This is a genomic window from Mesorhizobium sp. 2RAF45, assembly GCF_052115225.1.
In the GTDB taxonomy this organism is placed as follows: Bacteria; Pseudomonadota; Alphaproteobacteria; order Rhizobiales; family Rhizobiaceae; genus Mesorhizobium; species Mesorhizobium jarvisii.
The window spans coordinates 1-56971 of record NZ_JBFRGG010000013.1 but is presented as its reverse complement, the minus strand read 5'-3'; the positions used below and the strand labels follow the sequence as shown (position 1 = coordinate 56971).

The following is a 56971-nucleotide window of genomic DNA, read 5'->3' as shown; positions in this document are numbered from 1 at the left end:
GATCGGCGGATGGCAGGGATGGGTCACAAAATAGGTAAGGTCGGGACGATCGGGCAGATGCCCAGCAAAGGGCGCCGCAGCATCGAGCACGATCACCATCGTGCCAGGGGCCAGCTTGCTTTCGATGCTGGCGGCGACCTTGCCGATATGTGTGTCCGGCACCGCCAGGATCACGACCTCAGCACCATTGAGCGCCTCATCGACGCCGACCGCATCGACGCCCAGACCGGTTTTCAGCCGCTCCTTGCCGGCCTCGCTGATCTCGACATGGCGGATCGTGTAGTCCGATCCGCGAAAATTGGTCGACAGACGGTAGCCCATTTTCCCGCCCGCACCAAAAAGCGCAATCGTTGTCATCTGGCTTGCTCCTTGAACCCTGGGCGATCGTCGGCGATCGTCATCTTATATACTGGTATGATCACTCTACCATAATTTGGCAAGTGGAATTGTCGGCCTGGCTGGTCACTCCAGCAACGACGTGGCCCCTTTGCCTGCGTCTTCGGCGTCGCACCCTGTTAGCTTACCTTGGGCGCGGGGTATGACGAGACACACCCGCGCAATCTCAAAATATTCAAGAGGGCATCCCGCCTTTCCCGGCCAAGGGTGCATCGTTGTGTGGATGTCCACAATTGCTCTTCAGGCTGCGCGGCCGAAGCGATCAACCCTGAAATCGTCGAGCGGTGTTTCGCAACGGTCGGTCATGACGAGTTCGGCCATGGCGTCGCCCACGCCCGGACCAAGCTGGAAGCCATGTCCGCTGAAGCCGAAGGCATGGAACAGGCCTGGCGTCGTCGCCGAGCGTCCCATGACCGGCAGCATGTCGCGCACATAACCCTCGCAGCCGGACCAGGTGCGGATGACCGCGACCTGCGCGATTGCCGGCAGCAGTCGCGCGACCGCGCGCAATTGCAGCGGAAGGCGCGTGGGATCGGCGACCGCATGACCTGGATCGAGGTCGACCGGTACCCTTTCGGCCGCGCCGCCGAAGACGATGTTGCCCCGCTCGACCTGACGCAGATAGGCGCCATGGTCCTTGTCGCGCGTCCAGATGCCGATCACCGGCAGAATCCGGTGCGGCAGCGGCTCGGTCACGCCCATCTGCGGACCGCAGGCGTCGAGCGGAACCTCTTCGCCGAACTGCGCGGCGACGCGCGCGCCCCAGGCCCCGGCGGTATTGAGCAGACACTCGGCGGCGAATGTACCTTTGGAACATACCACAACGAACCCGGACCCCGAGCGCCTGATCGTGTCGATTTCAGCATCCTCGACGATCGCCACGCCAAGCTTGCGGGCGGCTTCGGCGAAGGCCGGCGCGATCAGTCGGGGATTGCCGCTGCCGTCATGCGGCGAGAACGATGCGGCGATCGCGTCAGGGCCGAGGCCGGGAAACCGGGAGGAGGTTTCGCGCTGTCCGAGTTCCTCCAGTTCAAGCCCCCAAGGTCGCGCCGCCTCGGCATAAGCCCGCATGTCGGCAAGACTACCTTCATCAAAGATCAGCCGGATATGACCGGTGGCGCGGAATTCCACGTCACGGCCCAGCATCTGATCGGCCTCTCGCCACAGCTCAAGCGAGCGATGAGCCAGCGGAAGTTGGGACAGATGACGCCCCGTGCGCCGGATGTTGCCGAAGGAAGCGACGGTCGCTCCGGTGCCGACCCTGTTGCGCTCGATCAGCGTCACGTGCGCACCGCGCCTGGCGAGGAAATAGGCCGAAGCCGTCCCCATCAATCCACCGCCCAGCACGATCACATCCATGGTTGTTCCCTGCGCGGAGCGAATGATCCTGAAGTCGCCGATCTTGTCGGCACCGCTTCGTTGCGTCAAAGATGGGTTTGGACAACAGCCATAAGCTTGACCTATGGAGTGGCAATGCGGGCCCGTCAGCTCGAAGTGTTCATCGCCGTCATGCGCGCGGGTACCGTGACTGCCGCGGCGCGGATGCTGAACATCTCCCAACCCGCACTCAGCCAGATCCTGCTCCACACCGAGGACGAACTCGGCTTCACGTTATTCGAGCGCATCAAGGGCCGGCTGAGGCCAACCCCGGAGGCGCTCGAGATATTCGCCGATGCCGAGCGTCTATCGGCGGGGTTGGAGGGCTTGCGCCGCAAGACCACTGATCTGCGTCTGGGTCGGACGGGGCTGGTCCGGGTCGCGGCCTCGCCGCCGCCGGCCCTGGCGATCTTGCCGCGCGCTTTCACCAGCTTCCGGGCGCGGCATCCCGATATTTTGCTGCGCTCCCACATGGCGCCGATCGCCGCCATCGTCGACATGCTGCGCGCCGGCGATGCCAGCCTTGGCGTGGCCTTGGACGACCGCCTGCCTCCCGACATCGAGGCGGAGGTGCTCGGCAGCGTCGGCTTCGCCTGCCTGCTGCCCATCGGGCATGCGTTGGCCGGGAAAACCGAGCTGACGCTCTCCGATCTCGCCGGAGAGGAATTGATATCCTATCGTGGAAACACCCGCCCCGCCGACGAACTAGCCCATGCCGCGCGCGCACAAGGTGTGGCGGTTTCGCCGTCGCTCGAGATCGATGTCTCCATCTCGGCGGTTGGCTTCGTCCAGGCCGGTTTGGGGATCGCCCTCGTCGATGCGCTGCTGCCCTGGCACCAGTTTGCCGGGCTTGCCGTCCGGCCTCTCGCGAATGGCCCGGAATTCCCGATCGCGCTGCTCACCTCGCGCACACGGGCTCTTTCGCGGGCCGATGAGATGATGCGCGACCAGATTCGCGCGGCCTGTTCCGTTGTGCTGGGCGACGACAAGACAGGGGCATAAGCAAGACTTATATCGTTCCACGTCATACGTCTTGGACCCTGGCCATCCTGTCGTGTCAGCTTTGGTTGGCACACAGGAAGGGACGTATCATGGATGGTTCCATCGCGGCGGACGAGGCGCGGAACGAAGTCGACTGGAAGGTCGGCGTCGATATCGGTGGCACATTCATCGATTTCTGCGCGCTCGAAGCCAATTCCGGGCACGTCGCCTCGCTGAAAGTGCTGACGACGCCGGAGGATCCGGGCGCCGAGCTGATGACGGGCCTCAGGCTTCTTGCCGAGCGCGAAGGCTTTGACCCCAACCGTATGACGCGCTTCGTGCACGGCACGACCGTCGGCATCAACACCATCATCCAGCGCAAGGGCGCGCCGCTGGCGCTGTTCACCAATGCCGGCTTCGAGGACGTGATCGAACTCGCGCGGTTGCGCATGCCGGACATGTATTCGCTGTTCTGCTCGCGGCCGGACCCGCTGATCTCGCGCGACATGGTGTTCGGCATCCCGGCTCGCATGCGTGCCGATGGGAGCGAATCCCAGGCGCCTGATATGGCGGCGGTGGCCAGGGCGGTGGCGGCGGCGAAAGCGAATGGGGCGCAGGGGATCATCGTCTCCTTCCTCCATTCATGGCGCAATGCCGCGCAGGAGGCCGCCGTCAAGGCAACGATCGCGGGTCTCGCGCCAGACCTCTTCGTCTTCTCTTCGGCCGAGGTGTGGCCTGTCATCCGCGAATATGAGCGCACCTCGACCGCCATCCTCAATGGCTATGTCCATCCGCGCGTCTCGGGCTATCTGACGGCGCTGGAAGAGCGGCTGAAGGACCGCGGCGTGCCGGCCCGTCCGATGCTGACAAAGTCGAACGGTGGGCTGATGAACGCTGCCGAAGGCAAGCGCGCCTGCGTGAACATGCTTTTGTCGGGAACAGCCTCCGGCGTCATCGGCGCCTCGTGGCTGGCGCGCCAGGCGGGCGAGGACAAGGTCCTTACCCTCGACATTGGCGGGACCTCGGCCGACTTCGCGCTCATCATCGATGGCGAGCCGCAGTTCGGCACCGGTGAACTGATCGGCGAATTTCCGCTCCATATCCCGTCCGTGTCAGTGAGCTCGATCGGCGTCGGCGGCGGCTCGATCGCCAGTGTAGACGCGCAAGGAGTGCTGCGGGTCGGGCCGGAGTCAGCCGGCTCGACGCCAGGACCGGCATGCTATGGCCGTGGCGGCGAGCGGGCGACGGTGACGGACGCCATGGTGGTGTGCGGATGGCTTGGCCACAGCGAGATGGCCTACGGCCAGCTCAGGATCGATACCCAACTGGCGCATCGCGCGGTTGGCGACCTTGCCGCCCGGCTCGGCCGCCCGATCGAGCAGACGGCGCAGGCGATCCTCGACATCGCGGTGTCGGAAATGTTCGTCGAGGTCGAGAAACTCGCCTCGCGCGCCGGCGTCGACTTGCGCGATTTCACGCTGATGCCCTTCGGCGGCGGCGGCCCCATGCTCGGCGCCTTCCTTGCCCGTGAACTCGGGATGGAGCGCGTCATGGCGCCCCGCCGCCCCGGCGTGGTGTCGGCGCTGGGCGGCCTGGTGGCGGATCTGCGCGGCGACTTCATCCGCACGGTCTTCACCCCGCTGTCGGGCGCTACGCTCCCGACAATTCGCAAGGCCTTCGAGACGCTCGCGCATGAGGGCCGCGGCTGGCTTGCGGCGCAGGGCCACGACGCGGCGGCGGAACTCACTCTCTCCTGCGACATGCGCTACTTCGGCCAAAGCTATGAGATCGAGGTCGTCCTTTCGCCGGAATGGCTGACGGGCGACGACGTAGCCCCGATCGAGCAGGCCTTCCATCTTACCCATCAGAGGCTTTACGATTTCCATGACCCGGATGGCGAGGTCGAGCTTGTGGATATCAGGCTGTCCGCTATAGGCGCTGGGCCGAAACTCTCCCTCCCGGAGACCGAAGAAGTGGACGTTGCGGCCATCCCGGCGCGCCGGCTCCCGGTATATACGGGCCTCCGCGTCGAAACGGTCGACCTCCACGACCGCCAGGCCCTCGTGCCGGGCAGCATGTTCCACGGGCCTGCCGTGGTCGTTCAGGAAGATACTACCTTAGCCATTCCCGCCGGAGCGCAGGCACGGGTAGACCGCCATCTCAACCTTCTGCTGACCTTCGCGGAGTGACGCCATGTTTGACCGTACAAACCTCCAGGTTCTGGCCAACCATGCCCGCGCGGCCGCCGAGAACATGGCCCATACGCTGCATCGCACCGCGCACTCCGCCTTCGTCAAGGAGACGCAGGATTTTACGGTGATGCTGATGGATCGGTCGGGAGCGACCTTCGCCGTGCCGATGGAGCTTGGCGCCACCTGGTATCCGGGGCTTTCCTATCACCGCGCCATTGCGATGGTCGGCGACTACCGGCCCGGCGACATTGCCTTCACCAACGATCCCTATTCCGGCCACGTCGCCACGCACGCGCCCGACACGCATCTGTGGAAGCCGGTCTTCGTCGACGGCGAGATTGTCGCCTGGACCGGTGGGCATATCCACAACACCGACATGGGTGGGGCGGTGCCGGCGTCGCTCAGCCGGGCACTGACCGAAATCCATCAGGAAGGCATCCGCTTTCCGCCGATGAAGCTGGTGCGGGAAGGTGTCTTCGACGAGATGATCCTGCGGATCATGAGCACCAATGTGCGCAAGCCCGACCTCAACATCGGCGACATCAAGGCGCTGGTCGGGGCGCTCAACACCGGCGAGCGCAAGATCCAGGCGATGGTGCGGAAGTTTGGCAAGGCCGGCTTCATCGAAGGTGTTTCGGCGCTTCTCGACCATGCGGAGGCGCAAGCGCGCGACGTGCTGCGCGCCATGCCCGACGGCACCTGGGAATTCGCCGACTACGCCGACGAGGATTCGGTCGAGGCCAATCCATGCCGGCTGAAGCTGACGCTGACGATCAAGGGCGACGAGGCGGTGCTAGACTTCACCGGCTCCGATCCGCAACTCGGTTCCTCGCTCAACGTGCCTTCGGGCGGCGATCCGCGTCACACTATGCTGCTGGTGGGTGTCTACTATGTGCTCTATACGCTGAACCCAAAGATCCTGCTCAACACAGGCCTCACCCGGCCGTTCACCTGCATCGCACCCACTGGGTCGGTGCTGAATCCTGTGCATCCCGCCGCGGTTGGCATGCGCTCGCTCACCTGCGCCCGGCTGCGGTCGGTCATCTTCGGCGCCTTCTCGCAAGCCGTGCCGGAGCGCCTGCCCGCGGCTCCGGCCGGCAACAACTGCATCGTCAACGTCATGACCACGGACGAGCGCACCAGCCGCACCGTCATCGCGGCGGTGAACCCGGTCGTGGGCGGCGGCGGCGCGATGCCGCATCGCGACGGCACCAACGGCTCTGGCGCGGATGCCGCCTACCTCAAGAACACGCCGATCGAGATCACCGAGACCGAGACCCCAATCGAATTCGTGAGATACGGGCTCGCCAGGGATAGTGGTGGCGCGGGCCGCTGGCGCGGCGGGCTGGCGACCGACATGGCCTTTCGCGTCTTTGCCCCAGACTCCAGGATCACGGCGCGCAACCGCGACCGCAGTTTCTTCCGTCCCTGGGGTGTGCTGGGCGGCAAGGCCGCCGGACTGTCGGACATGGTCGTCAATCCGGGCAGCGAGCGGGAGCGGCCGCTGGGCAATATCGACACTGCGGTCCTGCAGCCCGGCGACGTGCTCGAGATCCGCTCCGCCGGAGGCGGGGGGCGCGGCGATCCGTATGAACGAGAGCCCTGGCGGGTCGCGCAGGATGTGCGGCGCGGCTATCTTTCGCCGGGTGCGGCCGAACGCGACTATGGCGTCGTCCTCCGTGGCGACGAGGTTGACGAGCAGGCAACGGGGCAAGTGCGCGCGCATCACGAGCCGGCCACCGGCCATTTCCATTTCGGTCCGGAGCGCGAAGGCTACGAGGCGCAGTGGACGCCGCCAGCCTATGACCGGCTCACCGCCATACTAAGGGACTTGCCGATCCATTGGCGGTTCTTCGCCAAGACGGAGATCTTCCGCCGCATGAAGGGACGCTCCGGGTCGGAGGGTGTTCAGGCGGCTTTCGATGCCGTTTGCGAACGCTTCCCCGAACTGCCGCGTCCTCTCCCCGTGCGCGAGGCCGCGGAATGATCACCACCGGCCGTATCGTCCGGCTGGCCGAGCGCGACCGGGCGGGGGTGCATTTCTTTTTTGACGGGCAGATCCGTAGGGCGCTCGAGGGCGACACTGTGCTGACCGCGATGCTGGCGTCAGGGCATGCCTTGCGGATGTCCGAGTTCGGACCTGAGCCGCGCGCCGGCTTCTGCCTGATGGGGGCCTGCCAGGATTGCTGGGTGTGGCAGGAGGAGGGACCGCGCCTGCGGGCGTGCACAACCCTGATCGCCGAAGGCATGCGGTTGCGCACCACGCCGCCGGAGAATTGGCCGTGAGTGAGGCCCCGTCGACGCGGATCGCGATCGTCGGCGCTGGTCCCGCCGGCATAAGGGCGGCGGCGGCACTGGTCGATGCGGGGCTCCATCCGGTTGTGATCGACGAAGGGCAGCGCGCCGGCGGCCAGATCTATCGTCGCCCGCCTGACGGGTTCGTCCGCACGCCGGAGCACCTCTATGGGTCGGAGGCGGCGAAGGCGCGTGCGCTGCATGCGGTCTTCGACCGGTTGGCGGCCGACGGGCGACTCACCCATTGCACGGGAAGCTCGGTCATCGCCGTGCAGGCGGGGCGGCTGCACGTGCTGGGCGAGGGCGGCATGCAGGTGATCTTCTATGACCGTCTGATCCTCGCGACGGGCGCGTCCGATCGTGTCGCTCCAGTCCCGGGCTGGCAGAGTGCCGGTGTCTATAGCCTTGGCGCGGCGCAGATCGCGCTCAAGGCGCAGGGCGTGGCGCTCGGACGGCGGATCGTCCTGATGGGGTCGGGGCCTTTGCTGTCGCTGGTCGGTGCCCAACTCGTCAAGGCTGGAGCGGATGTGGCGGCGGTGCTCGACACCTCTCCCTGGGATCAGCAGATGCGCGGGCTCTGGAAGCTGGCCGCCCGGCCGTTCGTCGCACTGCGCGGCCTCGCCCTGCGGGCAAGGCTCGGCGGTCGCTATCACGCAGGCGTCAGTCTCGAAAAGATCGAGGCCGACGGGCAAGGTGTCACGGCGATGCGCTGGCGCGACGCCGGCGGAAGGCAGCGCCTCACTCCATGTGACACGATAGGCATGGGCTGGCACCTGCGGGCGGAGACGCACCTGGCCGACCTGGCGGGATGCGCCTTCACCTACGACGAGCAGTGGCGGCAATGGCTGCCAATGACAGACCGGATGGGTCGCGCCGGCAACGGAGTCTATCTTGCGGGCGATGGGGTTCGTCTTCTGGGAGCGGACGGCGCGGAGATCGCTGGGCGTCTCGCGGCGGCGGCATGCCTTGCCGATCTTGGATTTCCAGCGCCCTCCAACGCGGCCGATCTGCGTGAGCTTGCGCGGCTAGAGCGCTTTGCCCACGGCCTGGCTTGCGCTTTTCCCTGGCCGGCAGCGATGGTGCGGGCGCTCCCCGACGCCGCGATCGCCTGCCGCTGCGAGAACGTAACTGCCGGAGAGGTACGCCAGAGTCTGGATTTCGGCGGCGGCGAGGCCAACCGGGTGAAGTCGCTGTCGCGCGTAGGCATGGGCCGCTGCCAAGGGCGCTACTGCCAGTTGGCGGCCGTCGAACTCGCAGCGGCGCACGCCGGCTGCACGCCCGACGCCGTCGGCCGGTTTCGCGGGCAGGCCCCTGCGCGGCCTGCGCCTGTCGACGCCTTTCTCCGGAAAGGCTGATGCCATTGCGAAAACCGCGCCTCGGCATCGGTCACGTCTTAGAAATCGGCGACCTTTCCCCAGGCCGAAACATCGAAGCGCTGCGGATCGTAGGATTTCGGATCGACGATCGGTTGCGACCCGATCATCAGATCGGCGATGAGGTGACCGGCGCCGGGCCCAATGCCGAAGCCGTGTCCTGAAAACCCGGCGGCCAGGAAGAAGCCCGGAACGCTTTGAATCTCGCCGATGGCGGGAACACCGTCCGGCGTGCTGTCGATGTAGCCGGCCCAGGCCGCGCTGATCCTGGTCTTTTGAAGGTCGGGCAGAAGTTCAAGCGCCCGGGCATGGGTCAAGCGGATTGTTGCCTGGTCCGGAACCGGATCGAGAATGCGCATCCGCTCCATCGGCGTCGGCTGGTCGAGTCGCCAGTGCCGAAGCGTTTCGTGGCCCGAGCGCGCGCCCTGCAGCCCGCCGGGCGCGAGGCTTCGCCACCGCTTCAGGAACATCGGCAGGAACTGCGAGGAGAAACGCAATTGCTGCGGCGTCACGTCCACGCGGCCACGTCCACTTATGGCGAGCGTGTAGCCGCCATCGCCGCGGCGCGTGGCCGAGATCCTTGCCGTGTGCAGCGCATCCGGCAGACCTTCCGCGCCTGGCGAGACGGACAGGATGGAGGAGCGGATCGATGCTTGCGGAAAGCGGAAGCCAAACTGCCGGCAAAAGGACGAAGCCCAGGCGCCGCCGGCGAGCACTGCCACCTTCGTCCTGATCGTTCCGCTTTCGGTGACCACCCCACTCAGGCGCCCGCTTTCGGTCTCGATGCCGCGCGCGGCGCAATTCTGATGCACGGTGCTCCCGAGCTTGAGGATGGCCCGGGCGACAGAGGGGGCAGCTCGCGACGGGTCGGCGGTGCCGTCGGTCGGGGAGAAGACACCGCCCTTCCAGGCCCGGCCGGTGGCACGGCCCCGCTCGCTGGCCTCGGCGCCGTCGAGCATCTGCGTGGTGACGCCGGCCGTTTTGGCGAAGTCACGCCAGCGTGCCCAGCCGGCCAGTTCTGCCTCGTCATTGCTGAGATAAAGCAAACCGCATCGGCGAAAGCCGGTGTCTTCGCCGGTTTCCGTGGCAAAGCTGTCCCACAAATCGAGGCTGCGTGTCGCCATCGGTAACTCGCGGGCGTCGCGATTCTGCTGGCGGCACCATCCCCAGTTCCTGGAGGACTGCTCGGCGCCGATGCGCCCTTTTTCGACAAGCGCGACCCGCATGCCGCGCCTGGCCAGATAATAGGCCGCGAAGACACCCACGATGCCGCCGCCAATCACCACCGCGTCCGCGGATCGCGGCAGTTCGCCAGATGTCTCGATTTGCTGTAGCGGCGCGCGCATGGTCTCTCTGCCTTGAAGCGCCAATCTACCGTGTTGCGCAGGCAGCCGCTGCCGCAGTTGAAGCCGAAGCAGAATTTTATTTCGGCAGCTCGGTCAAAATCGGGAGCGACTGCGTTTCAAAGCGCTGTCCGCTTGGATGGACAGGCCAACGGGCTGTGGTAGTGTCAATGCCTATATGCAAGGCAGCATTTTGTGCTGTGGCGTGCGTTCTGCGGAGACGACCATGAAGCTGGATCGGATCGATATCAAGATTCTTCACGAATTGCAGAAGAACGGCCGCATCACCAATGTGGAATTGGCCGACCTGGTGCATCTGTCGCCGAGCCCGTGCCTTATGCGGGTCAAGAGACTGCAATCGGAGGGCTACATCGAGGGCTATTCCGCGCAGATCAACATCGGCAAGCTTGGCCAGACGCTGACCGTGTTCACCGAAATCACCTTGAAGAACCATCGCCAGGTCGACTTCGCCCGCTTTCTCGCCGTCGTCGAGAAGATCGACCAGGTCATCGAATGCCACCTCGTGTCGGGCGGCTACGACTATTTGATGAAATTCGTGACCGCCGGCATAGCCGAGTACCAGACGATCATGGAGCGGCTGACCGACATGGATATCGGCATCGACAAGTATTTCAGCTTCGTGGTGCTGAAGTCGCCAATCGTCAAGGCGCACATGCCGCTGCCCAGCCTGTTTCCGAGGTGAGCCTCTGCCGTTTTGTCAGCGATGGCCGTACTGGCTGACCAACTCGGGATCGCGGACGAGGCCGTCGAGCCACGTCGGGTCAAGCTTCGGCACGGAGGAGAACAGAAGCTTGGAATAAGGGTGGGTGGGCGCCTTCAGTTTGTCGGGCGTGATCTGCTCGACCCGCTCGCCATTGTACATGACCATGATCTCGTCGCAGATCGCTTCGACGACTGAAAGGTCGTGGCTGATGAAAATGTAGGAAAGGCCCAGCTCGCGCTGCAGCTCCTTGAGCAGGTCGATCACGGCGGCCGCCACCACCGTGTCGAGCGCCGAGGTGATTTCGTCGCAGATGATGAGCTTGGGTCCGGCCGCCAGGGCGCGCGCGAAGTTCACGCGCTGCTTCTGGCCGCCCGAGAGCTCCGACGGCCGACGGTAGCGCAGCGTCCTGGGCAGGCGAACCATGTCGAGCAGTTCATCGACGCGCTTCGAGCGCGCCTGCCTGTCGAGTTGGTGATAGAAGGCCAGCGGCCGGGCAATGATGTCCTCCACAGGCTTGGCCGGATTGAGCGCGGTATCGGCATACTGGAACACGATCTGCATCTCGCGCAACTGGTCCTGGCTGCGTTTCCCCGCGGCGCGCTGCAGTTCTTTGCCGTCGAATATGATGTCGCCGGCCGCCGCCGGATGGATGCCGGCGATGACTCGCGCCAGCGTCGATTTTCCGCAGCCGGATTCGCCGATAATGCCGAGGTTGCGTCCCTTCTCGACGACCAGGCTGACGGAATCGACGGCCCGGACGAGTGGCAGCCCGTTATCCCGCACCGCGCCATAGCCGGCGGTCACATTGTCGATACGCAGCAACGGCTTCGCGCCGACATCCGTGTCAGCGTGCGCTTGCCGCGGCCTCGGCTCGAAGGCAGCCAAAAGTTCGCGCGTATAGGGGTGCTGGGCGGCCGAAAGAATCTGAGCGGTGGTGCCGGTCTCCTGCACTTCGCCGCCCTTCAGCACAACGATGTGGTCGGCGATCTGGGCGACGACGGCGAGGTCGTGCGAAACATAGACCCCCGCTATCCCACCCGCCCGCATGACCGCCTTGAATGCTTTCAGCACGTCGATCTGCGTGGTCACGTCGAGCGCGGTGGTCGGCTCGTCGAAGATGACCAGCTTGGGATCGCCGATAAGCGCCATGGCCGCCGACAGCCGCTGCAATTGCCCGCCTGAAACCTGGTGCGGGTAGCGCGCGCCAATCCCTTCCGGATCCGGCAGCGACAAAGCCCGGAACAGTTCGACCGCGCGCTTTCGCGCCTGCTCGGGCGGCATAAGGCCGTGGATGCGCGTGACCTCGATCACTTGCTCCATGATCGTCGACGAGGGGTTGAAGGAGGCGGCGGCACTTTGCGGAACATAGGCAATGTCGGTGCCGCGCAATTTGGCGCGCTGCTTTTCGGACAGTGCCGCCATGTTCTTGCCGTTCACATTGATCTCGCCGCCGGTGATCCGGCAGCCGGGCCGCGCATAGCCCATGAGGGAGAGCGCCACCGTTGTCTTGCCGGAGCCGCTCTCCCCGATCAGGGCGACGATCTCGCCGTCGGCGATGTCGATGCTGACGCCCTTGATGATTTCGACGATGCGTCCGGCGTCCGTCGTCGCCTCGATCCTCAGGTTCCTGACCTCGACGAGATTGGTCATGTGTCCCTGTCCCTGATCTTCTGCGGCAGGTTGTCGATCAGCAGGTTGACGCTGATGGTGAGACTGGCGATCGCCAGCGAGGGAATGATGACGGCGGGAGCCGCGAAGGGCAGGCCGCCGATGTTCTCGCGTACCAGGGCGCCCCAGTCGGCGAGCGGCGGCTGCAGGCCGAGTCCGAGGAAGGACAGGCCTGAGAGCAAGAGCACGATGAAGACGAAGCGCAGGCCAAAATCGGCCAGAACCGGGCGGATGATGTTGGGCAGGATCTCGGACCCGATGAGATAGGCGGTGCTTTCGCCGCGGACGCGGGCGACGGTCATGAAGTCCATGGTATTGATGTTGACGGCGAGCGCCCGTGCGAAGCGGTAAGCGCCGGGTATGTAGATGACGGCGAGCGTCAGGATCAGCGCCGGGATCGACGAGCCCACCGCGGCGACGACCACAAGGCCGAACAGCTTGCTGGGGATGGAGTTCATGGCGTCAAGGAATCGGCTTAGGCAGGTGTCGAGCCAGCCGCCGGTGACGGCCGCGACCATCCCCAGCACCACGCCCGAAAAGCAGGCGATGGCGACGGCGGCGAGCGATATGCCGACAGTGTAGCGCGCGCCCATGAGCACCCGTGAGAGCATGTCGCGCCCCAGATAGTCGGAGCCGAGCCATAGACCCTGACGCATCGGGCCGAAATAGTCGTCGTCGACTATGTCGCCGATCGAATGGGGAATGATGGCGGGCGCGAAGATGGCGATCAGCGTCCACGCCAGGATGACCAGCGCGGCCACGACGCCCACGAGATTGTAGCTGTGGCCCAGGAAGGACCGTGGGGAAGCTGCCACACGCGCCATTGTCACCTGAGCCTCGGGTTGGACATGATGGCGATAATGTCGGCGACGGTGATGAGCAAGAGATAGCCGAGGCAGAAGATCATTGCGCAGCTTTGGATCAACGGCAGGTCGCGGGTCGCAACCGCATCGACCATCAGCTTGGCGATGCCGGGATAGTTGAAGATCGTCTCCACGATGATGACGCCGCCGACCAGATAGGACAAAGACAGCGCAACCGCGTTGACGATCGGCCCGAGCGCATTGGGAAGCGCGTGCTTGAGCACCATGCGGCCGCGTGAAGCGCCCTTGAGAAGCGCCATCTCGACATAAGGCGTGGAGAGCGTTTCGATCACAGCCGCACGGGTCATGCGGATCATCTGTGCGGAGATGACGAAGGTGAGTGTGATCACGGGCATTGCATAGATGCGCACGAGGTCGGTCAGCGTGTGCGCCTCATTGACCGAGGAAAGTGCCGGCAGCCATTTGAGATAGACCGCGAAAAGCAGGACCGCGAGGGTCGCGACCATGAATTCCGGCACCGAGATGACGCCGATCGAAAGGATAGTGACGGTTCGGTCGTAGAGGGAGCCACGCAGCATGGCGGCGGTGATGCCGAGCGTCAGCGCCAGCGGCACCGAGAGCAGGGTGGTGATGCCGGCGAGCTCCATTGTGTTGACAAAGCGCCCGCCGATCAGCGCCGCGACAGGCATCTCATTGGCATAGGAGGTGCCGAGGTCACCGTGGAGCAGGCCGAGAAGCCAGCGCAGGAAGCGCAGGATTGCCGGATCGTTGAGATGCATGGCTTCGCGCAGGCCGGCGACCGCCTCCGGGGTGGCTGCCTGGCCGAGCAGGATCGAGGCGGTATCGCCAGGCAACATGCTGGTGGCGAAAAAAACCGCGAATAGCACTATCAGAAGCGTGACGACCGCGATCGCCAGCCGCTTCAGCACGAGGTTTAGAACCCCAGACGTCATTGAAGCGCTCCTGCGGTTGCGTTCGGCCAAGCCATGTTGCGTAGGTGCCGGGGACCGGCTGTCCGGTCCCCGGCAGGTGCCTCTCAGGCTTCGAGCCAGAGATATTCCGCCATTGCGTAGCCCATCATGCCACCGAGCGGGTTCGCCTCCAAACCCTTCACCTTGCTGGAGAGAGCATCAACGTTGGAAATGTAGGCCGGGATGATGGTGCCGGCCTCCTCTGAGACCATGCCCTGCATCTGGTTGTAGATTTCCTTGCGCTTGGCCTGATCAAGCGAGCCGCGCGCCTCGACGAGCAGCTTGTCGAACTTCTCGGACTTGTACTGGCTTTCGTTCCAGGGCGCGTTGGAGGCGTAGAGGAGCGAGAACAGGATGTCCGGCGTCGGGCGCGGATTGATGTTGCCGAAATGGATCGGCGCCTTGAGCCAGTAATTGTCCCAGTAGCCGTCCGACGGAACGCGCTGGACGTCCAGCTTCATGCCGATATCGGCGCCGGCGGCCTGGATGATAACAGCCATGTCGATCGACGAGGTCGCGGCGTCGGAAGCAATCACGGGGATGGACTGGCCGAGCAAGCCTGACTTCTGGAAGTGGAACTTGGCCTTGTCCGGGTCGAAAGCCTTCGGCTTGATGTCGGGATTGTGGAAGATGTTTGCCGGGGAGACAGGCTGGTCGTTGCCAATCTCGCCAAGTCCACGCAACGCCGATTTGACGATCTGCTCGCGGTTTACCAGATACTTCATGCCAGCCACGAAGTCGGCCTTGTTGCCCGGATCCATGTCGAGCCGGATGTTGAGGTCGGTGTAGTTGCCCGAGGTCGTCTTCGACAACTCGAAGCCCTGCTGCCCGCCAATGAGCTTCATCGCGCGTGGATTGATCGAAGCCGCAAAATTGATGTCACCAGAAAGCAGGGCGTTGACGCGGGCGCTGTCGTCGCTGATGGCGATGAACTCGAAGGAGTCGAGATAGGGCTTGCCTGATTTCCAATAATTCTTGTTCTTGGTGACGACCGACCGCACGCCCGGCTCGAACGTTTGCAGCACGAAGGCGCCGGTGCCGTTGCCCTTGGAGAAGTCCGTGGTGCCGTCCTGGACGATCATGAAATGGTGTAGCGCCAGGATGGTCGGAAGGTCGGCATTCGGGTCGGCGAGCGTGATCTCCACGGTCGACTTGTCGACCGCCTTGAAGCCGGTCATCTGCGCTGCGATCTTGGCGACCTTGGAACCGACCGCCGGATCGAGATGGCGCTTCAGCGAGAACACCACGTCATCGGCGGTGAGAGCCTTTCCATCGTGGAAGGTGACACCCTTGCGCAGCTTCACCGTCCAGGTCTTGGCGTCCTTGCTGTCGAAGCTTTCAGCCAGCTCCATCTGCGTGACGCCGTCCTTGTCGAGGAAAGTCAGGCGGTTGTAGAGCGAGCAGCAGCGGACATAGTCGGTCGACAGCGACGCCTTTGCCGGATCGAGCGTGTCGGCGGTCGAGGACGACCAGCCGGCGGCCTTGAACGTTCCGCCGGAAACCGGTGTGGCGGCGACGGCATTGGTGGCACGGCCAAGCACCATGCTGCCCGCGGCGACCGCGGCGCCGCCGGCCAACAGCATCTTGAGGAGTTCGCGGCGGCTCGCGCCCCGCCGGACGGCATTTTCGACCATGGCATCGTCTGCGCTGGTCCAGTTCGTGATCTTGTCGGTCATATCATTCCCCTTTCTGTCTGTTTTCCGGCTTGCTCGTCTTGCTGCGGCTTTCCGGGTTTGGGCTCAGGTTCGTTCCTTCAGGCTTTCCCGCACGGCTGCGGCAAGGGCGGCCATTGACGTGAAGTGGTAGTCCGGCGCGGTGAAGCGATCGGGCTCGATCGTGCCGCCATAGCCCTTCTGGGCGTGCCGGCGCTCGATCCAGCAATTGGTCACGCCAAGTGCTCGGGATATGCCGATGTCGTGGTACTGACTTTGCGCGACGTGCAGGATGTCATCCTTGCTGTCGCCCCGGGAGGCCACGAAATCGAAGACCTTCTGGAAGAAGGCCGGGTCCGGTTTCTCCGTGCCTGTATCATCGGCCGTGAAGGTGGCGAAAAAGGGCGAACCGAGCTGCTTTTCGAAATGATCTAGTGCCCAACGTCTTGCATTGGTCATGGCGATCAGCCTGTGCGACTTCGCAAGGTCCGCCAATGCCGCCGCGCTGTCGGGGAAGCCTTGCCAGACGCTGGCCGAGTCCCGCAGCTGGATGCCGTATTTCTCCTCGGCCGGCAGGCCGAGTTGCGGCGCGATGGCTGTGTAGACACGCACGAGATCGTCGGGAAACAGGCCGGCATCGGGCATGTAACGGGCCTGCCGGTAGAGGCTCAGCGCTTCCTCGCCATCGATCGAAACGCCGGCCTCGGCGGCAATTCCCGCCAGGCAGGTCGTGATCCCGCCTTCGAAGTCGATCAGCGTACCAACCACGTCGAAGGTCATATATTTGAATTCGCTAAAGCCCCTGGCCAAGACTGGCTCTCCTCTGCGTTCGGCCGAATTGCATGTGTTGAACAGAACAAAATTCCGTGCTGCCTGGGGCGTGGCCTTTCGAAGGCCCGGAGATCCAAGCTTTCTGGCCTTGTCTTATGAGCAGTCTGGCACTTCCCCCGCGCTGGATTCGCCGAAAAGGCGTGAAGGGGCGGCACAAAATTGCGAAATCATCCGCCCCGGCGATATTTCGAGACGCGACATATTCCGCCGCCTTCATGCCACAGCCTGGCGGACATCGGGATCGGCCAGCGTCTGGTCGAGCGTCCGGCGTGTGCGCTCGATGACCGCGTCGATGTCGGCGTCGGTGCAGCAGAGCGGGGGAGCATAGCCGAGAACCCCGTTGGCAAACGCACGGATGATGAGGCCGTTGTCCCACGCCCTGTCGAAGATACGCCGTGCCGGCATTGCCGACGCCGGAAGCGGCGTCTTCTTGTCCTTGTCGACCACCAGTTCGATGGCGGCAAGCATGCCGCGACCGCGTACATCGCCGACAAGCGGATGGTCCCTCAAGCCCTCCAATCCCGCCATCAGGCGGGCACCGGCCTTGATGCCATTGTCCAGAAGGCCGTTTTCATAGAGCTTCAACACTTCGAGCGCGACGGCAGCGCTGACGGGATGGGCGGAATAGGTATAGCCGTGTCCGACGGCCGAACTGCCCGCGCCATCGGCGATGACATCGTAGACATGATCAGCCATGAACACGGCGCCCATGGGAACATAACCCGAGGTCAGCCCCTTGGCGGTCGTCATGAAATCGGGGACGATCTCCTCGTCGGTGCAGGCGAACAGCGGTCCCGTGCGGCCGAAACCGGTGATCACCTCGTCGGCGATGAACAGGATGCCGTACTCCCGGCAGAGTTCGCGCATGGCCCTGATCCAGCCTTTTGGCGGAACGATGACGCCGCCCGAGCCCTGTATCGGCTCGGCATAGAAGGCGGCGACCCGTTCCGGCCCGATCGCCTCGATCTTGGCCTTCACCGCGGCGAGCGATGCGGCGGTGATCGCGTTGCCGTCCTCGCCGATCGGATTGCGATAGGGATAGGGTGAAGGGATCTTGTGCTGCCATTCGAAGGGAATGCCGAAACCGGCGTGAAAGGCGGGCAGGGCGGTCAGGCCCGCGCCGACCACCGACGACCCATGGTAACCCTGTTCGATGGAAATGAACTGGTCGCGTCGCGGCTCGCCTTTGGCATTCCAGTAGTAGCGGACGAAACGGATCGTGCTGTCGACCGCGTCCGACCCGCCAAGCGTGAAAAAGACGTGATTGAGGTCGCCCGGCGCCCGCTCGGCCAGTTCTGAGGCGAGCCGGATCGCGGGCTCCGAACCGAGATCGAAATAGGCAGTGGCGTAGGGAAGCTCGCGCATCTGCCGGGCCGCCGCCTCGACGATGCTGTCATGGCCGTAGCCGGCATTGACGCACCACAGCCCGGCGAAGCCATCGACGAGTTGCTTGCCGGACGCGTCGGTCACGGTCGCCCCTTTCGCCGATTTCAGCACACGCACGCCAAGCGCCTCATGGCCACGATATGAAGCGACCGGGTGGATGAGATGGGCGCGGTCGAGTTCGATCAGCGAATTGGCGAGCATTGTTATCCTCCTAGCCGAGCGCCTGGTTGGCGAGCGCGTAAACTTTCGGCCTGATCCGGTCCGCGCCCGTCCTGGGTGGACGGTCCATGGCCACACCGCCGCCGACATGGGTGAGGCCGATTTCCTCGAGCCAGCTGGCGATGCCGGTCACGCTGCCGGTATCCACGCGCAGGAAGGCGCCGGGACGCGGCGCGGCAAAGAAGCCGATCAGGGCCTTCGCCTCGTCGGCGCTTCCCGCGATGACCGGACCGATCACCTCGCCGCGTCCGAACGGGCGGATCGCGGCATAGGCCTCGATGGCGCCGTTGCGGCGGAAGACGGCGAACTGGCCGCGCTCCGCCAGCGCATCGATCAGAGCTTCGCGGTCGGCGCCATAGGCGTCGCGGTCCAGCGCCTTGATTTCAGGGAGATCGTCGATGCCTGCGGCTGCCACGCCACCGGGCGCACCAAGCTCCGCAACCTTGCCCTGATGCTGCAGGATGGTGCCGGACGGCACGAAGCCCAATTTCTCATAGAGAGGCATGCCGTCTGCCGTCGCGACGAGCCGCAGCGGACGGTTCCCGGCCAAGGCGAAGGCCTGATCCATAAGCTGGCGTCCAAGCCCCTTGCCGCGCGCGTTCCTGTCGACGATCACCATGTTGATCATGGCGCAATCCATGCCGTAGGGCGTGACCAGGATGGTTCCGGTGACGCGGCCCTGACCATCGAGCGCGACCGCGCCGCTTGAAAGCTGCAACGCCATCTGCCAATCCTGCGGGCGATGCGGCCAATTCTCCTGGCGAGAAAGCGCCACGGCGCCCTCGATATGGTGCGGCCCGAAGGCCTGGAGTTCGATCTCGCCCTGCGGCATGAGGCATCCTTCCGTCTGATGCCAAGTTTCGACCATCAGCGCGCCGCAGATCGTCTGAAGGCCCTGGCTTCGACGGTATCTTTCGCCGTAGCGCAGGCGGTGCGCCGCATCTTGTGCTGGCGGTGCAGGCGCCTCACGCCGCGGGCGGCACCACAATCGGCACGCCAGATGCTACAGCGTGCCAAACCGGACCGCGGATACGGAACTTTCTGCTTTCGAGAGGGTGATTTCGGTCAGCTGGGCCGCTGCCTGCCGTCCTATGATGAAATACATCCCAACGCGGATGTGCTTCCACCGGAGATCGACGGACATGGCTTCCTTCAGGCCCAAATACATCACTTTCGACTGCTACGGCACGTTGATCCATTTCCAGATGGCGGAAGCGGCGCGCGACCTCTACGGCAGCCGCCTCGACGAGCCGCGCATGCAGGAGTTCATCAAGAATTTCTCGGCGTATCGGCTCGACGAGATCATGGGCGACTGGAAGCCCTATGCCGACGTCGTCCATAACGCGCTCGAGCGTACCTGCAAGCGCAACGGCGTCGCCTTCAGCGACGACGACGCCAGGATGGTCTATGAGCGCGTTCCGACCTGGGGGCCGCACGCCGACGTTCCGGCGGGCCTGGCGAAGGTCGCCAAGGAAATTCCGCTGGTCATCCTCTCCAACGCCATGAACGCGCAGATCATGTCCAATGTCGAGAAGCTCGGCGCGCCGTTCCATGCAGTCTACACGGCCGAGCAGGCGCAGGCCTACAAGCCCCGTTTCAAGGCCTTCGAATACATGTTCGACAGGTTGGGTTGCGGCCCGGAGGATGTGCTTCACTGCTCGTCTTCGTTCCGCTACGACCTGATGTCCGCGCACGATCTCGGCATCAAGAACAAGGTCTGGGTCAATCGCGGCCACGAACCGGCCAACCCGTACTACGGCTATGTCGAGATATCGGACATTTCCGGTCTGGCGGGCGTCGTTGGGCTCTGAAACAGGCGGATTGCCGATGAAGTTCGTCTCCTACTGGCATGATACCGCCCCGGTCTTTTCCGGCCGGGCGCAAGGCCCGGTCGAGGGGCACTATGATGCCGCCATCATCGGTGGCGGCTTCACCGGCCTTGCCGCCGCGCGCCAGCTGGCGAAGGCCGGTGCCAAGGTGGCCGTGCTGGAGGCGGAGCGTGTTGGCTGGGGCGCGTCCGGGCGCAATGGCGGACACCTCAACAACGGCCTCGCCCACAGCTATCTCTCGGCCAAGGCGGAGCTCGGCAAGGAGCGGGCAATCGCGCTCTACCGGGCGCTCGACAGTTCCGTCGACACCATCGAGGCGCTGGTTGCAGAAGAGGGCATCGACTGCAATTTCCGCCGCGCCGGCAAGCTGAAGCTCGCCTCGAAGCCGCAGCATTTCGAAGCGATCGCCCGCAACTTCGAAGCCCTCCATGCCGAGGTGGACCCGGATACGGCGCTGCTGTCGGCGGCCGATCTCAAATCCGAGATCGGCTCGCCCTTCCATGGCGCGATGCTGTCGAAGAAGAGTGCCATGATGCATATGGGCCGCTATGTGGCGGGTCTCGCCACTTCTGCCACCCGCCATGGCGCCGTCATCCATGAGAACACGGCGGTGACCGATCGCAAGCAGGCCGGCAGCAGGCATGAGCTGACCACTTCGCGCGGCCGCATCAGCGCCGACAACGTGCTGGTGGCGACCGGCGCCTACACCACGCCTGACTTCAGCTATTTCCGCCGCAGGATCATTTCCGTCGGCAGCTTCATCATCGCCACGCGGCCGCTAAGCGACGCCGAGATCACTGCCACCATGCCCGGCAACCGGACATGCGTGACCTCGATGAACATCGGTAACTACTTCCGGCTCTCGCCGGACAATCGTCTAATCTTCGGCGGCCGCGCACGCTTTTCGGCGACATCGGATCAGCGCTCCGACGCAAGGAGCGGACAGATCTTGCGGGCGGGCCTCGCGGCGATCTTTCCGCAGCTTGCCAAGGTTGAGATCGACTATTGCTGGGGCGGGCTGGTCGACATGACCAAGGACCGCTTTCCGCGCGCCGGTTACCATGACGGTGTCTGGTACGCGATGGGCTATTCCGGCCACGGTGCGCAGCTTTCCACCCATCTCGGCATGATCCTGGCCGATGCCATGCTCGGCCGCGAGGACCGCAATCCGCTCAAGGGCCTCGAATGGCCATCCATTCCCGGCTATTCCGGCAAACCCTGGTTCCTGCCGATGGTAGGCCTCTACTACAAGGCGCTCGACCGGGTGAGGTAGGGCAGTAGGGCAGTAGGGCAGGGCAGTAGGGTGCTGTCTTCCGTACTGCCGTATTGCCTTACTCCCTTACTCCCTTACTGCCCTATTCCCATGTGGAAGCTCTTCATCTCGAGATATTCCTCGATGCCGGCCTGCGCGCCCTCGCGGCCGAGGCCGGACAGCTTGACGCCGCCGAAGGGGGCGACTTCGATTGAGACCGAACCGGTGTTCAAGCCCACCATGCCGAACTCCAGCGCCTCGCCGACGCGCCAGGCGCGTTTCAAATTCTCGGTGTAGAAATAGGAGGCAAGTCCGTAGGGCGTGCCATTGGCCAGCGTGATCGCTTCCTCTTCCGTCTCGAACCGGAAGAGCGGCGCGACCGGACCGAACGTCTCTTCACCGGCAAGCTGCATGTCCTTTGTGGCGCCGCTCAGCACCAGCGGCGCGACATACTGAGGGCCCTCCGGCAGCACCGGTTTCTCGGTGATGATGGCAGCACCCTTGGCGAGCGCGTCCTCGACGTGGCGGTTGATCTTCTCGACCGCCGCCATGTTGATCATCGGCCCGATAGCGACGCCGGGCTGCGTGCCCGGTCCCACCGTCATGGCGTTGACGCGAGCCGAAAGCTTGGCGGCGAAGGTTTCGTAGACACCGGCCTGGACGAGGATGCGGTTGGCGCAGACGCAGGTCTGGCCACCATTGCGGAATTTTGACACCAGCGCGCCCTCGACGGCGAGGTCGAGATCGGCGTCGTCAAAGACGATGAAGGGCGCGTTGCCGCCGAGTTCGAGGCTGAGCCGCTTCACGCTGTCGGCCGCACCGCGCATCAGCAGCGAGCCGACGCGCGTCGAACCGGTAAAGGAGATTTTGCGGACGGTTTCGTTCGCCATGATCTCGTTGCCGATCTCCGTGGGCATGCCGGTGACGATGTTGATGACGCCGGCGGGAATACCAGCCCGTTCGGCAAGCACGCCGAGCGCCAGCGCCGAATAGGGCGTGAACTCGGACGGCTTGATCACCACGGTGCAGCCGGCGGCCAATGCCGGCGCGACCTTGCGAGTGATCATCGCATTGGGGAAATTCCACGGCGTGATGATGCCGCAAACGCCCACCGGCTCCTTCAGCACGATGATGCGACGGTCTTGCGTCGGCGAGGGGATGGTGTGGCCGTTGATGCGGCGCGCCTCCTCCGCGAACCATTTGACGAAGGAGGCGCCGTAACGGATCTCGCCTTTGGCCTCGTCCAGCGGCTTGCCTTGTTCCGTCGTCAGGATCAGCGCGAGATCGTCCAGATGCGCCAGCATCAGGCCGTGCCATGCCTCGAGGAGGCCAGCACGCTCGGCGTTGGTTTTCTTCTTCCAGTCGCCATAGGCGGAGGAGGCGGCGTCTGTGGCCGCGCGGGTCTCCGGGGCGGCCATGTCCGGTACGGTGCCGATGGCAGCCTGCGTCGCCGGATCGATGACATCGACAGTCTTGCCGGAGCCGGCAGCGACCCATTCGCCGCCGATCAGGCCGGCTTCGCGGAAGAGATATTTGTCTTTCAGGTTTTTCATCGAAAACGACCTTGCAATCAGGTGAGCGCCGCGACGACCGCGGCGGTGATGGCTTCCGTGCGGTCCTTGCCGGCAACGGTGCCTATGCCTCTGGCGGTTGCGGCTTCGACCGCCTTCATGACGCGGTCGGCCGCGGCCTTTTCGCCGAGATGATCGAGCATCATGGCGCCGGACCAGATGGTGGCGATCGGATTGGCGATGCCCAGATGCGCGATGTCGGGCGCCGAGCCATGCACCGGCTCGAACATGGACGGCGCCGAGCGGTCGGGATTGATGTTGGCGGAGGCGGCGTAACCGAGCCCGCCCTGGATCGCTGCGCCGATGTCGGTGAGGATGTCGCCAAACAGATTGGAGGCGACCACCACGTCGAGGCTCTCCGGCGCCATGATCATGCGCGCGGCGAGCGCATCGACATGATAGCTGGTCACTTCGACGTCAGGGTAATCCGCAGCCAGCTTTCGCGCGATCTCGTCCCAGAACACCATCGAGTATTTCTGCGCGTTGGACTTGGTGACGGAGGCCAGCTTGCCCCGCCGCGACCGCGCCTGTTCGAAGCCGAAGCGCAGGATGCGCTCGACACCGGCGCGAGTGAAGATCGAGGTCTCCACCGCGACCTCGTCCAGCGTGCCTTGATGCACGCGCCCGCCGGCGCCGGAATACTCGCCTTCGGTGTTCTCGCGGATGCACAATATGTCGAAACCTTCCGCCCGCAGCGGCCCTGTCACGCCCGGCAGCAGCCGGTGCGGCCGGATGTTGGCGTACTGCACGAATGCCTTGCGGATCGGCAGCAGCAGGCCGTGCAGCGAAACGGAATCCGGCACCTCCGCCGGCCAGCCGACCGCGCCGAGAAGGATGGCGTCGAAGCCGCGCAAGGTCTCGATGCCGTCCTGCGGCATCATGCGGCCGGTCTCCTTGTAGAATTTGCAGGACCAGGGGAACTCGGTTCCGGTCAAGGCAAAGCCCGCGTGTTTGGTTGCGGTCTCCAGCACTGACCATGCGGCGGCGGTCACATCGCGGCCAATGCCGTCACCGGGGATCAGGGCGATCGAATAGGACTTCATCGGCATCTCTCTAGAGGCTGATCAGGACGCTCTTGGTCCTGCGGTTGGCGAGATAGGCCTCGCGGCCGAGGTCCTTGCCGATGCCGGAGCGCTTGTAGCCGCCGGTCGGCAGGATATGGTCGCGCGAGCGGCTGTAGCGGTTGACCCAGACGGTGCCCGCTTCGAGCTTGCGCGCGAGGCGGATGGTGCGGGACAGGTCTGAAGTGAACAGGCCGGAAGCCAGTCCGTAGGTCGGGTGGCTGGACAGCGCCAGCGCCTCCTCCTCGGTCTCGAAGGTCTGGACGGTCAAGACCGGGCCAAAGATTTCCTCGACGATCGCCGGATTGGCCTGGTCTACATCTGCGATCAGCGTCGGCTCGTAGAAATAGCCTGGGCTGTCCATGACCCCGCCGCCGGTCAGGCATTGGCCGCCGGCTTCGACCGCGGCCCGCACGATGCCGTCGACACGCGCCCGCTGCCGCTCCGAGATTATGGGCGAATACTGCGTCGCCTCGTCCCAGGTCGGGCCGGGCCGTACCGCCTTCATCTTCTCCAGGATCGCGGCCGTCAGCCTGTCGGCCACGCTCTTCTCGACAATCAGGCGCGTACCGGCCACACAGGCCTGGCCGGCGTTGAAGGTGACGCTGCCGGCAATCGCGGTCGCCGCCTTGTCCAGATCGGCATCGGCAAAGACGATCTGCGGGCTCTTGCCGCCGAGTTCCAGCGTCATCGGCTTGACGCCGGTGCGGGCGACATTCTCCATGATGGCCGAGCCGGCGCGGGTCGAGCCGGTGAAGCTGACCTTCGCGATCTCGGGATGTCCGGTCAGTGCCGTGCCGGTCGTCGGACCGTCGCCCAGCACCACGTTTATGAGCCCCGCCGGCAAGCCTGCTCTGACGGCGAGTTGTGCCATGTAGACTGCCGAAAAGGGCGTCATTTCCGACGGCTTCAGCACGACCGCATTGCCCGCCGCCAGCGCCGGACCAAGCTTCCACCCGGCCATCGAGATCGGAAAATTCCAGGGTGTGATCGCGCCGACCACACCATAGGGCTGGCTCATGATCATGCCGAGAGTGGTGTCGTCGGTCGGCACCAGCTCGCTGCCTTCCTTGTCGGCGAATTCGGCAAAGAAGCGAATCTGCTCGGCAGTCACGCCGATGTCGCCGGCGACGAGCTGGCCGACGGGCCGGGTCGAGCACAGCGCCTCGATTTTTGCCAGCGTTTCGGCTTCCGCCTCGATCAGGCCGGCCCAAGCCTGGAGTGCCCTGGTGCGCTCGCGCGGCCGGACGCCGCCCCAGTTGCTGGCCTTTAGCGCCGCCTTGGCGCTCGCCACCGCGCGGTCGACCATATCAACGTCCGCCACCGGGCTGGCGGCGTATGCCTTGCCATCCGACGGTCGGCGCATCTCGAGCGCACCCTCGGTCGCGATGAGTTCTCCGCCGATGAAATGGCCGACGGGAAGGGAGACGGTATCCGGGTCGAAGCTCAGGCCCATGGGCGCCTACTTTCAGCTATTCTGGACGACCCTAGCGCGGGCAGGAGCGCAGCATGCGCCGTTCGGCGATCGGTCGCGGATGATTGTTGCGTGCTGGCAATGAGGGACGGCAAAATCTGTTGCGGAGGCCAGCGCCTCAGGCGGAGCCGTTACCCTACTGTGACGTAGATTTTGCGCACCGTTTCGATGGTCTTCCAGACACCGGTGAAGCCAGGCTTCATCACGAAGCTGTCGCCGGTGCGGTAAGTCACCGCCTCGCCGCCATCGGGCGTGATCTCAATCACGCCGGTGAGGATATGGCAAAACTCGAAGGTCTCCCCCTTGATCGAGCGCGTCTCGCCGGGCGTCGCTTCCCAGACGCCGGTATGGACGAGATCGCCCTTGGCCGTGTCCTGCGCCCAGGTCTTGAAGGCGGGGTTGCCGGCAATCAGCCGTTCGGGCAGCGCCTGGGATTCACGCGGCGGGAAGGCGGGGCTGGTGTCGACGGTCTTGAGCAGGGACAAGGGATGGCCTTTCAGGTTGGATTCAATAGCCGCGCGACCGGTCGACGAGCCCGATGGGGTCGAGGCCGGCGCGGTGGCGTCGGATGTTTTCGATGACGGCCCGCGCGGCTGTCGCGGGCTGAGTGACGCTGGCGACATGCGGGGTCAGGATGATCTTCGGATGCCGCCAGAACGGATGGCCCACAGGCAGCGGTTCGGGATCCGTGACGTCGATCATCGCCGCCGAAAGGTGGCCGTGGTCGATCGCGGCGACAAGCGCCTCGTGGTCGAGCTGCGGTCCCCGGCCCGTGTGAACGAGCGCCGCGCCCTTGGGCAGTTTCGCGAACAGGTCGGCATCGAGGAAACCACGCGTATCCCCGGTCAGCGGAAGCAGGCAAACGAGTATGTCGCTGGCCGCGAGCATCTCCTTCAGTCCAAGCTCGCCATGATGACAGGATACGCCCTCGATCTGCCGTGGCGAGCGGCTCCAGCCGGCGAGCGGAAAGCCGAAGGGTTTCAGGCGATCGAGGACGGCCTGCCCGAGTTGCCCGAGGCCGAGCACGCCGATCCGGCGCGACCCGGCTTGGAGTTGCGTGATGTCGCGCCATTGGCCGGCGCGCTGCTGCGCGAGATAGGCCGGCAGGTTGCGGTGCAGGGCGAGCACGGCAAGCGTCACATACTCCTGCATCATGCGCACGATGCCTGCCTCGATCGTCCGCACGATCTTCACCTGTTCCGGTACGGTATCGAGGTGGAACTGGTCCGCGCCGGCGCCAATGGAAAACAGGATCTCCAGGTTCCTGTAGCGCGCGAGGTCTTCTGGTGCAGTCCAGGCAATGAGATAACGCACCGCGTCGGGATCGACCGTCGCGGCATCCATCGTGAAGGGTACGTCCGGCAGTTCTTTGGCGAAGGCTTCGGCGAAGATCGCCCCGCGCCGCGCGTCGGAATTGAACAGGAATGTCATTCCGGTTCCCTTCAAGCCGCGCAGCGGGCGCCCAGCGCCTCGGTCAACCGCTGGCAGGCGGCGAGTTCACTCGCGAGAATGTATTCGTCAGGCTTGTGGGCGCGATCGATGTCGCCTGGTCCGCAGATGATCGCATCGAACCCGGCGTCCTGGTAAAGTCCGGCCTCCGTGCCGTAGCTGACGGCGGCAAGCGGCACCTCGCCTGTCAACTCGCGCAGAAGTGCCGCCAGTGCCGCGTCTTGTGGGAGCGACAGCGCCGGATAGGCGCTCATCGGTTTCCACTCGACCCGAAAGCCTTGGGCCGCAAGCGCCTCTGCCCGTGCCTTGACGGGCGCGAGCAGGCTGGCAGGGTCGACGCCGGGTACGGCGCGCGCCTCAAGGTCCAGCGTGCAGGTGTCGGGAATGATGTTGACCTGATGTCCACCCGCCACCACGCCGGCCTGCAGCGAGGAGTAGGGCGGCTCGAAATCAGGGTCGAACGGACCGTTCGTCAGCCGCTCCGCTTCGCTCACGGCCCCACTTAGCGCGCCGGCCATGGCGTGGATGGCGTTGAGGCCGAGATCGGGCCGCGACGAATGGCCGGAGCGCCCATTGATCATCAAGCGGGCGGCTGCCTTGCCCTTGTGGCCGCGCACGGCGCGCAAGCCGCTCGGCTCGCCGACGATCACGCCGAGCGGCTTGGCGCAGAGTTCGGGAAGGCGGGCGATCAAATGCGGCACGCCGCGGCATCCCACCTCCTCGTCATAGGAGAAGGCGAAATGGATCGGCCTGGCAAGGCGCAGTGCCGCCAGCGTGGGCACGGCGGCGAGCACTGCGGCCAGAAACCCCTTCATGTCCGTGGTGCCGCGTCCGTAGAGCCGTTCGCCCTCCTTGCGCAGCGCGAAAGGGCTCGAACTCCATTGCGGCTCGCTAGCGGGAACGACATCCATATGGCCGGACAGGATATAGCCCGGGACATCACAGGGGCCGATCGTCGCGAAAAGATTGGAACGATCGCCTTCCGGCCCTGGAAGCAGCGTGACCTGCGTCGCGTGTTTTGCGAGATAGGCTTCGATCCAGCCAGCGATGTCGCCGTTCGGTTTGCCGGCGACCGATGGAAAGGCGACGAGACGGTCGAGGATGTCGAAGACGTCCATTCCTGCCCTCAAAACGTTCGGGTTCGCCGGGATCAGTGCCGTCGACCATATGCTGCTAGATTTCCGGAGAGAGTGTGTGCATTCTTGCGCTATTGCGTGCCGAAAGCTGAAATGTTTCAGTTGAATCTTGCGTTGCTGCGCGGCTTTCGAGCTAATCGTACCGGTCCGCTCGTTTAGCGTTGGCGGGCAGAGGGTGGCCATCGGTGTGCGGCGCTCAGGACGACAATCTTTTAGGGGCATGGACTTGAAGCCGTCGGGAAGCTTGAAGATCGACACTTTCTCGATGCGGATCGGCGACATCGAAGGCGTCGAACTGGACCGCTTGCACGCGCACTCGCTCGCTGTGGGATGGCCGCATCGCGCCGAGGACTGGCAATTTCTGCGTGAATCGGGAGAGGGGGTCGTGGCCCTCGACGAGATCGGCAGGGTTCTAGGTTCGGCTATGTGGTTCGCGCATGGTGACGATTTCGCCACCGTGGGGATGGTCATCACATCGCCGCGACTCCAAACGCTGGGAGCGGGGCAATGGCTGATGAAGCGGGTCTTCGACAAGGTGGTCGGTCGCGATCTGCGCCTCAATGCAACGCGCGCGGCAAGGCGGCTCTATCTCTCGCTCGACTTCCAGCCGGAGAAGACCGTTTATCAATGCCAGGGCATCGCCCGGATGCAGACGATGGCTGGGCCGGCAAATGCGCGAGGCGATGTCCGGACTTTGGACGCAAGGGATATTCCTGCGGCAATCGCGCTCGACGCGGCAGGATTTGGCGTGAGGCGGGCGGCGCTCATTGAAAAGCTTTTCGCGCATTCGGTCGGCTATGGTCTTTTCAAGGGTGACAAGCTGAACGCGTTCGCGCTTTGTCGGCCGTTCGGGCGTGGCCATGTCGTGGGACCGGTCGTGGCGGAAAGCGACGCCGACGCCGTGGCGATCGTCCGGCCGCACGTGGCCGACCATTCGGGGTCTTTCCTGCGGATCGACACCCACATGGACACTGGCGAGTTCGCCGCCTTTCTGTCGCACAGCGGAATGCCGGTTTTCGACACAGTGCTCACTATGTCCATGGGCAAACGCCTCAACGATTTTGCCGTCGGCGACGCCGTTGCACCGGTGACCTATGCACTCGCCAGTCAAACTCTCGGGTAGTTGACCCAGGACCCGTACCGTCGCGGCTGCCCCACCTCGCGTCACTCTTGCGGCGCTAGCCAACGGCACCATAAATTTCTCGGTAAATAATTGATTTTGCTGCATAAATTTCAAATTTTTTAGCTGTCAATGTCGCTTCCCTCTACTCATTTGTGTTACCTATTGTGCTACTTAGCGGACAAATTTGAGGGCTGAGCGAAACGACTTTGGGCCTCTTCGTCAATTTTCTCCGTCTCGTTGATGGCGCTCGTCACACGTAGCTCGGCCCTGCCGGTTTCGAAAGACCTTGCAACGACACGTGCGGTAATCGGCGGCAACGATGTGCAATTGGGCCGCTCCTGATTCGGCAGCAGGCATCAAAAATGCTCGAAGACGAGGTGCCGATCCAGCCGCCGTGCGGAGGAGCCCCTCTCGGCATTCAGCGGAGCGGGGCGTCCAGAAAAAAGGTGCCGGCTGTAGGAGTCCGTGAGCCCGTAGGGGGCTTGGACGTATCAACCGTCACGGCGGCGCGGCCGAGCACGTCGGGGCCATCGTCAGTACGCGGCGATGCCCGTGCCGAAGATCAGGCTTCGACTTGATGCTCGATAAGCGCGCTGTACCAAGACGCCTGCCATGTGGCTGCCCATGTCGCCTTTGCTCGGGGTGCCAGAGGTCCGGCCCTGCGGACTGGTGCGCAGCTTCTTTAGCCGATATTCATCGGAAAAAAGGAGTCGGAAAATCATGACCGAGATCTGGCAATCACTCCTCGCCAATCTTGCCCTGGTCTCCGTCCTGGTCGTCGCCTGGGACCTTGTCGCCGATTTCACCGGGCGTCTCTCGCCGCGGATACAGTCGCTGCTTCTCGGCGCGGTCATGTGCGTGGGGGCGGTCATTTCAATGGCGACCGCCTTGTCTGTCTCCGGCTTCGTGGTCGATCTGCGCGCCGCTTTTATCGGCGCCGCGGCGTTCTTCGGCGGATGGCCGGCAATGCTCGTTGCCACGACCGGCTCCATTGCCTATCGCCTCTATCTTGGCGGGCAGGGGGCCAATGTCGGCGTCATGGGTATCCTGATCACCGCAGTCGTCGGCCTGGCATGGCACCACATTGTCGCGGCCCGGTCGCGCACGATGCTCGACATATTCGGCTTCGGCGTGTCAGTTGCACTCGCCGGGCTGATCACGCTCCTGGTCATACCCCCGCAAGTCATCACAGGCCTGATCCAGCAGAGCACGTTCCCGTCCCTCCTGTTCCGCTTCCTCAGTACCATGGTCATCGGCATCCTGCTCGACCGGCAACAGCGGCGGCGCGATCTCTCCATGTCCAACATGATCTATCGGGCCATGGTTCGTGAACTGCCGGACTGCCTGAACATAAAGGATGTGGACGGCCGCTTCATCGCCGCCAATCCCGCCACCGCCGAAATGCTGGGGGCCGCTTCAGTCGAGGAGCTCATCGGCAAGACCGATTTCGATTTCTATTCGAAGGACGTGGCCGAGCGCTTCAGGCAGGACGAGGTGGGCGCACTGAAGGCGGGGCAGACATTGCGCATCGAACAGCCGGCGGTCTTTCCGGATGGCAAACAGGGTTGGCTTTACACGCTCAAGGCGCCGTTCCGCGACGAGGCCGGCAAGATCACCGGTGTCATCACCTACAATCGCGAGATTACCGAGCAGAAGCGAAACGCTCAACTCAAGAACGATTTCATTTCGACGGTCAGTCATGAGCTGCGCACCCCTCTGACATCCATCCGCGGCTCGCTGGGCCTGATCGCGGCGGGCGTGGCGGGTGAATTGCCGCCGAAGGCCGCCAACCTCGTCAATATCGCCCACACCAATAGCGAGAGACTGGTTCTTCTCATCAACGACATCCTCGATATGGAGAAGATCGAGTCAGGTGTGATCGCCTTCAAGATCAAACAGATGCCTGTGCGCCCGATCATGGAGCAGGCCATTGCCGCTAGTTCCAATTACATGGCCGAGAGCCGGATACGCATCGTCCTGGTCGACGATGCACCGCGCGCCGAAGCCAACATCGATCCGGACCGCCTGCACCAGGTGATGGCCAACCTTCTGTCGAACGCGATCAAGTTCTCGCACGCCGACGGCACCGTGATGGTGAAGCTACAGCGTCGCGATCGCGACATGTTGCGCATCTCGGTGATCGATCAGGGGACGGGTATCCCCGAGGCGTTTCGCAGCCGTATATTCGGCAAGTTCGAACAGGCCGACGCGTCCAGCACCCGCAAGAAAGGCGGCACCGGCCTCGGCCTCAGCATCGTCAAGACCATCGTGGAGAAGCTGGGCGGCGCCGTTTCCTTCGAAACCGAGGAAGAGAAAGGAACCTCGTTCCACGTCGACCTTGCCGAAGCCCGCAGGCTCCACCCGAGGCCGTATCCGCCACCGCGCCCGCCGCGGGAGCCCGATGGCCGCCTACGGGTTCTGATCTGCGAAGACGAGACCGACATCGCCACGGTGATTGCGGCACTCCTGGACTCGGAAGGCTTTTCCAGCGACGTGGCCCCGGACATCGCCACCGCGAAGGCGCTTCTGCAGTCCCGCGATTATGCGGCACTGACACTCGACATCAAGCTGGCAGAAGAATCGGGTATCAAGCTCTTCCATGACATCAGGGCGTCACCAGTGAATTCCGACATTGCGGTCATCGTCATCTCCGCCGTCGCCGATGAGGCCAGGCGCTCGCTGAACGGCACCGCGGTCGGCATTGTCGACTGGTTGGAGAAGCCGGTGGATTCGGGGCGGCTTCACGCCGCTCTTGCCAAGATCGTCGCCAGCAGGAATGAGCAGAGGCCGAAGATCCTCCATGTCGAAGACGACGAGGGTGTGCTAGCCGTAATGTCGGCAGGGCTGGGCTCCGACGTCTCGATCATCTCGGCGAAAACGCTGCAGGAGGCACGGCGGGCGGTTGCGAAGCGTCGCTTCGACCTGGTCATCCTCGACATAGCGCTTCCAGACGGATCGGGACTGGACCTGCTCGCCGATCTGCCGCTGGAGACCGGAGTCATCGTGTTCTCGGCGGCCGAACCGGACCAGAAACTCGGCGATCGGGTGCAAGCGATGATGACCAAGACCAGGGCATCGGAGATCGATGTGGCAAAGCTGGTCAGAACCATGTTGGCCTCATCGCGAGATGGCACCAGACCCGCCGCCCGTGCCAAGGAGTGACGATCATGCCGGCAAGAATCCTCTACGTGGATGACGAGGACGATATCCGCGAAATCGCTCAGATGTCGCTGGAGCTCGAGCCGGAATTCGAGGTGCGGTCCTGCTCTTCGGGCGCCGCGGCGCTGACCGATGCCGCCGCATGGCATCCCGACCTCATCTTGCTCGACGTGATGATGCCGGACATGGACGGGCCGGAGACGCTGAAGCGCCTGGCTGCTTCACCGCTGACGGCGTCGATACCCGTGGCCTTTATCACCGCGCGCACCCAGACGCATCAGGTCGAGCGCTATCTCGCCATGGGAGCGATCGGCGTCATCGCCAAACCCTTCGATCCGCTGGCCCTCGCCGGCGAAGTCAGGAAGCTGCTCTCGGAGCATCCCGGGCGCGCGTAGCCGCTGGGTCGAAGGCAGCGGCAAGAAGCCTGTCAGCAAGCTCCGTTTGCCGTTTAGGGCACCTATACCATACCCCAATATTCATCTACTGATTGTATCGAAATACGGCCGTCGCGAATCGGTTTTATTTATGATTGCGCGGCATCGGCCGGCGCGGGAGACCCGCACCGGCCTTGTTTGCATGGACCGCATTGGCGGATGTCGGTTCATGGGTTGATCACTCCGGGGGGCACGAGGCGTGAACCGGAGCAGCACTGGTGAATGGAGCGAAGGCAAGAGTTCTGATCTGCGATGATGACCCCTTGTTGCTTGAACTGATGGAATTCAGGCTGAGGGCGAAGGGATACGAGGTCATCACGGCAGTGGACGGTGCCGAGGCACTGGCGAAGGCGGAACAGGAGGGACCCGACATCATCGTGCTCGACGCGATGATGCCCAAGGCCGACGGCCTGGAGGTGCTGGCTCGCCTCAAGAGCGACCCGGCCCTGTCAGACACGCCGGTGGTGATGCTGACCGCCCGCAAGGCCGAAAGGGACATCGTCTCGGCCCTCGAGAAGGGAGCTGACGACTATCTGGTAAAGCCATTCATCCCCGAGGAACTGCTGGCCCGGCTGGCGCGTTTGATCGCGCGCAAGAATGGGAAACGCTGATGAGGCGCAGCCGGCGCACAGCGCTTGCCGCATGCCTGATCCTGGCCATCGCGGCCACTCCTGGTGCGGTGCTTGCGCAGACGGTCGATGAGCTCTACGCGTCCGCCGTGAAAGCCAGGCAGGCCCGGCATTTCGACGAGGCGGTGGATCTGCTTCGGCGCGCACTCGCGCTCAAACCCGACAACGCCGATGCCCTGGTTCAGCTCGGCTTCGCCGAGCTCGGCCGCAACGATCTGGCGGCGGCGCGCGACGCCTTTTCCAAGGCGCTTTCCCTTGCTCCGACCTATCAAGATGCCAGCTTCGGCCTGGCCGAGATCGAGTTCCGTTCGGGCAATCTGGATGCCGCGCTGCCGCTCGCCGAATCGGTGGCGCGCGCCCAGCCCGGCAACACCGACGTCGCCGCGCTTGTAGAGAACATCCGCAAGGCCATAGAGGCCGCCGGCAGTGAAGCGAGGAAGGCGTCGGTGGCGGCCCCGGCGCCGAGGGCGAAACCGCCCCTCCGGCGGCACGATCCCGTCGCCGGCCTGATGGAGCAAGGTCGGCGGTTGCGAACAACGGGAAAGCTGCCCGAAGCGGAGAAGGTTTATCGCCGCGCGCTTGGGCTGGCGCCGAAGAACACCGACATCTTGGTCGCCCTTGGCCTTATCGTGGGCTCCAGCCAGCGGTTCGACGAAGCCGGGCATTTCTTCGACCGGGCGCTGGCCATAAAGCCCGGCCTTCTCGACGCGCGGATCGGCAAGATCCGCCTGGCGATTTGGCAGGGCGACGTGCCGGGCGCCCGCGCGCTGGTCGATGACGTGTTGGCCTCGTCGCCGGACAATGTGGAGGCGCTCGACCTCGATGCCAAGATCGCCCTGCTCGAGGCCGACTACACGCGGGCCGGGCAGTCGTTCCAGCGCGTGCTTGCGATCGATCCGCGCAATGCCGAGGCGCTGGTGGGGATCGGCGATGTGCGCCGCGCCCAAGGCGACGACGATGCAGCGCGGCAGGCCTACAGAGAGGCGCTCGCCATCGAGCCCGGCTCTTCCGACATCGAGAAAAGACTGGCCGTGCCGCCCCCGCGCAAATGGCGGCTCGACCTCGGCACCGAGGCGAGCGATCTCACCAACGGGCTGGGAGACTGGACCGACAGCTCGGCTGGCCTTGCTTATCGGCTGTCGCCGCGCACGACGGTTTCGGGCCGCACCCGCGTGGCAACCCGCTTCGGCCGCACCGACGTTCAGATCGAGGGCCGCATCGACAAGGCCTTCTCGCCTGCCTTCTCCGCCTATGCGCTCGCCGCGGTGACGCCGGACGCCGATTTCCTGGCGCGCTATTCGATCGGCGCCGGCGCGTCCTTGCAGGTTATGGCGGCGGCGAAGGCGTTCGGCCCCTTGTCGCTCAACATCGACACCCGCTACGACAATTTCACCGACACAGACGTCACCAGTGTCTCGCCCTGGGTGCAGGCCTATATCTTCGACGGCCGGCTGGGGCTTTCCGCCCGCTGGGTGCATGCGGCCGACGATATCGGCACGCGCGCGGACGGCTATGTGCTTAGGGCCGACCTTGCGATGACGCAGCGCTTCAACCTGTTCGGCGGCTATGCGGACGCCCCCGAAATCTCCGACGGCACGCTGGTGCCGACGCGCACCGTCTTCGGCGGCATCTCCTGGGACGTCAACGATCCGCTGACGCTCCGCGCCAGTATCGCACATGAGCAACGCCCGACATTCGACCGAAGCACATTCGGGCTCGGCTTGACCGCGCGGTTCTGATCATGTGGTACATCTGGGATCTTTCCATTTTGCTCAGCGCCCTTTCCCTGGTGATCATGCTGTTCCTGATCGCGCGCCGGGTGCTGCAGGAACGCCGAGGCAGGGCACAGATCGATCAGCGGCGCCAGCTTCACACGGCACTGATCGCCTTCACGGAAAACCGGGACCGCGAGGCCTTGAAGGTGGTGTTGCTCGCGGTGCCGGCGGGCGTGGCGATCAATGCCGGCTTCGAGTTCATTTCGCTGCTTCGCGGCGAGGAGTATGACGACGTCCTTGCCGCCTTCGACGAATGCGGCCTGCCGGCGCTTGTCGGCAAGCAGCTGGAAAACGGCAACATCGCCGAGCGCATGCACGCGGCCGAGATGCTTGCGGCGCTGCGTTCGGAAAACGCGGTGGCGAGCCTGCTTTCGGCGCTCGACCGTGACCGTTCGCGCGAGGTGAGGATCGCCGCCGCCATCGCGCTTTGCGATCTCGGCAGCCTGCCGCCGCTCGATATCGCGCTGGCCAAGGTCGGCGTGGCGGGACAGCGCTCGCGGCGCCTGATCGAGCTGTTCAGGCGCTTTCCGCCGGCGCGCTTCGAGGAGCTCAGGGATCATGCCGCGCGCACCGACGCGATACCCTTCATCCGGGCCGCCGCGATCGACGCGCTGGCTCATGCCGCCGGGTTCCATTTCGCCGATTTCTTCGCCCGCGCCACCGGCGATCAATCGCCCGAGGTCGCCGCCGCGGCGCTACGCGCGCTGGGCCTCACCGGGCACGCCGAGGCGCCTGCCATCCTGGCGAGCGCGATGGCCAACGGCGACTGGGACGTGCGCGCCGCCGCCGCTGATGCCGCCGGGCGCCTCGGGCTCGCCGGGCTCGCCGCGCCGCTCTCTGCGCTGATGGACGATGAGGCATGGACAGTGCGCTATGCCGCCGCCAACGCGCTGCGCTCGTTTGGCCAGCCGGGAGAACGGCTGCTGCGTGACATCGCTGCGAGCGAGGTCTCGCGCAGCCAGCGCACCGCCTCGCTCATCCTTGCCGAGGGGCCGGCCGCATGATGTCCGACTGGAGCCACGAGATCGTTCTGGCCGCCTCCATCCTGTCCTGGTTCATCATCGGGGCGGGGCTGGCGCAGACCACGATCTATCTGTTGCAGCTCATTATTGCCGCCTACGCGCTTTCCAGGCGCCCGCCGGTCGCGCGCTCGGCGCTGCTGTGGCACCGCTATGGCGACGTCGCGCCGCCGATCGCGCTCCTCGTACCCGCCTATAATGAGGAAGTGAACGTGGTCGAGAGCGTCCATTCGATGCTGGCGCTCGAGTATCCGAATTTCGAGGTGATCGTCATCAACGACGGTTCCAAGGACCACACGCTGCAGCGCCTGATCGAGGCCTTCAAGCTGGTGAAATTCCGCCGGCCTTATGAGGAGGCGCTGGCGCACGAGCCGATCCGCGGCCTGTATTCCTCGCCGATGACCGAGCGGCTGTTCGTGGTCGACAAGGAAAACGGCGGCAAGGCCGATGCCCAGAATGCCGGCATCAATGTCTGCCGCGCGCCCCTTTTCTGCGTGATCGACGGCGATTCCATCCTCGAGCCCGATGCGCTGATGCGCGCCGCCCAGCCCTTCATCGACGACCCCGAGCGCACCATCGCCGTCGGCGGCACGATCCGCATCGCCAACGGATCGAGGATCGAAGCCGGCAGGGTGCGCGAGATCCACCTGTCCAACCGCTTGCTGCCGTTGCTCCAGGTCGTCGAATATCTAAGGGCCTTTCTCATGGCCCGGCTGGCCTGGAGCCGCATCAACACGCTGATGCTGGTGTCCGGCGCCTTCGGCATGTTCCGCCGCACGGAGGTGGTGGCGGTGGGGGGCTTCACCAAGGGCTCGATGGGCGAGGACCTCGATCTCGTCATCAAGCTGCACCGCCACATGAGAGATGCCGGGCGCAAATACCGCATCCAGTTCATTCCGGAGCCGGTGTGCTGGACCGAGGCGCCGGAGACGCTGAGCGTGCTTGCCAGGCAGCGAACGCGCTGGCAGCGCGGCGCGCTCGAATGCTTCTTCCGTTACCGCTCCATGCTGTTCAATCCGCGCTATGGCCGCGTCGGCTTCCTGGGCTTCGGTCACATATTGGTTGTCGACGTGCTAGGGCCGGTAGCGGAGGTGCTGGGCTACATCCTGATCCCGGCATTCTGGCTAATCGGCATCCTGTCGACCGAGTATCTGCTGGCTTTCACCTCGCTCATCTTCACCTACGGCGTCTGCGTCAGCGTGTGTTCCCTGGTTCTCGAAGAGGCTGAGTTGCAGCGTTTTCCGCGCGCCAGGGACCTCGCCGTGCTCACGGCCGTCGCCGTGATCGAGAATTTCGGCTACCGCCAGCTCAACAATTTCTGGCGCGTGAAGGGCTGGTGGCAATATTTGCGCGGCAACCAGGGGTGGGGCGAGATGACTAGATCCGGCCTGACCGGCGCCAAGAAATGAGCCCGGCAGGCCGCGTCATTCCAGAGTGCGCTCGATCTCCGCGATAAGCGTGTCGAGCGCGGCGCGGGCGGCGTGCGGCTGCTCGATCAGCAGCGTCTCCAGCTCCGACGCTCGTGCGCTGATACCCGGAAAGCCGAACGTTCCGGCAGCACCCGCCAGCGAGTGCGCTATCCTGACCAGCGGATCGCCCGCCCCCCGGGGCAAAGGGCCGCCCTCACATGCGATGGCCTTCAGCTGCCCGAGCTGATCGGCGCACCGGGTAAGGAAGCGTTGCCGCAAGGGGGCGAAAGGATCGTTTGAGATGGGTGGTGCTCCAATGGGATGTCGAAAGTATTCAAGCAGAAAGCGGTGTAGGTTTGAACTGGCTGCTTGTCGCACACGACCTCCTGCCCGAGGACTGCCCGAGGCCGCCAGAAGCGTCGTCGATGCTCAGAAATCGGCCTCCTCGAAGTATTTGGCCTTCAACCATGTGTTCGACGGTCCGCTCGTGTAGCTGCTGTCGGCGCGCTTCGAGATGATGCTCTTGAGCCCCACCTTCTCGACGGCGCGAAAGATCGCTGGCGCAGTGCTCTCGAAATGCTCGCTGTACTGGATCTTGCCGAGGCCGTGCTCAACCAGTTGCCGTAGCGCCTGCTTGCGCTGCAGGAGGGGCAAGGAGACTAGATTGCGACCGTCGAGATGGAGGATGTCGCACGCGACGAACGCGAGCCGGCTCGGTTCGTTCCAGATCGCGGCTTCCAGCGAAGGGCAATCGTGGGCGCCTTGCTCGTCCGGCACAATGACATCGCCGTCGATAATGGCGGCCCGGCATGGCAGCTCGACAGCCAGCGCGATGGGCCAATATTTGGTGGTCCAGTCACGGCCGTTCTTGCTGTAGAGGCGCACGCCGCCTTTATCGATGATGATCTGCGTTCGGTAGCCGTCAAGATTGACCTCGTGAACCCATCCCTCATCTCCGGGCGGCTCCTCGACGCAAGTCGGGATCTGCGGCGGAATGAACTCCAGCCGGCGGCCGGTCGCCTTGGCACGCTTACTCAATGACGCCACCTTTGATCGCGCAACGGCGGCCAATCGGCACAGGCAGCCCGACATCCCCCCAACATGGACGCCTGCCGCCTGTGCCGAGCCCCCGCCGAGCCATTGCCAGCATCTGCGCACCAGGCCGAATTGTCGTTACCTTCGCATCCAAATACTTGTCATGGAGTACATATCTCACTCGGTGCGTCACTCTTGTAGCACGCAGTCCGTAGGCTGATTTCGGGCGACCTTAGTCCATCAAAAGCACCAGGGCGGGATGCAGCTTCTTCAGATTCGGCAAGGATTTCGATTGCCAGGGTATGTCGGGCGTTCCGCGCACGACGAACCGAACATCGGGATGCTTGCGCACCTCGATGGTAAATTTCGCCAGCAGGTTGATGCCAGAAGAGTTGAGAAAGTGAAGGTCCTTTAAGTTGAGCGTCATGGAAGAGGGATTTGAGGCAAGGACACTGGTCGCCAGAGCCATGATAGGCGCGCCGGCTTCGGAACTGGCAAGCCGCATGACACCGTCGAAAAAAATATCGCTTCCTTCAAGCCACACGCGGTAGTCGTCTGTTTTGATTTCCATAGACTGGCTTCGCCTCAGCTAGTTGTGAGTTTGCGAGATCGGAATGGAGGCATATGTCTCCAGGCAAATCCGATCGCTTTCGTCGGCGGTGCTGAATATCCAAGCCATGCGTGCGCCATAGTCGCTCATCAACGTGAGCAATCCGAGTCCGGAGCCTGCCATGTCGGGGTTCGCGGCATTCGCTTCGATTCGCTGTATCAGCAGGTCCTTGGGGTCGCCAACCGTGATGTTCGCCAGGAGACTTTGGAACTCGGACACGTCATCACCATCGACGTCATTCAACACCTTGAGCTTGAAGTGCTCCGAATCCATCGATGCCTCGATCACGATCTCACCTTGTGCGCGAAACTTGACGGCATTTTCGATGAGCTCGTTGACCAGATATCCGATGCTATGGTGCACTTCCCTGTAGTCATTGCGGGACGCCTGAAAGCGCAACGCAAAAAGATCGGCGAAGAAGTCCGAGGTCGTGGCACAATGACGCCAACTCAAGTCGAGTGGTCCGTCGAACAGCCGCACACGACTGACACCTTCCATCGTCCCGATAGCAAGCTCAGATGTGCCGAACAGCGTGGTCATTTCTATGTGTGCCTTATGATCACGAGGGTGATGTCGTCATGGATCTTCTGGATTCCGATATGGGCCATCAGATCCTCGACGATTCCGGTTTTGATTTCCTCTGCGCTCCCGCCTTGACGTTTTCGTGCGCTCTGGCAAAGGCGCTCGAACCCGAACAGCCTTCTGTCCTGGTCTTCCGCCTCGGTCACACCGTCGGTGTGCAGCACGATCACGTCGCCGGTCCCGAACTTGATGTCATACGTGTCAATGAACGGCGAGATGTCACTCTCCAGACCAACCGGCAGACCCAGATCAAGCGTGTCGATACGTTCGACTTCCCCGCCCGCACGGACGACAAGGACGTCCTCATGTTGGCCGGATAGCGTTACCCGTCCATCCTCAAAGTCAAGGAAGGCCAGCGAGAGATGCTTGTCGGTGTTCGTCCGCTCAATATTCTTGTAGATCGCTCTGTTCAACCGATCCAGAAACTGGTGCGGATCCGCTTCGTTGGTCTCCTGCAGCGCGCGTGCGACGGATTGGACCATCAGCATCAGCACGCCGCTTTCGAGACCATGACCGGTCACGTCGCCAATGCCGACCTTGACCCGTGAACCGTTCTGCAGAACGTCGTAGTAGTCGCCGCCGACCTCGTCTGCCGGCCGCATATACGCTGCGATCTCCAGCCCCGGAATCGCTTCGAGTTCGATTGGTTTCGGCAGGACCATCATCTGGATGTGTCTGGCAACCGCGAGTTCGGCACCGAGGCGGACGTTCTCGTCCCGCAACTTTTCGTTGAGTGCGGAAATCTCCTGATTGGCGTCCCCCAACTCCTTGGTTCGTTCGTCGACGAGTTGCTCCAGGTTTTCAGTGTGAAAGCTGATCTCCTCAGCCATCCGGTTGAAGGCAATCCCTGCCGCTCCAACCTCGTCGCGCGTTGGAATGCTCACGCGCACTGAATAATCTTTGGACTGGAGCTTCTGGGCGGCACTGGCAAGCGCCCTCAGGCCCGCTGTGATCCGCTTCGAAATTCCGAGCACGGCCGCAAAGACAATCAGAAGCGAAACGATGATCGCACCGACCTGAAACAGCAGGATGCGATTGGTTGCGCGCGAAATACTCTCCTGCGCGGCGAACAGGGACGCATAGATCTCCCGTTCGGGAACGACGATCCCGACCGACATCGTTTCGGACTTAATCGGTCCCGAACTCCACAGATTGGTCGGCTTCAATCTCTTGAGGACAACGATGTAGGGAACGTGTTCGCCCTTGTTGTCGAGCATGATGTGCTGGATGACACCGTCATTGTTCTGGTCGAGAGGCAGCGACGCGATAGCCGGCTGCGTACTTCCCCGCAGAGACCTTTCCAAGCCGGTGACGCCCTGCGTGCCGGCATCGCTCGATGAAGTCAGGCCGATGATCGCCTGGCCAGACGGATTGATCGCCACCACATTGCCAGTCGACATCGTGAGAAAGCCGAATCCGGTTCGAGCGATCTTCACCCGTTCGACGACTTCCGCCAGCTGATCGAGAGTAATGTCTGCTCCCGCCGTGCCGGCGATACCGGTGCGATCAAGCGTCCACAGCGGGTGGAAAAAGCTGACGATCAGCTTTCCCGTGATCGCATCCGTGTAAGGCGCTGTCTGGGTAATGTCGTCAGGAACCGGACGGGAGGCAGGATCCTTGGCCCATTGCTGCCATGAACCATAGATACCCGGAAAGAAGAATTCCCAGAACTCCGCCTTGTTGTGGCCCGGATAGAGCTTGTCGAAGGTCTGCGCCTGGTCCGTATACGGAACCGTCCTGAAGATCGGCCGTTCTTTTGGACCAATATAGTACATCTGCAATTTGGACGACCCGCTGGCCATGAGGGTCGGCGCGACGAGATCGATCACGGTACTGTCTTCTATTTCCTTCTGAACGCCCGGTAGCGGGGTATGGTCGGCACCCAGCAGGTAGCCCCAGACGCTCACCACGGAAGGCGCGCCCGGCAGATTCTGCGCCCAATTGCCCTGCGCGTCGTAGACGATCTTCACGGAGCCGGGCGCCTGATGCGAAAGCGTCGCTCCGACCTGTTGCTGCCTACTCGGATCGTCGATCTGGGCCTGCAGCACGCCGGCCAGCGCCTTGACGTCGCCATGAACCCGATCGAGCAACAGGTCGACGCTCAACGCCGTCGATTGCGCATAGGAACGAATGTATTCCTGGTTTGCGGTCGTCAGGCCCTCACCGACTTCGGATGTGGCATCGCGCGACAGCTTTTGAACGTTCCAAAGCGCCAGACCGCCGCTCAGCAGTAGGTCGAACAGGACGGCGCCGCCAACGACCAATACGAATTTCGCTCGAAAGGAGCGCAGGCCGAAGCGCGGTGTGGGCTCATTGTCGGCTTTCATTGTGGCCGTTGCCCCGATGCGACCCAGATCGGCCAACCCGCATAACCCTTGGGGTGGAGTGCAGCGAAAATGTGGTCCTGGAAGCCCTGTCGGAACCGTGCGATGAACTCCGGTCCGTCGCCGCGTCGGGTCGCCATCTCGCCCGCATAGACATCCGCCCAGGCCACAACGACATCGGCGAAGTCCTGCGGATCGCCGTCAAGGTTAGTGACCATGAACGACTCCACACGTATATCTTCGAACCCGGCTTCGACCAGGTATCGCCGACTCTTGGGCCCGAGCTCGACGTCCATCTCGAAATGCCTGAACAGCTTCGCCACCTCGTTGTAGGTCCAACGAATGCTTTCGGCGCGCGGCTCGCCGAGGCAATGCGAATTCTTCTCGTTGGTAATGTAGACCCGCCCGCCCGGCTTGCATATGCGGTAGAGCTCCTTGAGGATGAGTTCAGGCCGATTGAAGATTTGAAGGGAATGCCGGCAGGTGACCAGGTCGAACTGCGCCTCGTCGAGCAGCATCTCCGATGCATCGCCATAGGTATACTCGATGCCCCGGATATCGAACTCCTTCATCACGCGTCGAGCATAGCTGAGGCTTGACATGGAGTGGTCGAGGGCGACGATTCGCGACGGCTGGAACTCCTTCTGCACGAGCACGGCGAAATCTCCGATCCCACAACAGATGTCGGCCATGACGATCCCGGGCCTCATGCCGTGTCGCGGCAAGATTGCGCGCTCGTGGCGCCAGGTCATCTTTGTTTGCGTGCGCAGGATCGGAACGAACGCGCCTTCCTCGAGGAAGCCCTGCCCCGGATAGAATTGACTGTCATACTCCTCGACCGTGATGTTCGGTTCGATTCCGCTCAGCGACGGAATTTTCGCGAACTCCATCCGACGACGCTTGACGTGATGACGACGAATTTGAGATCAGGGCGAGCGCGGCAGGCATCGATGATGATCCTCGAAAAGGCGTGAAACGCAGCGCTGTTCATCTGCGTCAGGCGTCTGACATTGACATAGAGAACGCCGCGCACACGACCGATCGCATCACGAAGCAATGCTATGCTGGGGCCAAGCTCATCGATCGCCTGAGGCCGGACCACCCCCGATATGGAGAACTCCTGGTTGTTCGCGTCGTATTGCGCCTTGAAGCGCGGGAGAAGGTCGTACGGGCCCAATTTTACTGACCCTCAAGCGGAAGATCCACGACAAGCTTGATTGCATCGCCGTCGGCTTCCTCGACCCAGAGTGTCGCGTTGTAGTCGACAGCCAGTTCCAGGAGGACCATCTCCCGGCTGGGCGCAAGATCCCCAGACACCGAGTTAAGGTATCGCTCCTTGGCCTCGAATGCTGCGACTTGCGACAGGGCCTCTTGGTAGAATTGGCGCTCCCCTGGCAGGCAAGGGAATGTCAGCTCGATCCTATCCGTGGCGCCATGGCGAGACACCCTGCACGCCAATTCGCCGTCGGCAAGGCGCGTGCGAAAGGCGACTTCCAGCAGTTCGTTAAAGGCAGAGGAAAAGAGATTTGAATGCCGGACCGAGTCTGATCTATTTTGACTGATCATCCGCGCCATGTATGTCGAGACATAGTCGCAGTGTCTCCAAGCGGAGACGAAAGCCTTGATTTCCATGTCGACCTGGATCATGGGCTCAAACGTCGGCTCGCCAGCCAGGTCATGTTGAACAGGTCCCATCGGCATATTCCCTTGTTTCGTCGATATGAGCCCTGGTTGAGCCATGACCTCCGAGATGGAAAATTTCACCGCGCCCATCATGAGCCAGTCTCGCACCGACTCGAAGAATTGTGCGGTATCTGCCTCGATCGTTTCTACAAATCTCCATTTCACCGTTAACAAAGAGTGCAAGGCGCTAGACCGCCCGATTTGCCTCCATCGCGCGTACCACTCTCAGCGGGGACCGCCTGATGAAATCGCTGGTCGCCTCGGCTCCGAGCGGCCGACCCAGGAAATTGCCCTGCAGGCAATCGCAGTTCTCCTTGATCAGCCACCGTGCCTGTACCGACGTCTCGACCCCCTCGGCGGTGACGCTTATTCCCAGGCCGTGCGCCAGACTTATGATCGATCGCACGATCGTCTGGCTCTTGAGGTCGGTGTCTAGGTCTGCAATGAAGTATTGGTCTATCTTCAATGTGTCGAATGGAAAGTTCTTGAGGTAACTCAACGACGAATAGTATGTTCCGAAATCGTCGAGCGAAATTCGTATTCCTAAGACATTCAGAGTATTTAACGTGTCGATATTGTCGATCGTCTTCTCAAGAAGAACCGTCTCCGTTATCTCAAGTTCAAGTCTGTCTGCCCGGATTCCAACTGCATCGATGATCTGAGCGACCGTGTCTGTCAGCGTGCCGCTAAGGAACTGAGCCGGCGAGAGGTTGACTGCGACTGTCAGCGAGGAAGGCCAAGTCAATGCCTGGCGACAGGCTTCCTCGAGCACCCATCGTCCAATCTGATCCATCAGGCCGTCGGCTTCGGCGATCGGTATGAACACGCCGGGAGGAATGATTCCGACCTCGGGGTGCCGCCACCGCAACAGCGCTTCGAAACCGATCACCGACGCGGGAGGGCGAATGAGCGGCTGATACTCCAGATAAAGCTCGCCCCGCTCCAGCGCGGTTCGAAGGCTGCGCCTCAGATTCTCGCGTTGCTCGAGTAAGAGCAGCATCGAGCGGTTGAATGTTCGAGCGCAACCGCGTCCATCTGTCTTGGCTGCGTAAAGAGCAATGTCAGCGGCTTTCATCAACTGCTCGCCATCGGTCCCGTGTTCCGGCCCGAAAGCAATTCCGATGCTCGAGCCGACGAAGACGGGGATGCCGTTGATGACGAAGGGGATCTTGAAGGCGTCGACCAGCGACCCGGCGAGGCGCTCAGCCTCTGCTGGCTGCTCCCTTCCCAATTGGATGACAGCGAACTCATCGCCGGCATACCGGTACGCGGATTCGCCGTCCTGCAGCGCGTCGCGGATACGGCCCGCAGCCAGCTGAAGAAGCGTATCGCCCGCTCCATGGCCGAGCGTATCGTTGACCGATTTGAAATCGTCAAGGTCGATCTGCAGCAGGGCGGCTTTCGGCTTTGGTTCACCGAGGGTCGCCAGGGCCTGCTGCAACTGCTCGCCGAATCGCCGCCGATTCTGCAGTCCAGTCAGCACGTCATGCGTCGCCAGATGGAGCAGAATTCCATGCTCCTGCTCCTCCGCCGCGCTTCGCCCGCCATGCTTCCTTGATTCGATGATCCCCACACCATTTGCGGTGCCGAAGACGAAAACGGACCGGGGCGCTTCGCCCGATGATGGCGGCAAGTCGATGCTTGCCGGAGAGCCGCCCTGGAACACCCGAAGAAATTCGTCGCGGCACCTCGCATCGAGGAAGCTCGGGTAGATCGCCCAGATGGCGGCGCCCGTCGCCACCACGCCTCCGTATACGCCTTTGAGCTTGGTTGCGTAGTGTGTGAGACAGAAGTCGCGGTCATAGAACGACAAGAGTTCGGTCGTGTTCGCCAAAAGGTCAGCGAGAAGCGCTTCGCCCGGACGCGGAGCATCGCTTGAGGAAGGCCCCTCACTCTCCGAGCCGACGCCTGATGCCTCTGGGTGCAAGAACCACCTCGGTGCGAATCCACGTCCCCCAAATGTAGAAATAGCATAACCGCCAGACTTGGCAAACTTTCCACTTGCAGTCTTAACAAGTGCCGACGCGGCGTAGTTGCAATGTGTGCTCCGCTGCGGTTGGCGGCGACAACGATGAACAGTCCAGTTGGTTACTAAATCGAAAATTGGCGGGAATTGGCTATATGATTGACGGCGTGGTGGACGGGACACGAAATATTCTGGCCCATGACACGGCGTGGCTCGCCCCTGTGTTGAGCCCGCTCAATCTCGATCATCGCCGGTCCTGCACTCAGCTTCCGAGCGCTTTGAGCCAACCTTCAAAGGAAGAGGTCTTCTCGCGTTCAGCAAGCGAAACAGAGTGGGCGGGGCGCGGCAACATCATGGTGCTGCGGCCTTCTCGGGGGCTGTAACCGAATTCCTTGCTGAATGCCCGGCTGAAATTAGCCGCTGAACTAAACCCAAAGGTCTCAGCAATATCAACAATTCGCCGACTGTCCGCCGGGTCGCTGAGCGCAACATGGGCTGCCAGAAGTCGGCGACTTTGTATGTAGTGGAGAACACCCCCGCTCGGTTCGAACAATTGATAGAGACGGGAGCGTGATACGCCGAGAGCCCTGCACATTGAATCCGGCGTCAAATGAGCCGCATCCAGATTGTTTTGGACGTATCGACGCGCTCGCTCCATCAGCCCGACGCTCGCCAATTGTTCGGCGGCCGCAGCATGGTCCGCCGGAGGCGCGAGGCAGGCAATGATCATGCTGCGGGTTGCGTGTACGATGCGGGGCAGATCTTCAGCCGTGAGACTGCGCAGTCTTGCTTCGACGCTATTGACGTAGTCGGCCAAGAGGTCGGCAAAGTTGCCGGACAGAATTGAATTGTTCTTTGCGTCGAGGGTTGATGCCGCATCAGAGAACAAATCGCGCGGCAGATAGAGGAAGAGACTTTCCGAGTCCGTTACCCTCCCCCGAAACGGGTAGCCAAGCGATCTGATCTCCAATTTGCCTGACTGGGTCTCCGCAACGCGGCGATCGACCTCCGTCCACGACCGGCCAGTGCGTGGCAAGACGATATACCAATGATCGATTGAACTGGATCGGAGCTTGGCGGCCGAACGGATGTAGCTATGTGCCGGCGCGCGCTGCTGAACGATCAGCATTCCACCGAGATTCCAAGCTGTGTGGGAGGCGGGAAAGCCATCGTCCGGCGATTTGTCATCCGGCAATCTGACATCGACAAGCGGCGCCATATGCAGTTGCCAAGCGGCGAATTGATCGCGTGGCGCCAGTTCGAGCGTTGAAAAGGCCAGAGGTTCGAGCACTGGCACGAGCGATGGAGCGGCCTCATCGTGGGGTTGACCTTCGCGCGGCCAGCGACGCCTATCACGGTCCCGCGGCTGCCTCGCTGGGGCCTCGTCTTGCCTCTTAGTATCCATCGCGTGGTGCCATATCCGAATCGGGTATGCCCATGCCCCTCTCAATCATGTGGTGTATTTCAGCCATCTGGCAAGACTGGCGGAACTCGAGTCGACCGAAACAGCGATCCGCTGGATTGCAGTAAGAAATGCATTCCGAGATAAGTTTATGGATGCGAAGCTAACGACACTCTTCAACTCGATGCATATAGAATCTGGCATCGTGAACTAGGAGTTGAGGAAGCCGCGAAATGAACACAAAACTCAACAGCGAAGCTCGGCGCAAGATAATTCTTGATGGATACGGTAACAACGAGCCGTTGAAGGTTATTGCGGAAAGGATCGGATGCTCACTGGCGAGTCTGAAAGTCACCGCCAGTAAGCTCGGATGCACTCGAACTCCGAAAGAGGCGGCGGAATTTCGGCGCGGTTTTCACGTCCCGGAAAACAAACGGCGAGATTACTACCAGCTTATGATTGCTGGGCAGTATAGAGCTCGCGAGTGTGCGGTGATTTTGGGACTCCTAACAGAGGAATCATCAGGCAACAGGTAACTGATTCCAATACACTGTGAACGATATTTTCGCTTGAGAATTGCATCGCGTGAGCGGTTCATCAGCAAAGCCCGCCGCAAGTAAGGGGCGGGCCCTGAAAGGTTCGCACAGATGCTGCGTCGACGTTTCAATCGCACCTGCCTGAGCCCTCACGATCTGGCTATTTGCGAACGCGTGTTCGAACAGGTCTGCTCGGATGAGAAGCTCGACCCTTTGGACCCGGACGCCGAAATCTTGGCGGTGATGGTTGTGTCCATTTTTCGAAATGCTCGCACCAGCGAGCGCGAGCTGCTGGAGGCGGTCAGGTCTCGTCGGCAAAGGCTCCGGCAACCGGGCACCCGAGCAATTCCAGGAAAAGTGTGAAGCGGCTTGGCTTGTCGCGGCGGCGTGACGGTATGATCGGAATTGGTCACGGCGGGCTCGGGGCGGCCCCAGCGCACAAATCATCCCCCGGTCAGCGCTTCTATGTCGTGGCGCAGTTTCAGGATAGCCGCCGTGAGGCCGGCCTCGCCTTGTTTGAAGCGCGTCGACGGCGTCGGGATCGACACGCCGTAGAAGTCCCCCTTCCAGTCCTTGAAGGCGATACCGACCGCCGAAATGCCTGATGTATGTTCATCGCGGTCGAAGGCGACACCGTGCTGGCGGACTTGCGCAATTTCTTCGATGAAGCCACGCATGTCGCGCTTGGTGCCCGCGCGCGCCCATTCGCCGCGCGCGAAGCGCTCCACCGCGTCGTCATCCATCAGCGCCAGGCAGGCCTTGCCGTTCGCGGTTGTCGTCAGCGGGAACGTTTCCCCGACTGAGGAAACCGCGCGCAACCTTTGCGTGCCAGCGATCTGGTCGATGAAGATCAGGATGTTGCCACGCAGGATCGACAGGTCGACGGTCTCCTCGGTATCGCGCGACAGGTCCTGAAGCAGCGGCCGGATGGTTTCCGCGATGTTGTAGTGGGCGGATTCTGCAAGCGAATGCAACTCGGGCCCGAGCCTTATGCCTGAGCCGGCGCTCGAAGCGATCACCAGCCGCTCGGCTTGAAGCGCGCCGACGATGCGCTGCACGGTCGATCTCGGCAGGTCGACCCGTTCGGCGATCTGGCCGAGGCTCATCCCGGTCTGCGAACCCTTCAGCGCCCGCAGCACCGATGCCGCGCGCGCGATGACTTGAATGCCGTTCCTCGCCTCGGCTGTATCGGCTTCCGACATCGTCCTGCTCCAACTCTCCGAAGTCTGGCGTTTGCCACGGAAACCCTGGGCGCGCCAGCCTCATTGTGGGTTTCGTAAACCGTATCATGATACAGCTTGACTGCAATACGGTACATATGTATCAAATTGCAGTACAGGAAACTCGGGAGGAGCTTTCCATATTTCAATCTGCAGACCTGGCCCTGCCTCGGTGGGGGATGGAGGATTTTGTCATGACGATCACGGTTCGCGGCATCGAATTCCAGAGCAATCTGGACAATCCGATGGGCATCGAATTCTACAATCTGTCGCATCGTTTCGGCTACCAGTGCCCGAACTGGCCCTATTTCCGCGACGTCCGCATCGAGCGCATGCACTACATGGCCAAGTCCGGCGTGCTGTCGCAGACAATCACCACGACCATGCATGTGACGACGCATATCGACGCGCCGGCGCATGTCGTGCAGGGCACCCCCTTCATCGACGAAGTGCCGCTGCCGCATTTCTTCGGCTCCGGCATCGTCGTGTCGCTGCCGAAGAAGAAGTGGGAACAGATCACCGCAGACGACCTCGAAAAGGCCTGCGGCAAGGCAATCCGCAAGGGCGACGTGCTGATCATCAACACCGGCTGGCACAAGGTCTACGAAGACGGCGATTATTTCCCCTACTGCCCGGGCTTCGTGCCCTCGGCCGCCGACTGGATGATCGAGAAGGGCGTCAAGGTGGTGGGGCACGACACCCAGGCCAATGACCATCCGCTGGCCACCGCCATCGGGCCGCAGCGCAACGGTCCGCTGCTGCCGCATCTGGCGGAGGAGTACAAGCAGTGGTCGGGCGGCATCGACTGGAATGATGCTTTCCCCGAATGGGAGCCGGTGCACCAGAAGATATTCAAGGCGGGCATCCTCGGCATCGAGAATGTCGGCGGCGATCTCGATGCCGTCACCGGCAAGCGCTGCACCTTCGCCTTCTTCCCGATCAACTGGGACCGCGGCGATGGCTGCATTATCCGCCTAGTGGCGATGATCGACAAAGGCCAGAAATACCGCATCGAGCCCGGCGAGGCGTTCTGATGCTTGCCAAACGCTTTGCCGACGCAAAGCCCTACTTGGCGCCCAACCATCGCGACGTTGTTGGGCTTCGTCTCCAGGGCTTCGAGGCAGGCGGCCCGGAGAACCAGTGGGTCGGCCTGTCGCAATTCCTTCCGTGGGGTGGAGCAGGGCCGGACTCGACGCCGTTCGAAAAAGTCTACGTCGTCCTCGAGGGGCAAATGACGGTGATCGCTAATGGCGTCGAGACGGTCCTGCAGAAATATGATTCCTGCACCATCGCACCAGGCGAAGTGCGCGAGATCGTCAATCGCACGAACCATGTCTGCACGATGCTGGTCGTCATTCCCTATCCGCCCGGAGCGAAGCCATGAGCGACCTGAAGACCAGGAATGCGAAGCCATGAGCGACCTGAAGACCAGGAATGCGAAGCCATGAGCGACCTGAAGACCAGGAATGCGAAGCCATGAGCGACCTGAAGACCAGAGGTGGGAAGCCATGAGCGACTTTCTAAAGAAACCACTGTCGCTGTTCGACATTGCCGGCAAGGTTGCAATCATCACGGGCGCATCCGGCGCCTTCGGCGCACTGGCCTCGCAGGTCCTTGCCGGAGCGGGAGCAAAACTCGCCATTGTTGCGGGCAGCGCAAAGGCCCTGGAGGACACGGCGGCAGCGTGTCGTGAACTCGGCGCCGAGGTCGAAGCGATCAATGCTCGCCCGTCCGATGAGGCCGCCTGCGAGGCGATCATATCGAAGACGGTCGAACGTTTCGGCCGAGTCGACATTCTCGTCGTTGCGTCAGGCAAGAACGACGTCGCGAAAATCACCGAGATGGCGCCGGCCCGGTTCCTGGACGTGATGGATGCCAACGTCACGCAATCCTGGCTGATGGCGCGCGCCGCCGGCAAGCAGATGCTGGCGCAAGGCGAGGGCGGCAAGATGGTGCTGATGTCCTCGGCGCGCGGCCTGCTCGGCCATCCCGCCGGATACACCGCCTATTGCGCGTCGAAGGCCGCCGTCGACGGCATCACCAGGGCGCTCGGCTGCGAGTGGGGGGCGACCGGCATCACAGTCAACGCCATCGCGCCGACCGTCTTCCGCTCGCCGCTGACAGCGTGGATGTTCGAGGATACGGAAAACGCCCAAACTGTCCGCAAAGGGTTTCTGGCGCGCGTGCCCAAGGGCCGCCTCGGCGAGCCCCAGGACCTGGCCGGGCCTCTGCTGTTTCTGGTCTCGAAGGCGTCGGATTTCTACACCGGCCACACGCTTTACGCCGATGGCGGCTATACGGCAGGCTGAGGCATGACCCGAGCCAAGCAAACCATCGCGATCGTCGGCGCCGGCCTCATGGGCCATGGCATCGCTCAGGTCTTTGCAAGGGCCGGCCATCGCGTCCGCGTCTTCGACGCGCAAGCGATGGCTCTTGATACGCTGCAGTCGCGCATCGCGAAAAACCTCGCTGACCTGGGTTTCGGGATCGGCTCGGAACGCAACGTGTCCGGCCACGCCGATCTCGCCGAGGCCGTCGCCGTTGCCGATATCGTCATCGAGGCGGCGCCGGAAAAGCTTGAGCTGAAACGCTCGATCTTTGCCGAGTTGGTTCGGCTGGCGCCGAAATCGGCGCTGCTTGCCTCCAACACATCGGTCATTCCGATCGGCCAGATCGCCGAAGGGCTGGAAACACGCGCGCGTATTCTCGGTACACATTGGTGGAATCCGCCCTTCCTGGTGCCGCTGGTCGAAGTGGTGGGATCCCCCGATACATCACCCGAGGCGATCGCCGCGATGATCGCCCTCTTGTCGTCGGTGGGCAAAACACCGGTGCATGTGAGGAAGGATGTTCCAGGCTTTGTCGGCAACCGGCTTCAGCACGCGCTGTGGCGCGAGGCAATCGCCATCGTTGCGGAGGGCATCGCCGATGCAGAGACCGTCGACACGGTCGTCAAGGCCAGTTTCGGCCGGCGGCTCGCGGTGCTCGGTCCGCTCGAGAATGCCGATCTCGTCGGCACCGATCTGACGCTCGACATCCACAATGTGGTTCTCCAGCATTTGAACCGCTCGCCTGAGCCGTCGCCTTACCTTAGCGATCTCGTCGCGTCGGGCAGGCTCGGCATGAAGTCGGGCGAAGGGTTTCGCAACTGGACCGACGAACAGGCCGGCGGGCTGCGGGGCACGGTATTTTCCTATCTGAGAAATTTCGCATCAACGCCAACAGGCTCGGGAGGAGACCATGGTGAAGACGATGAAAGCAGCCGGCGCGGAGCATAAGGTCACGCGCCGCAACTTTTTGAAGACTGCGGCCGGGACGGCGCTTGCCGCACCGGCAATCCTCAGCATGACGCGCGCCTATGCCGACACGCCGACCATCAAGGTCGGCTATGTCAGCCCGAAGACCGGACCGCTTGCCGGTTTCGCGGAAGCCGACGATTACATCGTCGGCGGCATCAACAAGGCCTTCGCCGGCGGACTGCAGAACAATGGCAAGTCGTGGGCGGTCGAAATCATCGTCCGCGACAGTCAGTCGAACCCGAACCGCGCCGCCGAGGTCGCTTCGCAGTTGATCCTCAAGGACGAGGTCGACATCCTGCTGGGCGCCGCGACGCCCGACACGACCAATCCGGTTTCCGACCAGGCCGAGATCAACGGCAAGCCATGCATCACCACGGATTGCCCCTGGCAGCCCTACTTCTTCGGCCGCGGCGGCAAGCCGGACAAGGGCTTCGAGTCGACCTATCATTTCTTCTGGGGGCTGGAAGACGTCATCGCCAATTTTACCGCGCTGTGGAACCATCCCGGCGTCGAGAAGAAAGTCGGCGGGCTGTTCCCCAACGATGCCGATGGCAATGCCTGGGGCGACGCCGAGCTCGGCTTCCCCAAACCGCTCGCGGCAGGCGGTTTCGCGCTCACCGATCCGGGCCGCTACCAACCGCTGAGCGACGATTTCTCGGCACAGATATCGGCCTTCAAGGCCGCCAATGCCGAAATCATCACCGGCGTGATGATCCCGCCGGACTTCGGCACCTTCTGGGCGCAGGCTGGCCAGCAAGGTCTCAAGCCAAAGATCGTCACCGTCGGCAAGGCTCTGCTGTTCCCCTCGGCCGTGGCGGCGCTGGGCGAGCGCGGCAACGGCTTGTCCTCCGAGATATGGTGGTCGCCCAACCATCCTTTCGTCTCATCGCTCGACGGCACGACCTCTAAAGCCCTTGCCGATGGCTACACCGCCGCGACAGGCAAGCCGTGGACGCAGCCGATCGGCTTTCGCCATGCGCTGTTCGAAGTGGTGGCGGACGTGGTCAAGCGCGCGGCCGATCTGGAGGACGCGGCCGCGATCGTCGAGGCGATCCGCGCCACCAGCCTGAAGACCATCGTCGGCACCATCGACTGGTCGAAGGGGCCGGTGAAGAACGTCTCCAAGACACCGCTCGTCGCGGGCCAATGGCAGCGCAGGGATGACAAGCTGGAACTGGTGATCACCACCAACACCCAGGCGCCGGAAATTGCGATCGGCGGCGAACTCGTCCTTCTGTAAGCTTCGGGCGGCGGCCGTGCTCCGGCACGGTCGCTGCCGCACTCATTTGAAGGACACTCGCTTTGCCCATCCTGGCTGTCAACGGCGTAAGCAAGCGCTACGGAGCCCTGCAGGTTACCGACAATGTCACGCTGTCGGTTGGCAAGGGCGAAGCTCTGGGCATCATCGGCCCCAACGGCGCGGGCAAGACCACCCTGTTCAACCTGATCGCCGGCACCGTGCTGGCCGACGCCGGCACGATCGACTTCGACGGCACCGATGTCACCCGCATGCCGGCACGCCAGCGCTGCCACCGCGGCATTGCCCGTTCCTTTCAGATTCCGCATCCCTTTGCCGGGATGACGACCTACGAGAACATCCTGGTGGGTGCTGCCTTCGGCCGCAAGGCATCGGAGCGCGACAGCGAGGCGAGGGCGGTAGAGGTGCTCGAACTTACCGGTCTCCGGCGCAAGGCGAATGTGCTCGCCGGCCAGCTGACGTTGTTGGAACGCAAGCGCCTGGAAATGGCTCGCGCCTTGGCAAGTGATCCCAAGCTGCTTCTGCTCGACGAGATTGCCGGCGGGCTGACCGAACCGGAATGCCTGGACCTTGTCGAGGCGATCCGGCAGGTGCGCGCCGCCGGCGTCTCGATCATCTGGATCGAGCATGTCGTCAACGCCCTGCTTGCCGTGGTCGACCGCATCGTGGTGATCGACTTCGGCCGGAAGATCGCCGACGGTGACCCGCGCGCGGTCATGGCCAGCCCGCAGGTCGCCGAAATCTACATGGGTCTGGATGCGGAGGCCGTGCATGGCTGAAACACTGCTCGCCATATGTGGGCTCAAGGCCTTCTATGGCGATTTCCAGGCCTTGTTCGGTGTTGACCTCGAGCTCGGGGCCGGTGAGGTGTTGGCGCTTATCGGCGCCAACGGAGCCGGAAAATCGACGCTGCTCAAGGCGATCACCGGGCTGGTGCCCTGCAGCTCGGACATGGTGCTGCTGCGCGGCGAGCCGATCGGCGGCGAGCGGCCTGACCGTATCGCGCGGCGCGGCATCGCCCTGGTGCCGGAAGGGCGCCGCTTGTTCCGCTCGCTCAGCGTCGAGGAGAATCTGGTGATCGGCGGCGAGCGCGCCAAACCCGGCCGCTGGACGCTCGACGCGGTCTACCAGCTGTTTCCGATCCTTGGCGAGCGGCGGCGCAGACCCGGCACGGCGCTGTCGGGCGGCCAGCAGCAGATGGTCGCCATCGGCCGTGCCTTGATGGCCAATCCCGACATCATCCTGTTCGACGAAATCTCGCTTGGGCTGGCACCGGTGGTCATCAAGGATATCTACGCCGCCTTGCGCCCAATTGCCGCCACCGGCGTCTCGATCATCCTGGTCGAGCAGGACGTCTCGCGGGCGCTTGGCGTCGCCAAGACATTCGTCTGCCTGCAAGAGGGCAAGGTATCGCTTGCGGGCCGTCCCGCCGAGCATGACCGCGCGGCGATCACCGCCGCCTATTTCGGGATGCATCGCTGATGGACTGGGTCAACGCCATCGTCCAGGGCGTGCTGCTCGGCGGGCTCTATGCGCTGTTCGCCGCCGGCCTGTCGCTGATCTTCGGCGTCATGCGGCTGGTCAACATTGCCCATGGCGATCTGATCGTGCTCGCTGCCTATATCGCCCTGGTCGTGGTGCACGCGACCGGCCTTCACCCGCTGGCGTCGGCCATCATCGTCGTACCGCTCATGGCGGCGATCGGCTACGGCCTGCAGCGCCTGCTGCTCAACCCGACGATCGGCAAGGATCTCTTGTCGCCGCTGCTCGTCACCTTCGGCATCTCGGTCATCCTGCAGAACGGCTTGCTGGCGACTTTTACGGCCGACAGTCGGCGGTTGGCCGCCGGTGCGCTGGAAACGGCCAGCATCCAGGTGCTGCCGGGCCTGAGCCTGGGCATCCTGCCGCTCTTCATGTTCGCGGTGTCGGTGCTGCTCATTTTCGGTCTCGAATGGATTTTCTACCGGACCAGTCTCGGCCGAGCCTTCCGCGCGACCTCCGATGACGCCGAGATCGCGCAGCTGATGATGATCGACCGCCGCCATATCTTCGGCATGGCGATGGCGCTGTCGGCTGGGGTGGTGGCGATCGCCGGCATCTTCCTCGCCATCCGCACCAATTTCGACCCGTCATCCGGCCCAACGCGGCTGCTGTTTGGTTTCGAGGCTGTCATCATCGGCGGGCTCGGCAATCTGTGGGGCACGCTCGCCGGCGGCATCGTGCTTGGCGTCGCGCAGGGGATCGGTGCGCAGATCTCGCCAGGCTGGCAGATCCTTGCCGGCCATCTCGTCTTCTTCCTGGTGCTTGCGCTGCGGCCGAAAGGCCTGTTCCCGAGGATGGACTGATGCACGCCGGTTTCTCGATCGAGCGCTCCACCGCGACCAGCCGGGTGACCGCGATTGCAACCCTTGTCCTTCTTGTCGGCCTTGTCGCGGCACCCTGGTGGGCGGGTCGCGCCAACATCCGGCTGCTTGGCGAGATCTATTCCTTCATCGCGCTGGCCAGCCTCTGGAACCTGCTTGCCGGCTATACCGGCCTGGTCTCTGTCGGCCAGCAGGCCTATGTCGGCTTCGGCGGCTATGCGCTGTTTGCGCTCGCCATGTTCCTTGGCGTCCATCCGTTGCTGGCGATCCTGCTCGCCGGTGTGCTGGGCGCACTGATCGCCATTCCACTCGCACCGCTGCTGTTTCGCCTGCAGGGCGCCTATTTTGCCATCGGCACCTGGGCCCTGGCCGAAGTCTTCCGTCTCGGTTTCGCCCAGCTCTCGGCGCTCGGCGGCGGCTCTGGAACCAGCCTCACCGCGAGCGTCGTCACCGGCATCGCGGCCAACCGCGACGTGCGCGAAATGCTGGTCTACTGGACGGCGCTGGCGCTCGCCCTCGCGGCGTTGGCCTTCGTCATCCTGCTGCTGCGCTCGCGCATGGGGTTGGCGCTGACGGCGCTGCGCGACAGCGAGATCGCCTCTGAAAGCCTCGGCATCGACATCTGGCGCAGTAAGCTTTTCGTCTATGTCGCAGTCGCCGGACTGACCTCGATGACGGGCGCCTTCATCTTCCTGCAGAAGCTACGCATCTCGCCGGATGCCGCCTTCAGTGTCAACGACTGGACGGCCTATGTCATCTTCATCGCTGTCATTGGCGGCATCGGCACCATCGAAGGCCCGATCGTCGGCACGATCCTGTTCTTCCTGCTGCGCGAGACCCTGTCCGACCTCGGAACCACCTACCTGTTGATCCTCGGCGCGGTCGCCATCCTCGTCATGCTGAAAGCCCCGAAAGGGCTATGGGGCATCCTCGCGTCGAAGACCGGCCTCTCGCTGGTGCCCACACGCCGGCGCGTAGCCTTTCAGGACCAGTAGAACAATCGTCGCTTCCCGTGCAAGGAAAGGACCAGCCCGTGGCCGACCTGTCGAAGAAAGTCATCATCACCTGTGCCGTCACCGGCGGCATCCACACGCCGACCATGTCGGATGCGCTGCCTTTCACGCCGGACGACATTGCCCGC

Annotated in this window: 52 protein-coding genes and 1 pseudogene (1 of these 53 cut by a window edge); 27 read left to right on the top strand and 26 right to left on the bottom strand. The window is 63.3% G+C overall.

Going from position 1 to position 56971, the window contains the following annotated elements:
- Together AB4Z43_RS26390 and AB4Z43_RS26385 are read right to left on the bottom strand one after the other, a co-directional pair.
- Window positions 1-357 carry the 5' portion of a phosphogluconate dehydrogenase C-terminal domain-containing protein gene (locus tag AB4Z43_RS26390; RefSeq protein WP_027047227.1) on the bottom strand. Its footprint begins 471 nt before the window's first position, so the window shows 357 of its 828 coding nt (coding positions 1-357); it begins with the start codon at window positions 355-357; the stop codon falls past the left edge of the window.
- A gap of 279 nt (window positions 358-636) precedes the next feature.
- Complete coding sequence (locus AB4Z43_RS26385) at window positions 637-1755, bottom strand: NAD(P)/FAD-dependent oxidoreductase (protein ID WP_038652126.1); 1119 nt, start codon at window positions 1753-1755, stop codon at window positions 637-639.
- Window positions 1756-1869: 114 nt separating this feature from the next.
- Between AB4Z43_RS26385 and AB4Z43_RS26380 the strand changes: the two genes are divergently transcribed.
- From AB4Z43_RS26380 to AB4Z43_RS26360, 5 genes are all read left to right on the top strand, one after another.
- Entirely contained in the window at window positions 1870-2775 is a 906-nt protein-coding gene (locus tag AB4Z43_RS26380) for a LysR family transcriptional regulator (protein WP_441939544.1), read from the top strand.
- 89 nt (window positions 2776-2864) lie between these two features.
- Window positions 2865-4943, top strand: coding sequence for a hydantoinase/oxoprolinase family protein (locus AB4Z43_RS26375; RefSeq protein WP_441939542.1), 2079 nt, complete (start codon window positions 2865-2867; stop codon window positions 4941-4943).
- 4 nt (window positions 4944-4947) lie between these two features.
- Entirely contained in the window at window positions 4948-6933 is a 1986-nt protein-coding gene (locus tag AB4Z43_RS26370) for a hydantoinase B/oxoprolinase family protein (RefSeq protein WP_441939540.1), read from the top strand.
- Entirely contained in the window at window positions 6930-7232 is a 303-nt protein-coding gene (locus tag AB4Z43_RS26365) for a (2Fe-2S)-binding protein (protein WP_019860290.1), read from the top strand. The genes AB4Z43_RS26370 and AB4Z43_RS26365 overlap by 4 nt, the downstream gene beginning before the upstream one ends.
- Window positions 7229-8596: an FAD/NAD(P)-dependent oxidoreductase gene (locus AB4Z43_RS26360; RefSeq protein WP_202360641.1), complete on the top strand. Its 1368-nt coding sequence runs from the start codon at window positions 7229-7231 to the stop codon at window positions 8594-8596. Before AB4Z43_RS26365 ends, AB4Z43_RS26360 begins: the two co-directional genes overlap by 4 nt.
- A gap of 38 nt (window positions 8597-8634) precedes the next feature.
- On the opposite strand, the gene AB4Z43_RS26355 is transcribed toward AB4Z43_RS26360, so the two are convergent.
- Entirely contained in the window at window positions 8635-9960 is a 1326-nt protein-coding gene (locus AB4Z43_RS26355; RefSeq protein ID WP_019860288.1) for an NAD(P)/FAD-dependent oxidoreductase, read from the bottom strand.
- Between the two features lie 223 nt (window positions 9961-10183).
- Between AB4Z43_RS26355 and AB4Z43_RS26350 the strand changes: the two genes are divergently transcribed.
- A complete protein-coding gene (locus tag AB4Z43_RS26350; RefSeq protein ID WP_441939537.1) occupies window positions 10184-10660 on the top strand; it encodes an Lrp/AsnC family transcriptional regulator in 477 nt (158 codons plus the stop codon).
- Window positions 10661-10675: 15 nt separating this feature from the next.
- On the opposite strand, the gene AB4Z43_RS26345 is transcribed toward AB4Z43_RS26350, so the two are convergent.
- From AB4Z43_RS26345 to AB4Z43_RS26315, 7 genes are all read right to left on the bottom strand, one after another.
- Window positions 10676-12331, bottom strand: coding sequence for an ABC transporter ATP-binding protein (locus AB4Z43_RS26345; RefSeq protein ID WP_441939535.1), 1656 nt, complete (start codon window positions 12329-12331; stop codon window positions 10676-10678).
- Window positions 12328-13173, bottom strand: coding sequence for an ABC transporter permease (locus AB4Z43_RS26340; protein WP_141700908.1), 846 nt, complete (start codon window positions 13171-13173; stop codon window positions 12328-12330). Before AB4Z43_RS26340 ends, AB4Z43_RS26345 begins: the two co-directional genes overlap by 4 nt.
- A 2-nt stretch (window positions 13174-13175) precedes the next feature.
- Window positions 13176-14126 carry an ABC transporter permease gene (locus AB4Z43_RS26335; RefSeq protein ID WP_019860281.1) on the bottom strand — a complete coding sequence of 317 codons (951 nt, stop codon included), beginning with the start codon at window positions 14124-14126 and terminating at the stop codon, window positions 13176-13178.
- 83 nt (window positions 14127-14209) lie between these two features.
- The gene (locus AB4Z43_RS26330) at window positions 14210-15820 is read right to left on the bottom strand and encodes an ABC transporter substrate-binding protein (protein ID WP_441939533.1); all 1611 of its coding nucleotides are present in this window, start codon (window positions 15818-15820) and stop codon (window positions 14210-14212) included.
- Window positions 15821-15883: 63 nt separating this feature from the next.
- On the bottom strand, window positions 15884-16576 hold the full coding sequence (locus AB4Z43_RS26325; protein WP_441939664.1) for an HAD-IA family hydrolase: 693 nt from the start codon (window positions 16574-16576) through the stop codon (window positions 15884-15886).
- 264 nt (window positions 16577-16840) lie between these two features.
- A complete protein-coding gene (locus AB4Z43_RS26320; protein ID WP_441939531.1) occupies window positions 16841-18214 on the bottom strand; it encodes an aspartate aminotransferase family protein in 1374 nt (457 codons plus the stop codon).
- A 10-nt stretch (window positions 18215-18224) separates the two neighbouring features.
- On the bottom strand, window positions 18225-19064 hold the full coding sequence (locus AB4Z43_RS26315; RefSeq protein WP_027047224.1) for a GNAT family N-acetyltransferase: 840 nt from the start codon (window positions 19062-19064) through the stop codon (window positions 18225-18227).
- Window positions 19065-19374: 310 nt separating this feature from the next.
- Here AB4Z43_RS26315 and AB4Z43_RS26310 point away from each other — a divergent pair, with 310 nt between their 5' ends.
- On the top strand, window positions 19375-20043 hold the full coding sequence (locus AB4Z43_RS26310; protein WP_019860273.1) for a haloacid dehalogenase type II: 669 nt from the start codon (window positions 19375-19377) through the stop codon (window positions 20041-20043).
- A 16-nt stretch (window positions 20044-20059) separates the two neighbouring features.
- Window positions 20060-21334, top strand: coding sequence for an NAD(P)/FAD-dependent oxidoreductase (locus AB4Z43_RS26305; protein ID WP_441939529.1), 1275 nt, complete (start codon window positions 20060-20062; stop codon window positions 21332-21334).
- 74 nt (window positions 21335-21408) lie between these two features.
- On the opposite strand, the gene AB4Z43_RS26300 is transcribed toward AB4Z43_RS26305, so the two are convergent.
- The 6 genes from AB4Z43_RS26300 to argE form a co-directional block, all read right to left on the bottom strand.
- Window positions 21409-22866: an NAD-dependent succinate-semialdehyde dehydrogenase gene (locus AB4Z43_RS26300; RefSeq protein WP_441939528.1), complete on the bottom strand. Its 1458-nt coding sequence runs from the start codon at window positions 22864-22866 to the stop codon at window positions 21409-21411.
- Between the two features lie 17 nt (window positions 22867-22883).
- Window positions 22884-23927, bottom strand: a complete 1044-nt coding sequence (locus tag AB4Z43_RS26295; protein ID WP_038644698.1) for a tartrate dehydrogenase — start codon at window positions 23925-23927, stop codon at window positions 22884-22886.
- A gap of 10 nt (window positions 23928-23937) precedes the next feature.
- A complete protein-coding gene (locus AB4Z43_RS26290; RefSeq protein WP_441939526.1) occupies window positions 23938-25401 on the bottom strand; it encodes an aldehyde dehydrogenase family protein in 1464 nt (487 codons plus the stop codon).
- Window positions 25402-25550: 149 nt separating this feature from the next.
- Window positions 25551-25904, bottom strand: coding sequence for a cupin domain-containing protein (locus AB4Z43_RS26285; protein ID WP_027047222.1), 354 nt, complete (start codon window positions 25902-25904; stop codon window positions 25551-25553).
- 22 nt (window positions 25905-25926) lie between these two features.
- Window positions 25927-26850, bottom strand: a complete 924-nt coding sequence (locus tag AB4Z43_RS26280; protein WP_441939523.1) for a 2-hydroxyacid dehydrogenase — start codon at window positions 26848-26850, stop codon at window positions 25927-25929.
- Window positions 26851-26861: 11 nt separating this feature from the next.
- On the bottom strand, window positions 26862-27986 hold the full coding sequence (gene argE, locus AB4Z43_RS26275) for an acetylornithine deacetylase (RefSeq protein WP_441939521.1): 1125 nt from the start codon (window positions 27984-27986) through the stop codon (window positions 26862-26864).
- A 238-nt stretch (window positions 27987-28224) separates the two neighbouring features.
- Between argE and AB4Z43_RS26270 the strand changes: the two genes are divergently transcribed.
- The 7 genes from AB4Z43_RS26270 (at window position 28225) to AB4Z43_RS26240 (ending at window position 37552) form a co-directional block, all read left to right on the top strand.
- The gene (locus AB4Z43_RS26270; RefSeq protein ID WP_019860264.1) at window positions 28225-29127 is read left to right on the top strand and encodes a GNAT family N-acetyltransferase; all 903 of its coding nucleotides are present in this window, start codon (window positions 28225-28227) and stop codon (window positions 29125-29127) included.
- A gap of 720 nt (window positions 29128-29847) precedes the next feature.
- Window positions 29848-32289 (top strand): ATP-binding response regulator, encoded by a 2442-nt coding sequence (locus AB4Z43_RS26265; RefSeq protein WP_441939519.1) that lies wholly within the window; start codon window positions 29848-29850, stop codon window positions 32287-32289.
- A 5-nt stretch (window positions 32290-32294) separates the two neighbouring features.
- Window positions 32295-32681, top strand: coding sequence for a response regulator (locus tag AB4Z43_RS26260; RefSeq protein WP_080643975.1), 387 nt, complete (start codon window positions 32295-32297; stop codon window positions 32679-32681).
- A gap of 257 nt (window positions 32682-32938) precedes the next feature.
- A complete protein-coding gene (locus tag AB4Z43_RS26255) occupies window positions 32939-33331 on the top strand; it encodes a response regulator transcription factor (RefSeq protein ID WP_019860258.1) in 393 nt (130 codons plus the stop codon).
- Window positions 33331-35088 (top strand): YaiO family outer membrane beta-barrel protein, encoded by a 1758-nt coding sequence (locus tag AB4Z43_RS26250; protein WP_441939517.1) that lies wholly within the window; start codon window positions 33331-33333, stop codon window positions 35086-35088. Before AB4Z43_RS26255 ends, AB4Z43_RS26250 begins: the two co-directional genes overlap by 1 nt.
- A 2-nt stretch (window positions 35089-35090) precedes the next feature.
- The gene (locus AB4Z43_RS26245) at window positions 35091-36128 is read left to right on the top strand and encodes a HEAT repeat domain-containing protein (protein ID WP_441939515.1); all 1038 of its coding nucleotides are present in this window, start codon (window positions 35091-35093) and stop codon (window positions 36126-36128) included.
- Window positions 36125-37552 (top strand): glycosyltransferase family 2 protein, encoded by a 1428-nt coding sequence (locus AB4Z43_RS26240; RefSeq protein WP_441939513.1) that lies wholly within the window; start codon window positions 36125-36127, stop codon window positions 37550-37552. The genes AB4Z43_RS26245 and AB4Z43_RS26240 overlap by 4 nt, the downstream gene beginning before the upstream one ends.
- Window positions 37553-37567: 15 nt before the next feature.
- Here AB4Z43_RS26240 and AB4Z43_RS26235 read toward each other — a convergent pair whose 3' ends face one another.
- The 9 genes and pseudogenes from AB4Z43_RS26235 to AB4Z43_RS26195 form a co-directional block, all read right to left on the bottom strand.
- On the bottom strand, window positions 37568-37930 hold the full coding sequence (locus AB4Z43_RS26235) for an Hpt domain-containing protein (protein ID WP_441939511.1): 363 nt from the start codon (window positions 37928-37930) through the stop codon (window positions 37568-37570).
- A gap of 51 nt (window positions 37931-37981) precedes the next feature.
- Window positions 37982-38623, bottom strand: a complete 642-nt coding sequence (locus AB4Z43_RS26230; protein ID WP_441939509.1) for an ATP-dependent DNA ligase — start codon at window positions 38621-38623, stop codon at window positions 37982-37984.
- Window positions 38624-38819: 196 nt separating this feature from the next.
- Window positions 38820-39158 (bottom strand): slr1659 superfamily regulator, encoded by a 339-nt coding sequence (locus tag AB4Z43_RS26225; protein ID WP_019860251.1) that lies wholly within the window; start codon window positions 39156-39158, stop codon window positions 38820-38822.
- A gap of 18 nt (window positions 39159-39176) precedes the next feature.
- Complete coding sequence (locus AB4Z43_RS26220) at window positions 39177-39737, bottom strand: slr1658 superfamily regulator (RefSeq protein ID WP_019860250.1); 561 nt, start codon at window positions 39735-39737, stop codon at window positions 39177-39179.
- A 2-nt stretch (window positions 39738-39739) separates the two neighbouring features.
- Entirely contained in the window at window positions 39740-42106 is a 2367-nt protein-coding gene (locus AB4Z43_RS26215) for a SpoIIE family protein phosphatase (protein WP_441939506.1), read from the bottom strand.
- Window positions 42103-43280 (bottom strand): annotated as a pseudogene (locus tag AB4Z43_RS26210) (methyltransferase domain-containing protein). The gene AB4Z43_RS26215 and the pseudogene AB4Z43_RS26210 overlap by 4 nt, the downstream one beginning before the upstream one ends.
- A 2-nt stretch (window positions 43281-43282) precedes the next feature.
- The gene (locus tag AB4Z43_RS26205) at window positions 43283-43798 is read right to left on the bottom strand and encodes a hypothetical protein (RefSeq protein ID WP_027047220.1); all 516 of its coding nucleotides are present in this window, start codon (window positions 43796-43798) and stop codon (window positions 43283-43285) included.
- 175 nt (window positions 43799-43973) lie between these two features.
- Window positions 43974-45713, bottom strand: a complete 1740-nt coding sequence (locus tag AB4Z43_RS26200) for a putative bifunctional diguanylate cyclase/phosphodiesterase (protein ID WP_020628984.1) — start codon at window positions 45711-45713, stop codon at window positions 43974-43976.
- A 301-nt stretch (window positions 45714-46014) separates the two neighbouring features.
- Window positions 46015-47157 carry a helix-turn-helix domain-containing protein gene (locus tag AB4Z43_RS26195; RefSeq protein ID WP_019860244.1) on the bottom strand — a complete coding sequence of 381 codons (1143 nt, stop codon included), beginning with the start codon at window positions 47155-47157 and terminating at the stop codon, window positions 46015-46017.
- 230 nt (window positions 47158-47387) lie between these two features.
- On the opposite strand from AB4Z43_RS26195, the gene AB4Z43_RS26190 reads away from it, so the two are divergent.
- Both AB4Z43_RS26190 and AB4Z43_RS26185 read left to right on the top strand, forming a co-directional pair.
- Window positions 47388-47690 (top strand): hypothetical protein, encoded by a 303-nt coding sequence (locus tag AB4Z43_RS26190; RefSeq protein ID WP_069091344.1) that lies wholly within the window; start codon window positions 47388-47390, stop codon window positions 47688-47690.
- A gap of 111 nt (window positions 47691-47801) precedes the next feature.
- The gene (locus AB4Z43_RS26185; RefSeq protein WP_027047219.1) at window positions 47802-48053 is read left to right on the top strand and encodes a hypothetical protein; all 252 of its coding nucleotides are present in this window, start codon (window positions 47802-47804) and stop codon (window positions 48051-48053) included.
- Window positions 48054-48133: 80 nt separating this feature from the next.
- Here the strand turns inward: AB4Z43_RS26185 and AB4Z43_RS26180 are convergent, their stop codons facing one another.
- Window positions 48134-48892 carry an IclR family transcriptional regulator gene (locus AB4Z43_RS26180; RefSeq protein WP_441939503.1) on the bottom strand — a complete coding sequence of 253 codons (759 nt, stop codon included), beginning with the start codon at window positions 48890-48892 and terminating at the stop codon, window positions 48134-48136.
- 212 nt (window positions 48893-49104) lie between these two features.
- Here AB4Z43_RS26180 and AB4Z43_RS26175 point away from each other — a divergent pair, with 212 nt between their 5' ends.
- From AB4Z43_RS26175 to AB4Z43_RS26130, 10 genes are all read left to right on the top strand, one after another.
- Window positions 49105-49944, top strand: coding sequence for a cyclase family protein (locus tag AB4Z43_RS26175; RefSeq protein ID WP_069093312.1), 840 nt, complete (start codon window positions 49105-49107; stop codon window positions 49942-49944).
- Entirely contained in the window at window positions 49944-50294 is a 351-nt protein-coding gene (locus AB4Z43_RS26170) for a cupin domain-containing protein (protein WP_019860240.1), read from the top strand. The genes AB4Z43_RS26175 and AB4Z43_RS26170 overlap by 1 nt, the downstream gene beginning before the upstream one ends.
- Before the next feature lie 124 nt (window positions 50295-50418).
- A complete protein-coding gene (locus tag AB4Z43_RS26165; RefSeq protein WP_019860239.1) occupies window positions 50419-51219 on the top strand; it encodes an SDR family NAD(P)-dependent oxidoreductase in 801 nt (266 codons plus the stop codon).
- Window positions 51220-51222: 3 nt separating this feature from the next.
- Window positions 51223-52188, top strand: coding sequence for a 3-hydroxyacyl-CoA dehydrogenase family protein (locus tag AB4Z43_RS26160; protein ID WP_038644723.1), 966 nt, complete (start codon window positions 51223-51225; stop codon window positions 52186-52188).
- A complete protein-coding gene (locus AB4Z43_RS26155) occupies window positions 52151-53449 on the top strand; it encodes an ABC transporter substrate-binding protein (protein ID WP_202360617.1) in 1299 nt (432 codons plus the stop codon). The genes AB4Z43_RS26160 and AB4Z43_RS26155 overlap by 38 nt, the downstream gene beginning before the upstream one ends.
- 62 nt (window positions 53450-53511) lie before the next feature.
- Window positions 53512-54246 (top strand): ABC transporter ATP-binding protein, encoded by a 735-nt coding sequence (locus AB4Z43_RS26150; protein WP_441939499.1) that lies wholly within the window; start codon window positions 53512-53514, stop codon window positions 54244-54246.
- Window positions 54239-54949 carry an ABC transporter ATP-binding protein gene (locus AB4Z43_RS26145; protein WP_064986264.1) on the top strand — a complete coding sequence of 237 codons (711 nt, stop codon included), beginning with the start codon at window positions 54239-54241 and terminating at the stop codon, window positions 54947-54949. Before AB4Z43_RS26150 ends, AB4Z43_RS26145 begins: the two co-directional genes overlap by 8 nt.
- The gene (locus AB4Z43_RS26140) at window positions 54949-55812 is read left to right on the top strand and encodes a branched-chain amino acid ABC transporter permease (RefSeq protein WP_019860233.1); all 864 of its coding nucleotides are present in this window, start codon (window positions 54949-54951) and stop codon (window positions 55810-55812) included. The genes AB4Z43_RS26145 and AB4Z43_RS26140 overlap by 1 nt, the downstream gene beginning before the upstream one ends.
- The gene (locus AB4Z43_RS26135; protein WP_441939496.1) at window positions 55812-56825 is read left to right on the top strand and encodes a branched-chain amino acid ABC transporter permease; all 1014 of its coding nucleotides are present in this window, start codon (window positions 55812-55814) and stop codon (window positions 56823-56825) included. The genes AB4Z43_RS26140 and AB4Z43_RS26135 overlap by 1 nt, the downstream gene beginning before the upstream one ends.
- Window positions 56826-56872: 47 nt before the next feature.
- A partial coding sequence (locus AB4Z43_RS26130; RefSeq protein WP_441939014.1) for a 3-keto-5-aminohexanoate cleavage protein occupies window positions 56873-56971 on the top strand: 99 nt, incomplete at its 3' end.

What these genes read in the sequence shown, in the direction of transcription:
- AB4Z43_RS26220 (WP_019860250.1), bottom strand. Translation starts at nt 39,737, where the DNA reads ATGACCACGCTGTTCGGCACATCTGAGCTTGCTATCGGGACGATGGAA.
- AB4Z43_RS26245 (WP_441939515.1), top strand. Translation starts at nt 35,091, where the DNA reads ATGTGGTACATCTGGGATCTTTCCATTTTGCTCAGCGCCCTTTCCCTG.
- AB4Z43_RS26320 (WP_441939531.1), bottom strand. Translation starts at nt 18,214, where the DNA reads ATGCTCGCCAATTCGCTGATCGAACTCGACCGCGCCCATCTCATCCAC.
- AB4Z43_RS26370 (WP_441939540.1), top strand. Translation starts at nt 4,948, where the DNA reads ATGTTTGACCGTACAAACCTCCAGGTTCTGGCCAACCATGCCCGCGCG.
- AB4Z43_RS26345 (WP_441939535.1), bottom strand. Translation starts at nt 12,331, where the DNA reads ATGACCAATCTCGTCGAGGTCAGGAACCTGAGGATCGAGGCGACGACG.
- AB4Z43_RS26205 (WP_027047220.1), bottom strand. Translation starts at nt 43,798, where the DNA reads ATGGGACCTGTTCAACATGACCTGGCTGGCGAGCCGACGTTTGAGCCC.
- AB4Z43_RS26175 (WP_069093312.1), top strand. Translation starts at nt 49,105, where the DNA reads ATGACGATCACGGTTCGCGGCATCGAATTCCAGAGCAATCTGGACAAT.
- AB4Z43_RS26190 (WP_069091344.1), top strand. Translation starts at nt 47,388, where the DNA reads ATGAACACAAAACTCAACAGCGAAGCTCGGCGCAAGATAATTCTTGAT.
- AB4Z43_RS26375 (WP_441939542.1), top strand. Translation starts at nt 2,865, where the DNA reads ATGGATGGTTCCATCGCGGCGGACGAGGCGCGGAACGAAGTCGACTGG.
- AB4Z43_RS26295 (WP_038644698.1), bottom strand. Translation starts at nt 23,927, where the DNA reads ATGAAGTCCTATTCGATCGCCCTGATCCCCGGTGACGGCATTGGCCGC.
- AB4Z43_RS26195 (WP_019860244.1), bottom strand. Translation starts at nt 47,157, where the DNA reads ATGGATACTAAGAGGCAAGACGAGGCCCCAGCGAGGCAGCCGCGGGAC.
- AB4Z43_RS26300 (WP_441939528.1), bottom strand. Translation starts at nt 22,866, where the DNA reads ATGAAAAACCTGAAAGACAAATATCTCTTCCGCGAAGCCGGCCTGATC.
- AB4Z43_RS26330 (WP_441939533.1), bottom strand. Translation starts at nt 15,820, where the DNA reads ATGACCGACAAGATCACGAACTGGACCAGCGCAGACGATGCCATGGTC.
- AB4Z43_RS26340 (WP_141700908.1), bottom strand. Translation starts at nt 13,173, where the DNA reads ATGGCGCGTGTGGCAGCTTCCCCACGGTCCTTCCTGGGCCACAGCTAC.
- AB4Z43_RS26155 (WP_202360617.1), top strand. Translation starts at nt 52,151, where the DNA reads ATGGTGAAGACGATGAAAGCAGCCGGCGCGGAGCATAAGGTCACGCGC.
- AB4Z43_RS26185 (WP_027047219.1), top strand. Translation starts at nt 47,802, where the DNA reads ATGCTGCGTCGACGTTTCAATCGCACCTGCCTGAGCCCTCACGATCTG.
- AB4Z43_RS26305 (WP_441939529.1), top strand. Translation starts at nt 20,060, where the DNA reads ATGAAGTTCGTCTCCTACTGGCATGATACCGCCCCGGTCTTTTCCGGC.
- AB4Z43_RS26315 (WP_027047224.1), bottom strand. Translation starts at nt 19,064, where the DNA reads ATGCCGCAGGGCGAGATCGAACTCCAGGCCTTCGGGCCGCACCATATC.
- AB4Z43_RS26170 (WP_019860240.1), top strand. Translation starts at nt 49,944, where the DNA reads ATGCTTGCCAAACGCTTTGCCGACGCAAAGCCCTACTTGGCGCCCAAC.
- AB4Z43_RS26140 (WP_019860233.1), top strand. Translation starts at nt 54,949, where the DNA reads ATGGACTGGGTCAACGCCATCGTCCAGGGCGTGCTGCTCGGCGGGCTC.
- AB4Z43_RS26365 (WP_019860290.1), top strand. Translation starts at nt 6,930, where the DNA reads ATGATCACCACCGGCCGTATCGTCCGGCTGGCCGAGCGCGACCGGGCG.
- AB4Z43_RS26265 (WP_441939519.1), top strand. Translation starts at nt 29,848, where the DNA reads ATGACCGAGATCTGGCAATCACTCCTCGCCAATCTTGCCCTGGTCTCC.
- AB4Z43_RS26135 (WP_441939496.1), top strand. Translation starts at nt 55,812, where the DNA reads ATGCACGCCGGTTTCTCGATCGAGCGCTCCACCGCGACCAGCCGGGTG.
- AB4Z43_RS26240 (WP_441939513.1), top strand. Translation starts at nt 36,125, where the DNA reads ATGATGTCCGACTGGAGCCACGAGATCGTTCTGGCCGCCTCCATCCTG.
- AB4Z43_RS26260 (WP_080643975.1), top strand. Translation starts at nt 32,295, where the DNA reads ATGCCGGCAAGAATCCTCTACGTGGATGACGAGGACGATATCCGCGAA.
- AB4Z43_RS26280 (WP_441939523.1), bottom strand. Translation starts at nt 26,850, where the DNA reads ATGACATTCCTGTTCAATTCCGACGCGCGGCGCGGGGCGATCTTCGCC.
- AB4Z43_RS26350 (WP_441939537.1), top strand. Translation starts at nt 10,184, where the DNA reads ATGAAGCTGGATCGGATCGATATCAAGATTCTTCACGAATTGCAGAAG.
- AB4Z43_RS26335 (WP_019860281.1), bottom strand. Translation starts at nt 14,126, where the DNA reads ATGACGTCTGGGGTTCTAAACCTCGTGCTGAAGCGGCTGGCGATCGCG.
- AB4Z43_RS26250 (WP_441939517.1), top strand. Translation starts at nt 33,331, where the DNA reads ATGAGGCGCAGCCGGCGCACAGCGCTTGCCGCATGCCTGATCCTGGCC.
- AB4Z43_RS26145 (WP_064986264.1), top strand. Translation starts at nt 54,239, where the DNA reads ATGGCTGAAACACTGCTCGCCATATGTGGGCTCAAGGCCTTCTATGGC.
- AB4Z43_RS26270 (WP_019860264.1), top strand. Translation starts at nt 28,225, where the DNA reads ATGGACTTGAAGCCGTCGGGAAGCTTGAAGATCGACACTTTCTCGATG.
- AB4Z43_RS26290 (WP_441939526.1), bottom strand. Translation starts at nt 25,401, where the DNA reads ATGGGCCTGAGCTTCGACCCGGATACCGTCTCCCTTCCCGTCGGCCAT.
- argE (WP_441939521.1), bottom strand. Translation starts at nt 27,986, where the DNA reads ATGGACGTCTTCGACATCCTCGACCGTCTCGTCGCCTTTCCATCGGTC.
- AB4Z43_RS26165 (WP_019860239.1), top strand. Translation starts at nt 50,419, where the DNA reads ATGAGCGACTTTCTAAAGAAACCACTGTCGCTGTTCGACATTGCCGGC.
- AB4Z43_RS26180 (WP_441939503.1), bottom strand. Translation starts at nt 48,892, where the DNA reads ATGTCGGAAGCCGATACAGCCGAGGCGAGGAACGGCATTCAAGTCATC.
- AB4Z43_RS26310 (WP_019860273.1), top strand. Translation starts at nt 19,375, where the DNA reads ATGGCTTCCTTCAGGCCCAAATACATCACTTTCGACTGCTACGGCACG.
- AB4Z43_RS26385 (WP_038652126.1), bottom strand. Translation starts at nt 1,755, where the DNA reads ATGGATGTGATCGTGCTGGGCGGTGGATTGATGGGGACGGCTTCGGCC.
- AB4Z43_RS26215 (WP_441939506.1), bottom strand. Translation starts at nt 42,106, where the DNA reads ATGAAAGCCGACAATGAGCCCACACCGCGCTTCGGCCTGCGCTCCTTT.
- AB4Z43_RS26160 (WP_038644723.1), top strand. Translation starts at nt 51,223, where the DNA reads ATGACCCGAGCCAAGCAAACCATCGCGATCGTCGGCGCCGGCCTCATG.
- AB4Z43_RS26380 (WP_441939544.1), top strand. Translation starts at nt 1,870, where the DNA reads ATGCGGGCCCGTCAGCTCGAAGTGTTCATCGCCGTCATGCGCGCGGGT.
- AB4Z43_RS26325 (WP_441939664.1), bottom strand. Translation starts at nt 16,576, where the DNA reads ATGACCTTCGACGTGGTTGGTACGCTGATCGACTTCGAAGGCGGGATC.
- AB4Z43_RS26225 (WP_019860251.1), bottom strand. Translation starts at nt 39,158, where the DNA reads ATGGAAATCAAAACAGACGACTACCGCGTGTGGCTTGAAGGAAGCGAT.
- AB4Z43_RS26355 (WP_019860288.1), bottom strand. Translation starts at nt 9,960, where the DNA reads ATGCGCGCGCCGCTACAGCAAATCGAGACATCTGGCGAACTGCCGCGA.